Annotated in this window: 52 protein-coding genes (2 of these 52 cut by a window edge); 16 read left to right on the top strand and 36 right to left on the bottom strand. The window is 74.0% G+C overall.

The genetic code is table 11. The annotated features are described in order from the left end of the window. A protein-coding gene (tyrS, locus tag RMN57_RS28015; protein ID WP_313767993.1) for a tyrosine--tRNA ligase crosses the window boundary here: on the bottom strand, positions 1-776 show its 5' portion. It extends 493 nt beyond the left edge of the window; 776 of the gene's 1269 nt are visible here — the first part of the coding sequence; it begins with the start codon at positions 774-776; its stop codon lies beyond the left edge, outside the window. A 426-nt stretch (positions 777-1202) separates the two neighbouring features. Between tyrS and RMN57_RS28010 the strand changes: the two genes are divergently transcribed. Next, complete coding sequence (locus tag RMN57_RS28010; protein ID WP_313766063.1) at positions 1203-1736, top strand: HNH endonuclease; 534 nt, start codon at positions 1203-1205, stop codon at positions 1734-1736. 104 nt (positions 1737-1840) lie between these two features. Here RMN57_RS28010 and RMN57_RS28005 read toward each other — a convergent pair whose 3' ends face one another. The 7 genes from RMN57_RS28005 to RMN57_RS27975 form a co-directional block, all read right to left on the bottom strand. After that, positions 1841-3925, bottom strand: a complete 2085-nt coding sequence (locus tag RMN57_RS28005; protein WP_313766062.1) for a PQQ-binding-like beta-propeller repeat protein — start codon at positions 3923-3925, stop codon at positions 1841-1843. A gap of 150 nt (positions 3926-4075) precedes the next feature. Then, positions 4076-4378: a 4a-hydroxytetrahydrobiopterin dehydratase gene (locus tag RMN57_RS28000; protein ID WP_313766061.1), complete on the bottom strand. Its 303-nt coding sequence runs from the start codon at positions 4376-4378 to the stop codon at positions 4076-4078. A 52-nt stretch (positions 4379-4430) separates the two neighbouring features. Further along, a complete protein-coding gene (locus tag RMN57_RS27995) occupies positions 4431-4667 on the bottom strand; it encodes a DUF1272 domain-containing protein (RefSeq protein ID WP_380235072.1) in 237 nt (78 codons plus the stop codon). A gap of 45 nt (positions 4668-4712) precedes the next feature. Further along, entirely contained in the window at positions 4713-5471 is a 759-nt protein-coding gene (locus tag RMN57_RS27990; RefSeq protein WP_313766060.1) for a sulfite exporter TauE/SafE family protein, read from the bottom strand. 294 nt (positions 5472-5765) lie between these two features. Then, positions 5766-6812 carry an SPFH domain-containing protein gene (locus RMN57_RS27985; RefSeq protein WP_238863237.1) on the bottom strand — a complete coding sequence of 349 codons (1047 nt, stop codon included), beginning with the start codon at positions 6810-6812 and terminating at the stop codon, positions 5766-5768. 10 nt (positions 6813-6822) lie between these two features. Beyond that, positions 6823-7245: an NfeD family protein gene (locus RMN57_RS27980; protein ID WP_313766059.1), complete on the bottom strand. Its 423-nt coding sequence runs from the start codon at positions 7243-7245 to the stop codon at positions 6823-6825. Positions 7246-7462: 217 nt separating this feature from the next. After that, a complete protein-coding gene (locus tag RMN57_RS27975; RefSeq protein ID WP_313766058.1) occupies positions 7463-8254 on the bottom strand; it encodes an ABC transporter ATP-binding protein in 792 nt (263 codons plus the stop codon). A 148-nt stretch (positions 8255-8402) separates the two neighbouring features. Here RMN57_RS27975 and RMN57_RS27970 point away from each other — a divergent pair, with 148 nt between their 5' ends. After that, entirely contained in the window at positions 8403-9206 is an 804-nt protein-coding gene (locus RMN57_RS27970) for a hypothetical protein (RefSeq protein ID WP_313766057.1), read from the top strand. Positions 9207-9243: 37 nt separating this feature from the next. Here RMN57_RS27970 and RMN57_RS27965 read toward each other — a convergent pair whose 3' ends face one another. The 3 genes from RMN57_RS27965 to RMN57_RS27955 all read right to left on the bottom strand — a co-directional run bounded on the left by RMN57_RS27965 (position 9244) and on the right by RMN57_RS27955 (position 13859). Beyond that, positions 9244-9900, bottom strand: coding sequence for a response regulator transcription factor (locus tag RMN57_RS27965; RefSeq protein ID WP_313766056.1), 657 nt, complete (start codon positions 9898-9900; stop codon positions 9244-9246). Next, the gene (locus tag RMN57_RS27960; protein WP_313767991.1) at positions 9893-11050 is read right to left on the bottom strand and encodes a GAF domain-containing sensor histidine kinase; all 1158 of its coding nucleotides are present in this window, start codon (positions 11048-11050) and stop codon (positions 9893-9895) included. Before RMN57_RS27960 ends, RMN57_RS27965 begins: the two co-directional genes overlap by 8 nt. Before the next feature lie 211 nt (positions 11051-11261). Beyond that, a complete protein-coding gene (locus RMN57_RS27955) occupies positions 11262-13859 on the bottom strand; it encodes an FHA domain-containing protein (RefSeq protein WP_313766055.1) in 2598 nt (865 codons plus the stop codon). Positions 13860-14157: 298 nt separating this feature from the next. Here RMN57_RS27955 and serB point away from each other — a divergent pair, with 298 nt between their 5' ends. Continuing rightward, a complete protein-coding gene (serB, locus tag RMN57_RS27950) occupies positions 14158-15420 on the top strand; it encodes a phosphoserine phosphatase SerB (protein ID WP_313766054.1) in 1263 nt (420 codons plus the stop codon). 120 nt (positions 15421-15540) lie between these two features. Here the strand turns inward: serB and RMN57_RS27945 are convergent, their stop codons facing one another. From RMN57_RS27945 to RMN57_RS27935, 3 genes are all read right to left on the bottom strand, one after another. After that, the gene (locus RMN57_RS27945) at positions 15541-16068 is read right to left on the bottom strand and encodes a histidine phosphatase family protein (protein WP_313766053.1); all 528 of its coding nucleotides are present in this window, start codon (positions 16066-16068) and stop codon (positions 15541-15543) included. 161 nt (positions 16069-16229) lie between these two features. Next, positions 16230-16352 (bottom strand): SGM_5486 family transporter-associated protein, encoded by a 123-nt coding sequence (locus tag RMN57_RS27940; RefSeq protein ID WP_255752595.1) that lies wholly within the window; start codon positions 16350-16352, stop codon positions 16230-16232. Positions 16353-16447: 95 nt separating this feature from the next. Beyond that, on the bottom strand, positions 16448-17734 hold the full coding sequence (locus RMN57_RS27935) for an MFS transporter (RefSeq protein ID WP_313766052.1): 1287 nt from the start codon (positions 17732-17734) through the stop codon (positions 16448-16450). Between the two features lie 161 nt (positions 17735-17895). Between RMN57_RS27935 and RMN57_RS27930 the strand changes: the two genes are divergently transcribed. The 3 genes from RMN57_RS27930 (at position 17896) to RMN57_RS27920 (ending at position 21283) form a co-directional block, all read left to right on the top strand. Beyond that, positions 17896-18573 (top strand): FadR/GntR family transcriptional regulator, encoded by a 678-nt coding sequence (locus RMN57_RS27930; RefSeq protein WP_313766051.1) that lies wholly within the window; start codon positions 17896-17898, stop codon positions 18571-18573. A 218-nt stretch (positions 18574-18791) separates the two neighbouring features. Further along, positions 18792-19118 carry a hypothetical protein gene (locus RMN57_RS27925; protein WP_313766050.1) on the top strand — a complete coding sequence of 109 codons (327 nt, stop codon included), beginning with the start codon at positions 18792-18794 and terminating at the stop codon, positions 19116-19118. Between the two features lie 2 nt (positions 19119-19120). After that, a complete protein-coding gene (locus RMN57_RS27920) occupies positions 19121-21283 on the top strand; it encodes a hypothetical protein (RefSeq protein WP_313766049.1) in 2163 nt (720 codons plus the stop codon). Between the two features lie 115 nt (positions 21284-21398). Here RMN57_RS27920 and fabI read toward each other — a convergent pair whose 3' ends face one another. Together fabI and fabG are read right to left on the bottom strand one after the other, a co-directional pair. Continuing rightward, a complete protein-coding gene (gene fabI / locus RMN57_RS27915) occupies positions 21399-22166 on the bottom strand; it encodes an enoyl-ACP reductase FabI (protein WP_313766048.1) in 768 nt (255 codons plus the stop codon). A 2-nt stretch (positions 22167-22168) separates the two neighbouring features. After that, positions 22169-22888 (bottom strand): 3-oxoacyl-[acyl-carrier-protein] reductase, encoded by a 720-nt coding sequence (gene fabG / locus RMN57_RS27910; protein ID WP_313766047.1) that lies wholly within the window; start codon positions 22886-22888, stop codon positions 22169-22171. Between the two features lie 394 nt (positions 22889-23282). Between fabG and RMN57_RS27905 the strand changes: the two genes are divergently transcribed. The 6 genes from RMN57_RS27905 to RMN57_RS27880 all read left to right on the top strand — a co-directional run bounded on the left by RMN57_RS27905 (position 23283) and on the right by RMN57_RS27880 (position 29158). Further along, positions 23283-24428, top strand: a complete 1146-nt coding sequence (locus RMN57_RS27905) for an MBL fold metallo-hydrolase (RefSeq protein WP_313766046.1) — start codon at positions 23283-23285, stop codon at positions 24426-24428. Between the two features lie 162 nt (positions 24429-24590). Next, on the top strand, positions 24591-26183 hold the full coding sequence (locus RMN57_RS27900) for a TldD/PmbA family protein (protein ID WP_313767990.1): 1593 nt from the start codon (positions 24591-24593) through the stop codon (positions 26181-26183). Next, positions 26183-27580, top strand: a complete 1398-nt coding sequence (locus RMN57_RS27895; protein ID WP_313766045.1) for a metallopeptidase TldD-related protein — start codon at positions 26183-26185, stop codon at positions 27578-27580. The genes RMN57_RS27900 and RMN57_RS27895 overlap by 1 nt, the downstream gene beginning before the upstream one ends. A 38-nt stretch (positions 27581-27618) precedes the next feature. Beyond that, positions 27619-28167 carry an RNA 2'-phosphotransferase gene (locus tag RMN57_RS27890; RefSeq protein WP_313766044.1) on the top strand — a complete coding sequence of 183 codons (549 nt, stop codon included), beginning with the start codon at positions 27619-27621 and terminating at the stop codon, positions 28165-28167. Positions 28168-28266: 99 nt separating this feature from the next. Next, positions 28267-28650, top strand: a complete 384-nt coding sequence (locus RMN57_RS27885; RefSeq protein ID WP_313766043.1) for a DUF3099 domain-containing protein — start codon at positions 28267-28269, stop codon at positions 28648-28650. Between the two features lie 277 nt (positions 28651-28927). Further along, entirely contained in the window at positions 28928-29158 is a 231-nt protein-coding gene (locus RMN57_RS27880; protein ID WP_313766042.1) for a hypothetical protein, read from the top strand. A 34-nt stretch (positions 29159-29192) separates the two neighbouring features. On the opposite strand, the gene moaA is transcribed toward RMN57_RS27880, so the two are convergent. From moaA to RMN57_RS27860, 4 genes are all read right to left on the bottom strand, one after another. After that, positions 29193-30182 carry a GTP 3',8-cyclase MoaA gene (moaA, locus tag RMN57_RS27875; protein WP_313766041.1) on the bottom strand — a complete coding sequence of 330 codons (990 nt, stop codon included), beginning with the start codon at positions 30180-30182 and terminating at the stop codon, positions 29193-29195. Positions 30183-30272: 90 nt separating this feature from the next. Beyond that, complete coding sequence (locus tag RMN57_RS27870; RefSeq protein WP_313766040.1) at positions 30273-31910, bottom strand: cation acetate symporter; 1638 nt, start codon at positions 31908-31910, stop codon at positions 30273-30275. Then, positions 31907-32263 carry a DUF485 domain-containing protein gene (locus RMN57_RS27865; protein WP_313766039.1) on the bottom strand — a complete coding sequence of 119 codons (357 nt, stop codon included), beginning with the start codon at positions 32261-32263 and terminating at the stop codon, positions 31907-31909. Before RMN57_RS27865 ends, RMN57_RS27870 begins: the two co-directional genes overlap by 4 nt. A gap of 237 nt (positions 32264-32500) precedes the next feature. Continuing rightward, positions 32501-33544 (bottom strand): zinc-dependent alcohol dehydrogenase family protein, encoded by a 1044-nt coding sequence (locus tag RMN57_RS27860; protein ID WP_313766038.1) that lies wholly within the window; start codon positions 33542-33544, stop codon positions 32501-32503. Positions 33545-33702: 158 nt separating this feature from the next. Between RMN57_RS27860 and RMN57_RS27855 the strand changes: the two genes are divergently transcribed. Then, entirely contained in the window at positions 33703-34698 is a 996-nt protein-coding gene (locus RMN57_RS27855; RefSeq protein WP_313766037.1) for a DEDDh family exonuclease, read from the top strand. 31 nt (positions 34699-34729) lie between these two features. After that, positions 34730-35530, top strand: a complete 801-nt coding sequence (locus tag RMN57_RS27850) for an SURF1 family protein (protein WP_313766036.1) — start codon at positions 34730-34732, stop codon at positions 35528-35530. Positions 35531-35593: 63 nt separating this feature from the next. On the opposite strand, the gene trxA is transcribed toward RMN57_RS27850, so the two are convergent. From trxA to RMN57_RS27835, 3 genes are all read right to left on the bottom strand, one after another. After that, positions 35594-35923, bottom strand: coding sequence for a thioredoxin (gene trxA / locus RMN57_RS27845; RefSeq protein WP_313766035.1), 330 nt, complete (start codon positions 35921-35923; stop codon positions 35594-35596). Positions 35924-35926: 3 nt separating this feature from the next. Then, positions 35927-36352, bottom strand: coding sequence for a MerR family transcriptional regulator (locus RMN57_RS27840; RefSeq protein ID WP_313766034.1), 426 nt, complete (start codon positions 36350-36352; stop codon positions 35927-35929). Between the two features lie 184 nt (positions 36353-36536). Continuing rightward, positions 36537-37112: a hypothetical protein gene (locus RMN57_RS27835; RefSeq protein ID WP_313766033.1), complete on the bottom strand. Its 576-nt coding sequence runs from the start codon at positions 37110-37112 to the stop codon at positions 36537-36539. A 201-nt stretch (positions 37113-37313) separates the two neighbouring features. On the opposite strand from RMN57_RS27835, the gene RMN57_RS27830 reads away from it, so the two are divergent. Next, positions 37314-38084, top strand: a complete 771-nt coding sequence (locus tag RMN57_RS27830) for an SDR family oxidoreductase (RefSeq protein WP_313766032.1) — start codon at positions 37314-37316, stop codon at positions 38082-38084. A gap of 22 nt (positions 38085-38106) precedes the next feature. Here the strand turns inward: RMN57_RS27830 and RMN57_RS27825 are convergent, their stop codons facing one another. From RMN57_RS27825 to RMN57_RS27785, 9 genes are all read right to left on the bottom strand, one after another. After that, complete coding sequence (locus RMN57_RS27825) at positions 38107-38748, bottom strand: alkaline shock response membrane anchor protein AmaP (protein WP_313766031.1); 642 nt, start codon at positions 38746-38748, stop codon at positions 38107-38109. Next, entirely contained in the window at positions 38745-39713 is a 969-nt protein-coding gene (locus RMN57_RS27820; RefSeq protein ID WP_313766030.1) for a DUF6286 domain-containing protein, read from the bottom strand. Before RMN57_RS27820 ends, RMN57_RS27825 begins: the two co-directional genes overlap by 4 nt. Next, the gene (locus RMN57_RS27815; RefSeq protein ID WP_313766029.1) at positions 39710-40069 is read right to left on the bottom strand and encodes a hypothetical protein; all 360 of its coding nucleotides are present in this window, start codon (positions 40067-40069) and stop codon (positions 39710-39712) included. Before RMN57_RS27815 ends, RMN57_RS27820 begins: the two co-directional genes overlap by 4 nt. Then, complete coding sequence (locus RMN57_RS27810) at positions 40069-40260, bottom strand: hypothetical protein (RefSeq protein WP_313766028.1); 192 nt, start codon at positions 40258-40260, stop codon at positions 40069-40071. The genes RMN57_RS27815 and RMN57_RS27810 overlap by 1 nt, the downstream gene beginning before the upstream one ends. Positions 40261-40303: 43 nt before the next feature. After that, positions 40304-40813 (bottom strand): Asp23/Gls24 family envelope stress response protein, encoded by a 510-nt coding sequence (locus RMN57_RS27805; RefSeq protein ID WP_380235087.1) that lies wholly within the window; start codon positions 40811-40813, stop codon positions 40304-40306. A 168-nt stretch (positions 40814-40981) separates the two neighbouring features. Beyond that, a complete protein-coding gene (locus RMN57_RS27800; RefSeq protein ID WP_313766027.1) occupies positions 40982-41788 on the bottom strand; it encodes an enoyl-CoA hydratase/isomerase family protein in 807 nt (268 codons plus the stop codon). Between the two features lie 232 nt (positions 41789-42020). Next, the gene (locus tag RMN57_RS27795; RefSeq protein WP_049658450.1) at positions 42021-42254 is read right to left on the bottom strand and encodes a helix-turn-helix domain-containing protein; all 234 of its coding nucleotides are present in this window, start codon (positions 42252-42254) and stop codon (positions 42021-42023) included. Positions 42255-42600: 346 nt separating this feature from the next. Beyond that, complete coding sequence (gene abc-f / locus RMN57_RS27790) at positions 42601-44199, bottom strand: ribosomal protection-like ABC-F family protein (protein WP_313766026.1); 1599 nt, start codon at positions 44197-44199, stop codon at positions 42601-42603. Between the two features lie 234 nt (positions 44200-44433). Further along, on the bottom strand, positions 44434-45366 hold the full coding sequence (locus RMN57_RS27785; protein ID WP_313766025.1) for a hypothetical protein: 933 nt from the start codon (positions 45364-45366) through the stop codon (positions 44434-44436). A 358-nt stretch (positions 45367-45724) separates the two neighbouring features. Here RMN57_RS27785 and RMN57_RS27780 point away from each other — a divergent pair, with 358 nt between their 5' ends. Next, entirely contained in the window at positions 45725-47029 is a 1305-nt protein-coding gene (locus tag RMN57_RS27780) for a glycosyl hydrolase (protein ID WP_313766024.1), read from the top strand. Between the two features lie 16 nt (positions 47030-47045). On the opposite strand, the gene RMN57_RS27775 is transcribed toward RMN57_RS27780, so the two are convergent. The 4 genes from RMN57_RS27775 to RMN57_RS27760 all read right to left on the bottom strand — a co-directional run. Further along, complete coding sequence (locus RMN57_RS27775; protein ID WP_313766023.1) at positions 47046-48209, bottom strand: GNAT family N-acetyltransferase; 1164 nt, start codon at positions 48207-48209, stop codon at positions 47046-47048. Continuing rightward, positions 48206-48943: a Wzz/FepE/Etk N-terminal domain-containing protein gene (locus tag RMN57_RS27770; protein ID WP_313766022.1), complete on the bottom strand. Its 738-nt coding sequence runs from the start codon at positions 48941-48943 to the stop codon at positions 48206-48208. The genes RMN57_RS27775 and RMN57_RS27770 overlap by 4 nt, the downstream gene beginning before the upstream one ends. Positions 48944-49006: 63 nt before the next feature. Beyond that, on the bottom strand, positions 49007-50122 hold the full coding sequence (locus tag RMN57_RS27765; protein WP_313766021.1) for a glycosyltransferase: 1116 nt from the start codon (positions 50120-50122) through the stop codon (positions 49007-49009). Next, a protein-coding gene (locus RMN57_RS27760; protein WP_313766020.1) for a polysaccharide deacetylase family protein crosses the window boundary here: on the bottom strand, positions 50119-51044 show its 3' portion. The gene runs 31 nt beyond the window's last position; 926 of the gene's 957 nt are visible here — the last part of the coding sequence; the start codon falls outside the window, past its right edge; its stop codon occupies positions 50119-50121. The genes RMN57_RS27765 and RMN57_RS27760 overlap by 4 nt, the downstream gene beginning before the upstream one ends.

Raw genomic sequence — 51044 nt, 5'->3', positions numbered from 1 at the left:
TCCGCGTTCAGCCAGAACTGGTAGAAGGCGTACGGGGTGGTCAGCTCGGGGTCGAGCCAGACCGTTCCGGACTCCGTCTTGCCGAACTTGGTGCCGTCCGCCTTGACGATGAGCGGCGTGGCCAGCGCGTGCACGGACTTGCCGTCGGCCTTGCGGATCAGGTCCGTGCCGGCGGTGAGGTTGCCCCACTGGTCGCTGCCGCCGGTCTGCAGGGTGCAGCCGTAGCGGCGGTTCAGCTCCAGGTAGTCCATGCCCTGGAGGATCTGGTAGCTGAACTCGGTGTAGCTGATGCCGGCGTCGGAGTTGAGCCGTCGGGCGACGGCCTCCTTGGCGATCATGTTGTTGACGCGGAAGTACTTGCCCACGTCGCGCAGCAGGCTGATCGCGGACATCCCGGAGGTCCAGTCCAGGTTGTTGACCATGCGCGCCGCGTACGGGCCCTCGAAGTCGAGGAAGCGCGAGATCTGGCCGCGCAGGCGGTCGACCCAGGCGGCCACCGTCTCGGGGTCGTTGAGTACGCGCTCGGCGGTGGGCTTCGGGTCGCCGATCAGGCCGGTGGCGCCGCCGACCAGGCCGAGCGGGAGGTTGCCGGCCTGCTGGATGCGGCGCATGGTGAGGATCTGCACGAGGTTGCCGAGGTGCAGGCTGGGCGCCGTCGGGTCGAAGCCGCAATAGAACGTGACCGGGCCGTCCGCGAACGCCTTGCGCAGTGCGTCCTCGTCGGTGGACAGGGCGATCAGCCCACGCCACCGCAGCTCGTCGACGATGTCCGTCACGGTCACGCTTCTCCTTCGATCGGGCGTCCGCCCGCTGCGGGCCCGGTTCGGTCGGGCCCCGGTGCGGAACGACTCCAGCGTGTAGAGCCTACGCGGTCCCGGCCAGCGAGTTTCCGCGGAGTCGGCCGGTCGGAGTCCGCCGGCCCCGCTCGACCGGCTCGCGCACCCGCCGCCGACCCGCGCGCACCGCGGGTGTCCCCCGCGTCGGCGGCCCGCCCACCGGCCCACCGGCGCACCGTTCCCGCATCGCCACAGGTCCGCCGCTACTCGGCCACCGCTCGGCCACCGTCCTCGTTCCGACACCGGAAATTCCGTTGTTCGTCGGCCCGGAGCCCCTTCAGAGTGGTCCCACCGCCGCGCGGCGGCAGTGACGTGTGTGGAGACGGTCGTGCCGCCGTGGCACGCCCGTGGAAAGGGTGGGCCGAGGTGCGCAGCACGCTGGTTCTGAATGCAAGCTACGAGCCCCTGACGACGGTGTCGCTCCAGCGTGCCGTCGTCCTGGTACTCCAGGACAAGGCAGTGGTGGAGCAGGCGCATCCGTTGCGCACGGTCCGCGGTACCGGGGTGACCGTACCGGTGCCCCGGGTGATCAGACTGCAACGGTACGTACGGGTGCCGTTCCGACAACAGGCGCCGTGGTCGCGTCGTGGTGTTCTGGTCCGTGACCAGCACCTCTGCGCCTACTGCGGGCGCCGGGCCACCACGGTGGACCACCTGCAGCCGAAGTCGCGCGGTGGGGCGGACAGCTGGATGAACACCGTCGCCGCGTGCGCCGAGGACAACCAGCGCAAGGCCGACCGGACACCGGAGCAGGCGGGGATGCGGCTGCTGCGCAAGCCGTTCGTACCGACGCCGCAGGCCACCCTGATGATGGCGCTGGGCCTGCGCGGCTCGGAGGTCCGGGAGCTGGCCGACTGGCTCCCGGCGGCCCCGATGGCGCCGGCGCCCACCGCCGCCTAGCGGACGCCCGGGCGCCGGGTCGTCCGGACGCCGGAACACCCCGGCGCCCGGACGCCGGGACCCCGGGACCCCGTGACCCGGCTGTTGCGGCCGGGTGCCGGGCCTCAGCCCTTGGCCTGGTACCCGGCCGCGGTGCCGAAGTTGGCCGCGTGCTCGGGCACCGCGACCACCTGGCCGCCGCCGACCAGCACCCGGCCGGAGACCAGCAGCGAGCCGGTGCCCTGCGGGAAGTTGCCGCCGACGCTCTCCTGGCCGCCGGCCAGGGCGAAGCGGCTGAGGTGGGCGGGCTGGTCGCGTCGTTCGTCGACGGCGAGCAGCAGCGCGCTGCCGTCGACGCCGACCGCCCGGACCTCGCCCTTCTCGCTGGCGGCGGTCTTCCAGCGCTGCTGCCCGGTGTCCAGGTCGTAGCCGACCACCGAGACCGGGCCGCCGGCGTTCGCCGGGACCAGCATGGTGACCATCGTGCGGTCCTGGAAGAACACCCCGGGCGTGGCCGAGAACGTACCGTGACCGACGTCCAGCCGGCCCTCCCCCGCGGCGACCGGGATCTCCACGGCCGGATCGCCGGACGCGCCCCAGGCGAACACCTTGTCGTCGGTGGGCTTCTCGCCGGTGGTGAGGACGACGGCCGGCTCGGCGGAGAGCACCGTCACGGTCTTCGGCTGGTTGTTCAGGCCGCGCCACCAACTCACCGTGCCGTCGGCGGTGTTGAGCGAGACGGCCTGGTCGACGGGGGTGGAGTCGGCGCAGCTGCTGGCGATCATCACGGTCTTGCCGGCGACGCCGCCGGAGAGGCTGCAGAACTTGCCCTGGCCGGTGTACTGCCAGACGTCCTTGCCGTCGGCGGACTCCCAGGACACCACGCGGTCGTCGCCGACGGCGATCACCTTGTCCTCGGTGACGCCGACGTGGGCGGTGTAGGTGCCCTTGGCGTCGGTGACGGACTTGGTCCAGGCGGTCTTGCCGGTCTTGGTGTCGACGGCGACCACCGAGGTGCACGGGCTCTTCGGGTCGGCCTGGGTCCGGAACAGTGCCGCGCCGATGCCGGCCGCGTTGACGCTCGGCGAAAGCCCGCAGGGGACGGCGCCGGCGGCCGGGGGCTCGACCGACCAGGTGGGCTTGCCGTCCGCCCGGTCGTAGGCGTGGACGCCGGCGGCGTCGGCGCGCACCACCGCGTCGGACAGCAGCCAGCTGCCGACCAGGGTGTCGTCGGTGCCGGGCTGGAGTGCCGCGGCCGGCTGGGCGGACCAGGCCTTGGTGTGGGCGACGGCGAAGCCCGGCTCGCTGCCGGTGCCGTCGGCGGAGTCGGTACCGCCGTCCTCGGCGGCCACCAGAAGGGCGGCGGCGAGCAGTACGCCGAGCGCGGCGACGCCCGCTCCGGCGCGGATCGCCAGGGACCGCCGGCTCGGCGCGTGCTCGGCCGAGACCACCACGTCGGCAGCGGCCCGGGCCCTGGCCGCGAGGCCGGTACGGCCGCCGTCGGTACGGACCTCATCGGTAAGGGCGCCGCCGGTCCGGGCCGGCCCGGCGGCGGGCGTGGTCGGGTCACCGGAGCCGCGCTCACGCCCGGAGTCGGGGCCCCGGTCCAGGTCTTCGTCGGCGTCCCAGTCGGCCTCCCGGTCGGCGTTCCGGGGGGCTGCCGAGGGCTCGGACTCCTGGTCGGGGTCGGGATGCAGGTAGCCGTCGGCGGAGTACTCGGCGCCGGCCGGGGCGTACAGATCGGCACCGGCCGGTTGCTGCGGGACGGCGTAGCCCGCGTACTGCTGCTGCTCGTAGTCGGTGTACTGGTAGTACGGCTGGTGGCCGCCGGCGTGGACGCCCTGTCCGTAGACCGTCTGCCCGTACCCGGTCTGCCCGTCCGGCGCCGCGTAGTCGGCCGTGCCGTAGCCCTGTTCGCCGTAGCCGCCCTGCCCGTACGTCCCCTGCCCGTAGGACCCGTTTCCGTACGCGGGACCGTTGCCGTACGCGGACCCGTGCCCCCCGTAGGCGTCCGGCCCGTACCCGGCCCCGACGCCGTACTCGGCACCGCCTCCGTACCCGGTGCTCTCCCCGTACCCGGTGCCGGCCTCGTACGACCCGCTCCCCTGCCAGGGCTGCTGCTCCGGATCGGCCGCGGGCCGGTCCTGCCGGTCGCTCTGCCGTGGCTGCCAGGGCTGCTGCTGGGCGCCGCCGAGGGGATCCTGAGCCATCCGTTCCGTCCCTCCCGCCGCCCGCCGTGGAGGAGCCAGCATCTCACGCCACCCGGAGCGTCCCGTTCCGCCCTTGGGGAAGGGGGCCGGGACACCGCACGGGACGGGACGGGACGGAACCGGAACCGGAGCCGGGCCGGACCGCCGCGGTCAGGCGGACTCGGCGCGCAGGGCCGTGTCGATGCGCGCGGCGAGGGTGAAGTCGAGGTCGGTCAGGCCTCCGGCACTGTGCGTGGAGAGGGCGAACCGCAGGGTGCGCCAGCGGATGTCGATGTCGGGATGGTGGTCCATCGACTCGGCCTCGTCGGCGACGGCGACGACCACCCGGATCGCCGCCGGGAAGTCCCGGGCGTCGGCGGTGCGGGTGATGGTGTCGCCGTCCCGGGTCCACTCCGGCAGGCCGGCCAGTGCGGCGGTGATCTCGTCCTCGGTCAGGCGTGCTCTGCTGCTCATCGGACCGCTCCCGTGGGTCGGAGTGTTGGGTGACGCCGCCCGCGGCGGGGCGTCAGTCCTTCCGGCGCGGACGCGGCACCAGTTCACCGCCGCAGTTGGGGCAACGGCCGGCCATGGCGTCGGTGCAGTCCGGACAGAAGGTGCACTCGTAGGAGCATATGGAGGCGGGGCCGTCCGCGGTCAGCGACACCTCGCAGCGCTCGCAGATCTCACGCATCTCCAGTGCCATGACGTCCTCCGGGTCGGTCGGTTCAACGGTCGGTGTGACAGTCGGTGCAACGATCGGCATGACAGTCGGTGCAACGGTCGGTCCGACCGTTCGCGTGACGGTCGATCAGCTGATCAGCAGCTTGGTGACGGCGACCAGGCCGACCACCACGATGACGCCCCGCAGCACCGGCGCCGGCAGCTTGCGGCCCACCTTGGCCCCGACCAGGCCGCCGACCAGCGAGCCCGCCGCGATCAGGCCGGCGGCGGTCCAGTCGACCGTCGAGGTGAAGAGGAAGAAGAGGGCGGCGACGGCGTTGACGATCATCGCCAGGGCGTTCTTCACGGCGTTGATCCGCTGCAGCTCCTCCTGGAGCAGCATGCCCATCAGGGCCAGCAGCAGGACGCCCTGGGCGGCGCCGAAGTAGCCGCCGTAGATGCCGGTGAGGAAGACGCCGGCGAGCAGTGCGGCACCGCCGTCCGGGTCCCCGCCGGGGCGGCGGCGGGCGGCGACCGCCTTGGCCACCCGTGGCTGGATCACGACCAGGACGAGGGCCAGCAGGATCAGCACCGGGACGATCGCGTCGAAGGCGGCGCTCGGCAGTTCGATCAGCAGCACCGCACCGACCAGCCCGCCGAGCAGCGAGGCGGTGCCGAGGCGCAGCAGCCGGCGGCCCTGGTCGGCCAGTTCGCGCCGGTAGCCGATCACGCCGCTGAGCGAACCGGGCACCAGGCCGAAGGAGTTGGAGACGTTGGCGGTGACCGGCGGGATGCCGACGGCGAGCAGGACGGGGAACGTGATCAGGGTTCCGGAGCCGACGATCACGTTGATCATCCCGGCTCCGACGCCCGCCGCCAGGACGGCGACCGCCTCCCAGAGCGTCATGGGCCACCTCTCGTCTCGGTCCTGTCCGAGGCGATCATGCCGGACGGCGGGCGGGGCCTACCAGACCCGCCCATCATTCGGGACGCACGCCACATGCCCGCCGCCGATCCGGCCCGGACGCCCGGGCGTCCGCGGGAACGGCGACGGGCCCGCCCCCGGGTGGGAGCGGGCCCGCGCCGCACGGGCGGCCGGCGTGCCGGGAGCCCGGCGCGGCAACATCGCCGCAGCGCCGCAGCGCCGCCGGTCGGGCGGAGGACCGGGCCGGTCAGGCAGTCGACCGGCCGGTCGGACCGGTCACTCCGGGTCGATCTTGCGGTACTCGCGGGCCGGGTCGACCCGGGGACGGGCGGCGCCCTTGGTGTCGGTGTCCAGCGGGCGCGGACCGGCCGCCGGGTCCAGCGGCACCTGGGTGGCGGCCGGGGCGGCGGCACTGGGGGCCGCGACCGCGCCGCCGTTCACGCCGCCGTTGCCGGTCAGGCCGGTGAAGGCGCCGCCGAGGCCCTTGAGCGCGTCGCCGACCTCGCTCGGGATGATCCAGAGCTTGTTCGAGTCGCCCTTGGCCAGCTCGGGCAGGGTCTGCAGGTACTGGTAGGCGAGCAGCTTCTGGTCGGCGTCGCCGTCGTGGATGGCCTCGAAGACGGTCCGGATGGCGGCGGCCTCACCGTCGGCGCGGAGCACCGCGGCCTGGGCCTCACCCTCGGCCTTGAGCACCTCGGCCTGCTTCTCACCCTCGGCCTTGAGGATCTGCGCCTGGCGCTGGCCCTCGGCGGTGAGGATCGCGGCGCGCTTGTCGCGGTCGGCGCGCATCTGCTTCTCCATCGAGTCCTGGATGGAGGTCGGCGGCTCGATCGCCTTCAGCTCGACGCGGTTGACGCGGATGCCCCACTTGCCGGTGGCCTCGTCCAGCACGCCGCGCAGGCCGGCGTTGATGACCTCGCGGGAGGTCAGGGTGGACTCCAGGTCCATCGAGCCGATGATGTTGCGCAGCGTGGTGACGGTCAGCTGCTCGATCGCCTGGATGTAGCTGGCGACCTCGTAGGTGGCGGCGCGCGGGTCGGTGACCTGGTAGTAGATCACCGTGTCGATGTTGACGACCAGGTTGTCCTGGGTGATCACCGGCTGCGGCGGGAACGGCACGACCTGCTCGCGCAGGTCGATCCGGTTGCGCACGCGGTCGATGAACGGGACGACGATGTTCAGCCCCGCGTTGAGCGTCCGGGTGTAGCGGCCGAAGCGCTCCACGATCGCGGCGCTGGCCTGAGGGATGACCTGAATCGTCTTGATCAGCGCGATGAATGCCACCACGACCAGGACGACCAGGACGATAAGGACGGGTTCCACGGACTCTCCCCTAGACGACCAGGGCGGTCGCGCCCTGGATTTCGACGACGTCGACCTGCTGCCCCGGCTCGTACACACTGCCGGGGTGGAGCGCGCGGGCCGACCAGATCTCGCCGTTGAGCTTGATCCGTCCGCCCTCCCCGTCGACGGTTTCCGCGACGACCGCGGTGGCGCCCTGGAGCGCCTCGATGCCCATCTTGACCTGCGGGCCCTTCTGCAACTGCCGGTAGGCGATCGGCCTGACCACCACCAACAGCCCGGCCGAGACCGCGACGAAGGCCAGCACCTGCCACACCACGTCGGCCCCGAGCCCGGCCAGGCCGGCGGCGGCGAGCGCGCCGACCGCGAACATGGCGAACTCCGGCATCGCGGTGAGCACCAGCGGTATGCCGAGGCCGACGGCGGCCAGGAGCCACCAGATCCAGCTGTCCACGTGTCCATCCTAGGGAGGGAGGGCCTTCGAGGCGGACAGTTCCCGCAGGTGGAGGGGCGGAAACCGGTCGCACGTGCGACCGGTTCCGGATCGGCGGCGTTCGGCGCCCCGACGCGGGCCGGGGAGGGGGCCCGCGGGGGCGCCGCGAGGTCCGGCGGGAGGGCGGACGGGGCGCGCCGACGGCCGGTCAGCGGCCCCGGCGGGGCCCGGCGGTGGCTCAGCCGAGCGGCAGGCCCTGCGCCGACCAGCGGTCGCCGTGGCGCTCCAGGGTCAGCGGCAGACCGAAGCACTTCGACAGGTTGCGCGCGGTCAGCTCGGTGTCGATCGGGCCGGCGGTGAGCACCTTGCCCTGACGGATCATCAGGACGTGGGTGAAGCCGGGGGCGATCTCCTCGACGTGGTGGGTGACCATCGCCATGGCCGGCGCGAACTCGTCCTGGGCCAGGGCGCCGAGGCGGCGCACCAGGTCCTCGCGGCCGCCGAGGTCGAGGCCGGCGGCGGGCTCGTCCAGCAGCAGCAGCTCGGGGTCGGTCATCAGGGCGCGGGCGATCAGGGTGCGCTTGCGCTCGCCCTCGGAGAGGGTGCCGAACTTGCGGGCGGTCATGCCGGACATGCCGAGCCGGTCCAGCAGGGCCAGCGCGCGGGACTCGTCGGACTGCTCGTACTTCTCCTGCCAGCTGACCGTCATGCCGTACGCGGCGGTGAGCACCGTCTGCAGGACGGTCTGCTCGGCCGGCAGCTTGTCGAACATGGCGGCGCCGGCCAGGCCGATCCGGGAGCGCAGCTCGAAGACGTCGATCTCGCCGAGCTTCTCGCCGAGGATGGTCACCTTGCCGGCGGTCGGGAACAGGTACGAGGAGGCGATCTGCAGCAGGGTGGTCTTGCCGGCGCCGTTGGGGCCGAGGATCACCCAGCGCTCGCCCTCGGAGATGGACCACGAGACCTGGTCGACCAGCGCGCGCTCCTCCCGGACCACGGATACGTCCACCAGCTCCAGCACGTCGCTCATGCCTACGCCTTCCCCAAAACAGAAATCACGGCCGTCGGTGCGGGCGGGCAGCCTACCCCGGCGGCCGGGTGGCACGGAGTGGGTGCGCCGCACACGCATGGGCAAACCTACGCCACGTGGATGACCGCCGATTCCGTAGGCTGGCCGGATGCTCGCGACTCCTGCCGACAATCCGTACGAAGAGCCCCGTTCGGGGCGGCTCACCGCCTGGGGCAACGCCCTGCTGGCCGGGCTGGCGGCGCCCGACAACGCCGCCGCGGCCGTCCTCGGGGCGGACGAGAGCCACCGGGTGACCGGACTGCCCGGGGACGCGCCGGGCGAGCAGCACGGGCTGACCTGGGCGCTGGGGCGGCTGCGGGTGCTGGGCGTGAAGGGCCTGCGGCTGGCCCTGCCGACCGCCGGGCACCCGCTGGGGCTGACCGGCCCGGCGCCGTTCAACGAGCGCGCGATGGGCGCCGGCGAGGCGGTGCTGGCGGTCGGGGTGCCGCTCGGGCTGGTGCCGGAGATCGAGGTCTTCGGCCCGGCCGGGGACCGTTCGGCGACGGTGCTGTGGCGGTGCGCCGAGGTGACCGACGCGCCGCCGGCCGACGTGCCGTCGCTGCACGAGGCCGAGCGCGAGCTGGCGGACGGGCTGCGCGAGGCGACCGTCCTGCTCACCCGGCTCGACGTGGCCGGTGCCGGGCCGGAGGCGCTGCGCGCCCTGGACGCGTACCGGCGGCGCGGCCACGCCGAGCTGCTGGCCCCCGGCTACCCGCCGCGGGCCGTGCGCGTGCTGGAGTCGGCCCGGCAGGTGGCGGCGCTGCTGTCGATCGCCTCGGGCGGCCACGGCGCCGCCGTCAGCGCCTCCGAGATGGCGGCGCGGCAGTCCGTCCTGGCGCCGCTGTGGCGCACCGCCCGGCGGGCCCAGGTGGCCGCCTACAACGCCCTCGTCGACGAGCGCGACGACCGCTGACCGCAGCGGCGCCGTGCGGGTGCCGCCAGGACGGGCCCTACGCCTCCCGCACGGCGCCGTTGCGCACGGCCCACAGCGCCGCCTGCGTCCGGTCCGCGAGGTCCAGCTTCATCAGGATGTTGGACACGTGCGTCTTCACCGTCTTCTCCGACAGGTGCAGGCTCCGGGCGATCTCCCGGTTGGAGCGGCCGTCGGCCAGGTGGCCGAGGACCTCGCGCTCGCGCTCGGTCAGGCTGCCGCCGCGCCCCTGCGGCGGGCGGGGCCCGTCGTCGGCGAGCAGGGCCTCGGCCAGCTCGGGCTGGAGCAGCACGTGGCCGGCGTGGACCGAGCGGATGGCGCCGGCCAACGCCTCCGGGTCGACGTCCTTGTACACGTAGCCGGCGGCGCCGGCCCGCAGGGCGGGGACCATCGTGCGGTGCTCGGTGAAGCTGGTGACGATCAGGATCCGGGCGCGGCTGCCCTCGCCCTTGAGCGTGCGCAGCGCCTCGATGCCGTCGACGCCGGGCATCTTGAGGTCCATCAGGACGACGTCCGGGTCGAGCTCGCGGGCCCGCTCGACGCCCTCGGCGCCGTCGGCGGCCTCGCCGACCACCTCGATGTCGTCCTGCACCTCCAGGAAGGTGCGCAGGCCGCGGCGGACCACCTGGTGGTCGTCGACCAGCAGGACGCGGATCGACGGCGTGGTGTCAGGCACCGGGGACCTCCATCTCGACGAGCGTCCCCCTGCCGGGGGCCGAGTCCAGGGTGAGCGTGCCGCCGACGGCGGCGGCACGGTCGCGCATCGAGGCCAGGCCGAGGTGGCGGCCGGCCCGGCGGACCGACTCGGGGTCGAAGCCGCGGCCGTCGTCGCGCACCCGCAGGACGGCGCCGCGCGCGGTGGTGCCGGCCAGGGTGACGGTGACGCGCCGGGCGTCGGCGTGGCGCAGCGCGTTGTGCAGGGCCTCCTGGGCGACCCGCAGCAGGGCCGCCTCCTGGGCCGGGGGCAGGGCGCGGACGCCGTCGGCGGTGAAGGCGACGTCGGCGGTGTGGGCCCGGTCGAGGACCTGCACCTGGGAGGCGAGGGTGGCGCTGAGGCCGTCCTCCTCCAGCGCGGCGGGGCGCAGTTCGACGACGACGGCGCGCAGTTCGTCGGCGGCCTCGGCCGCGAGCCGGGCGACCTCGGCGAGTTCGGCGCGGGCGCGGGCCGGGTCGCGGTCGACCAGCTTGGCGGCGGCCTGGGCGGTGAGGCGCAGCGAGAAGAGCTTCTGCGAGACGGCGTCGTGCAGGTCGTGGGCGATCCGGGCGCGTTCGCCGGCCAGGGTGAGTTCGCGGCTGCGCTCGTAGAGGCGGGCGTTGGAGAGGGCGAGGGCGGCGTGGGCGGCGAGTATCCGCAGCAGTTCCTCGTCGTGGTCGGTGAAGAGCCCGCCGCCGCGCTTGTTGGCGAGGAAGATGACGCCCATGACCTGCGGTTCGTCCTCGGCGGCGTCGGTGTCCAGGATCGGCATGCCGAGGAAGGCGTCCATCTCCGGGTGGGCGGCGGGCCAGCCGCCGAAGGACGGGGCGCGGCGGACGTCGGTGAGCCGGGTGGGGCCGGTCTCGTGCAGCATCGTGGCGAGGACGCCGTGCTGACGGGGCAGCGGGCCGATGGCCTTCCACTGCTCGTCGGTGATGCCGTCGACGACGAACTGGGCGAAGCCGCCGTGGTCGTCGGGCACGCCGAGGGCCGCGTACTCGGCGCCGAGCAGGCCGCGGGCCGAGGCGGTGATCCGGCGCAGCACCTCGCGCACCTCCAGGTGGCGGCTCATCGCGAGCAGGGCCCGGCTGACCGCCTCGATGCCGGCCAGGCAGGGGTCGCAGGCGGGCATCGGACCGCCGGAGGGGCCGACCTGGAGGTGGGCGATGGACGGGGTGGGCATACCGCCAAACTACCGCCGCCCGCCCGCCGCCCGCTTCGGTCGCGGGGTGTGCGGGGCGCAGGACCGCAGACCTAGGCCATGGGCCCTGCGGGGAATAGCCGAGGGGCGGCCCTCCCCGTCGCCGGGAAGGGCCGCCCCTGATGTGCGAGCGGTGAAGGGCTCAGCCCTTCTGCATGACCTCGGGCTCGTGGCGGCGCTGCAGACGCGTGATGATGATGCCGAGGACGACCGAGATCACCACCAGCGCGCCGGCGTCGAGCAGCAGCTGGGCGACGCTGTGGTCCCACAGCGGGTCGTAGTCGGGGTGGTTGAAGTCCTTGTTCCACGGACCGAGCAGGTGCGAGAGGTCCAGCGTGGTGGCGACCATGCCGGTGCCCCAGCGGGCCGGCATCAGCCAGGCGACCTGCTCCAGACCGGGCTTGCTGAAGATCTGGAAGAGGCAGCCGGTGAAGACGACCTGGACGATGGCGAACATGACCAGCAGCGGCATGGTCTTCTCGGCGGTCTTGACCAGTGCGGAGATCATCAGGCCGAACATCATCGCGGCGAAGCTCAGCAGGATCATGCCGATGGTCATCTCGATGATCGGCAGGTCCTTGACGATCAGGCCGTGCGCGGGGAGCTTGCGCGGCAGGAAGCCGACGGCGGAGATGATCGCGCCCTGGATCACGCTGAAGACACCCAGCACGATGATCTTGGACATCATGTACGCCGAGCGGGAGAGCCCGGTGGCTCGTTCTCGCTCGTAGATCGCGCGTTCCTTGATCAACTCGCGGACCGAGTTGGCCGCGCCGGAGAAGCAGGCGCCGATCGCCAGGATCAGCATGATCGTCGCAGCGCCGCTGTTGATCCCGAGCTGGTTCTTGGGGTTCGGCGCCAGGCCCGCCGCGTTGGGGATCAGCACGCTGACCGCGCCGATGACCGCGGGCAGCAGCACCGACAGCGCGAGGAAGCCGCGGTCCGAGGCGAGCACGGACATGTAGCGCCGCATCAGCGTCCACAGCTGGGAGCCCCAGCTCTGCGGCTTCGGCGGCCGGACGGCCTCCTGGGCCACCTGCACGTGCTGCACCTCGCCCGCCTCCACGGTGGGGGCGGAGTACTGCTGGTAGTGCACCGAACCGCGGTAGCGACCGGCCCAGTCGTGGTCCGGGTAGTTCTCGAAGGCCTGGAAGACGTCGGCCCAGGTCTCGTACCCGAAGAAGTGCAGCGCCTCGTCCGGCGGGCCGAAGTAGGCCACCGAGCCGCCCGGCGCCATCACCAGCAGCCGGTCGCAGAGCGCGAGTTCGGCCACCGAGTGGGTGACGACCAGGATGGTGCGGCCGTCGTCGGCGAGGCCGCGCAGCATCTGCATGACCTCGCGGTCCATGCCCGGGTCGAGGCCCGAGGTGGGCTCGTCCAGGAAGATCAGCGACGGCTTGGTGAGCAGCTCCAGGGCGACCGAGACGCGCTTCTGCTGGCCACCGGAGAGCGCGGTGATCTTGTTGTCGGCGCGCTTGTCCAGGCGCAGCTCGTACAGCACCTCGTCGATCCGGGCCTCGCGCTCGCGGGCCTCGGTGTCGCCGGGGAAGCGCAGCCGGGCCGCGTACTTGAGGCCAGTGCGGACGGTCAGCTCCTTGTGCAGGATCTCCGACTGCGGCACCAGGCCGATACGCGAGCGCAGCTCGGCGAACTGCTTGTAGAGGTTGCGGCCGTCGTAGAGGACGTCACCGCGGTCGGCCGGGCGGTAGCCGGTGAGCGCGCGCAGCAGGGTCGACTTGCCGGAGCCGGACGGTCCGATGACCGCGACCAGGGACTTCTCCGGGACGCCGAAGCTGACGTCGTTGAGCAGCACCTTCTTGCCGCTCTTGAAGTCGACCTCGACGGTCAGGTGACGGGCCGAGAAGGAGACGGCACCGGTGTCGACGAACTCCTGCAGCTGGTCGCCGACCAGGACGAAGCTGGAGTGACCGACGGTCAGGCGGTCCTGCGGACCCATCAGCTGGCGCTGGACGCGCTGGCCGTTGAGGAAGATGCCGTTGTGGCTGCCGAGGTCGACGATCTCGTACCGGCCGTCGGGCAGCTGGCGCAGCTCGGCGTGGTGGCGGGAGACCTGGAGGTCGGAGACCACGATGTCGTTGTCGAGCGCGCGACCGATCCGGACGGTGTTCATCCCGGCGGTCAGGCTGCGGATCATCGTGGGCTGCGGGCCGCCGTCGTGCCGCGGGGCCTGCTGCTGCGGGCTCTGCTGCGGGAAGCCGCCGTGCTGCGGGGCCTGTTGGGGGAAGCCCTGCTGCTGCGGGAAGGGCTGCGGCTGCTGGCCGCCCCACTGCTGCTGGGCCTGCGGCGGGAACGGCTGCTGCTGCGCCGGCGGCTGCTGCTGCTGCTGGGCCCACGGCTGCTGCGCGGGCGCCTGCTGCTGCGGCCCCGGCACGTGGCTGCGGCTGGTCGCAGCCTCGTGCCAGGCGGGGGCCGGGGCGGCGGCCTGGGCGGGCGCGGAGAAGCCCAGGCGCGGGCCGTTCTCGGCGTTGCCGAGGTTGACCACCGCGCCGGGGAAGAGCTGGGCCTGCTGCGTGCGGGCACCGCCGGTGTAGGTGCCGTTGGTGCTCCCGTGGTCGTCCAGCTGCCAACCGGCCCCGTTGAAGGAGATGGTGGCGTGGTGCCAGGAAACCCGGGCGTCGTCGAACGGGAAGTCCGACTGCGGGTTGCGCCCGATGGTGTAGGACCGCCCCGGCTCCAGAGTCCGCTGCTGCCCGTTGATCTCAATGACGAGTTGCGGCACTGCGCGCCTGCCCCGCTCTCTCGGTCCCCCGATTTCGGCCCCCGACCGGGGCGGTGTCCTGCAATCTGACGGGGGAATCATTCCAGCCCGCCGCCCGTTGGTGAAAGTCACCCCCGGTGACTGTGACCAGGCGGCAACGATTCGCGGACGCCCCCGCCACCGCTCCCCGATGTCACCTCTGCGCAACCACGCGGTCACCACGATCGTGCGCACACTTTCCACCACCTCCGACCCGACCGGTCCACGACGCGGACGGGTGCCGTGGCCTCGCCGGACGCCCGGTAGCGTGGGAGGCATCATGAACGCATCGCCCTTGGCCGCCGAGCCGTTCCCCGCCCCGCAGCCCCGGACCGAGGACGAGCGCACCCTGCTCGTCAAGGTGTTCGGCAAGGACCGCCCCGGCATCACCGCCGGCCTCTTCGCCACGCTGGCCGGGTTCGACGTCGACGTGATCGACATCGAGCAGGTCGTCACCCGTGGCCGGATAACGCTGTGCGCCCTGGTCACCCCGCCGGCCGCCGGCGCCCCCGGTGCCGAGGGCGAGCTGCGCTCGACCGTGCACCGCTGGGCCGAGGAGCAGAAGCTCCAGGCCGAGATCATCTCCGGCACCGGCGACAACCGGCCGCGCCGCGAGGGCCGCTCGCACGTCACCGTGCTGGGCCACCCGCTGACCGCCTCGGCGGTCTCGGCGCTGACCTCGCGGATCACCGAGGCCGGCGGCAACATCGACCGCGTCTTCCGGCTGGCCAAGTACCCGGTGACGGCGGTCGAGCTGGCCGTCTCCGGTGTCGCCACCGAGCAGCTGCGCGCCGAGCTGGCCCAGGAGGCGGCCACCCAGCGGGTGGACATCGCCGTGGTGGCGGCCGGGCTGGAGCGCCGGGCCAAGCGGCTGGTGGTGATGGACGTCGACTCGACGCTCATCCAGGACGAGGTGATCGAGCTCTTCGCCGCCCACGCGGGCTGCGAGCAGGAGGTCGCCGAGGTGACGGCCGCGGCGATGCGCGGCGAGCTGGACTTCGCCGAGTCGCTGCGCGCCCGGGTGGCGCTGCTGGCCGGGCTGGACGCCTCGGTGACCGAGAAGGTGCGCACCGAGGTCCGGTTCACCCCGGGCGCGCGCACCCTGATCCGCACCCTGCAGCGGCTGGGCTTCCAGGTCGCGGTGGTCTCCGGCGGGTTCACCCAGGTCACCGACCACCTGGTGGAGCAGCTGGGCCTGGACTTCGCGGCGGCCAACACCCTGGAGGTGGTGGACGGCAGGTTCACCGGCCGGGTGGTCGGCGAGATCGTGGACCGGGCGGGCAAGGCGCGCTGGCTGGCCCGGTTCGCCGAGCAGGCCAAGGTGCCGCTGGAGCAGACGGTGGCGATCGGCGACGGCGCCAACGACCTGGACATGCTGAACGCGGCCGGGCTGGGCGTGGCGTTCAACGCCAAGCCGGTCGTCCGCGAGGCCGCCGACACCGCGGTGAACGTGCCGTTCCTGGACACCGTTCTCTACCTGCTGGGCATCACCCGCGAGGAGGTCGAGGCGGCCGACGCGCTCGACGGCACGCCGACCGAGTAGCCGCAGCCGAACGGGCGGGAGGGGCGCGCGGATGATCCGCGCGCCCCTCCCCGTTCCGGTCGACCCGCCGCGGGGCCCGCCCTGCCGCGCTCGGTCCTGCGGCGCTCAGTCCTGCCGCGCTCAGTCCTGCGGCGTGTAGTACGAGACCAGCGCGGCCACGCCCGGCTCGACGCCCTTCCACGAGCCGCTGAAGCTGAGCACCGCGATGGCCGCGGTGGGGAAGCCGCCCAGCCGCAGCCGCTCCAGTGCGTCCCGGTCGCCCTCGTCGCCGGCCAGCACCTGGGTCAGCCCGAGCACCCCGGGATTGTGGCCGACCAGCACCAGGTCGGCGTAGTCGTCCGAGGTCTCCTGGAGGACGGTGATGATCTCGCCGGGGCTGGCCTCGTAGATCCGCTGCTCGTACACGGTCTTGCGGGAGCGCTTGGGCAGCTCGTGCGCGGCGAGCTTCCAGGTCTCGCGCGTGCGCAGGGCGTCCGAGCAGAGCACGTAGTCGGGGTTGATGCCGGAATCGGCCAGCCAGCGGCCGGCTTCCGGGGCCTGGTGGCGGCCCCGGTCGGCCAGCGGCCGCTCGTGGTCGTCGACGCCGTTGGGCCAGTCGGCCTTGGCATGGCGGAGAACGATGATCCTGCGGGGCGTGTCGGCGCTCATACCCAGCAAGCTTGGCAGAAAAGCCGCTCCGCGGCGCGATGCTGCCGGTTGCCGCCACCCGCAGGGGTGGAGGGTGCCATCATGCGCCGTTCGCCGGGACTTGGCCCGGTGGACGGCCGACGGTCACCGCGGGTGCCGCCGGGGCCTCGGCCGTGCTCCGGTCAGCCCAGGTTCTTGGCCACGATGGCGACGATGACGAGCGCCAGCACGATGCCGCCGATCGTCGCGGCGAGCCGGCCCAGCTTCTTGTGGCCGTCGGTGGGGTTCGGTTCGAGTACGGGCATGACCGGATTCTCCCATCCCGAACGGGACCGCCCGCCACCGCCCCCGGCCCGGCCGGACCCCGCAGGGGCGGGATCCGGCCGTCGCTCCCCGCCGGTCAGGGCCGGACGCCGGCGGCGACCGGGCGCGCCGCCTCGTCCTCGATGTGCCGGGCCATCGCCGCCCGCAGGCCGAACAGCATCTGCGGCACCAGCAGCAGGGCCAGGAAGCCCAGCGGCAGGTACCAGGTGCCGGTGGCCTGGTAGAGCCGGCCGATCAGGATCGGGCCGGGGATCGAGATCAGGTAGCCGACGCCCTGTGCGAAGGCGGAGAGCTGGGCCACCCCGCCGGCGGTGCGGGCGCGCAGGCCGATCATGGTGAGCACCAGCGGGAAGGCGCAGTTGGACAGGCCCACCAGGGTCGCCCAGGCCCAGGGCGCGGCGGACGGCGCCAGCGCCAGCCCGGCGTACCCGGCGATGCCGCAGGAGGCGAGCACCACGACGAAGAGCCGCTGGTCGCCGCGGCGGGCGGCGAGGTTGGGCAGGACGAAGGAGACCGGGACGCCGATCACCATGGTCAGCGCCAGCAGCACCCCGGAGGCGCCCTCGGAGACGCCGGCGTCCTGGAAGATCTTCGGCAGCCAGCCCATCACCACGTAGGCGCCGGTCGCCTGGAGGCCGAAGAAGCAGGCCATCGCCCAGGCGGTGCGGCTGCGGGTGATCGGCAGCCGGTCCGCCGCCGCGCCGCCGGCGCGGTCGCCGCGCTCGCGCCGGGCCGCCATGACGGGCACCCAGAGCAGCAGGGCGAGTGCGCCCAGCCCGGCCCAGACGCCCAGGCCCACCCGCCAGTCGCCGCCGAGCGCGCCGGTCAGCGGCACGGTGACGGCCGCGGCGAGCGAGGTGCCGGCCGACAGCGACATCGAGTACAGGCCGATCATCGGACCGACCTTCTCCGGGAAGTACCGCTTGATCACCACCGGGATCAGCACGTTGGAGACCGCCACCCCGGCCAGCGCCAGCGCCGTGAGCAGCAGGAAGACCGCCGTGCCGCCGGCGAAGGAGCGGGCCAGCACGCCCGCGGTGATCGCCGCCATGCCGGCGGTGATCACGGCGATCGGGCCGATCCGCCGGGCCATGCCGGGGGCCGCGAAGCCGAACAGCGCGAAGCAGAGCGAGGGGACGGCGGTGAGCAGCCCGGCCAGCGTCGGGTTCATCCCGAGGTCGGTGCGGACCTGGTCGAGCAGCGGCCCGAGGCTGGTGACGACGGGCCGGAGGTTGAAGGCGGCGACGGCGATCGCGACGGCGAACAGCCAGCCGAGGTGGCTGCTGCGGGCGGAGGCGGGCCGCTCGGTCTGCGGTCCGGCCCCCGTTCGGGGAGGGGTGGTGGTGTCTGCTGCGGGTGGCATGCGAGCCATCATAGAATGATGGGATGAATTAGCGCACCCTGGACTTGGCATGATGTGCCGACCCGCCCGTGGCCGACCACCCCGGCCAGTCCACCCGCCCGGCGGCCCACCCGTGTGGGCCCGCGGGCACTGCCGACCCCCGAAGCCGCAAGGAGTCCCCCGTGGCGCTGTCCTCTCCGAGGCGCACCCCGCTGTCCGACCAGGTGATCGCGCAGCTGCGCGCCCAGATCACCTCGGGCGAGTGGCCCGTCGGCTCGCGCATCCCGACCGAGGCCGCCCTGGTCGAGCAGCTCGGCGTCGCCCGCAACACCGTCCGCGAGGCCGTCCGCGCCCTCGCCCACAACGGCCTGCTGGACATCCGGCAGGGTTCCGGCACCTACGTCCTCGCCACCAGCGAGCTGGCCGGGGTCATGCACCGCCGGTTCGCCGACGCCGACCAGGCACAGGTCGCCGAGCTGCGGGTCGCGCTGGAGACCTCGGCCGCCGGCCTGGCCGCCACCCGGCGCACCGACCGCGACCTCGTCCTCCTGGAGGCCGCCCTGGCCCGCCGCGAGGACGCCTGGCGCTCCGGCGACGCCGAGGACTTCGTCCAGGCCGACGCCGCCTTCCACCAGGCCGTGGTCTCCGCCGCCCACAACGACGTCCTCGCCGCCGTCTACGCCGACCTGGGCGAGGTCACCCGGGCCCACCTGCGCCACGACGTCGGCCCCGAGCTGATCGCCGAGCGCTACCTCGGCCACGACACGATCCTGGACGCCATCCGGGCCGGCGACGCCGCCCGGGCCTCGCTGGAAGCGGGGCGCGCGATCGGCGCCTGCGCCACCGACACCGAGGTCTGACGCCCGCCCGCACCGGGGCCGCCCCTCCCCGGCGGCCCGTTCGGCGTGCTCCGGGGCTCGCGGGGGGGCGGATGCGGTCCGGAATTCCGCCGCGAATTCCCCCGTGGACCACGAACGAGCGAACTGCGACCGACACGCGGGCCGACGGCGGCTGACGTCCCGTAGGATCCGGACTCGGTCAAGCATCTGCCAAGCGTGCGCAAAGCGGGGAGATTCCGATGGCTGCTCCGGGCACCCCGCCGGGCGGGGTACCGACCAGGGTCTCCACCACCGCGCTCGACCGGGCCGCCACCTCGCTCGGCGCCATCGCCGACGACAGCACGGCCGCCGGGCGGACCGCCGACGAGTCCACCGGGAACGCGGCGTCGAAGCTGGGCGGGTGGGACATCGCGGAGGCCCTGCGCGGCACGCTCCGGGAGTGGCACGAGCAGGTCGCCCAGCTCAACGGCCGGCTCAACCAGGAGGCCGGGATGATGCGGCAGACCCACAGCAACTACCTGAGCGTCGAGCACGGCATCGCCGCGTCCTTCCCCGGGGGTGCGTGAGCGTGCCGGGCTTCGAGGACGTCCTGAAGGCCGACCTCTCGGGCCTGGCCCGGGCCGCCGCCGACTGGACCGCGATGGCCGGGGCGTACGAGGCCGTCCAGCACCGGATGGAGCGGGAGGTGCTCCCGGTCACCGGCGGCAGCCTCTGGGTCGGCCCCACCGCGGCCGCCGCCGACCTGCACCTGCGGCCCACCCGGCAGCAGACCGTCGACGCACAGACCGAGGCCCGGGCCGTCGCCTCGATCATCGCGGACGCGCACGACGACTTCGCCTCCGCGCAGGAGCGGCTGCGGCGCACCGTCCGGGCCGCGGAGGCCGACGGCATGCGGGTGACCGGCACCGGCGCCGTCGTGTTCGACCTCGGCGGCCTCGACCCGGCGCTCCGGGCCGACTACCGCCACGACGCCGACCAGCAGCGCGAGCGCGCCGCGGCCGCCGGCCGGTGGGCCCGGCAGATCGAGGGATGCCTGGAGGAGGCCACCGCCGCCGACCGGCGCGCCGCGCTCCGGCTCCGCCGGGCCGCGAAGGTCGGCGACCCGGTGAACACCTTCAACGGCCGTGCGCTCGGCGGCGGCGACGCGGCCGACGCCGCGCGGGCCGCCGAGCTCGCCCGGCGGCTCGCCGACGGCGGCCGGCTCGGCCCGGAGGAGCTGGCCGAGCTCGGCGACCTGATGAAGGCGGACTCCGGCCGCCCGGAGTTCGGCCGGACCCTGCTCACCGCGCTCGGTCCCACCGGCCTGCTGCGGCTCGCCGACGAGCTGGACCTGCGGATCAACGCCCGCGGCGGACCGCTCAGGGCCGAGTACGACGCGCTGCGCACGAGCCTCGCCGACACCGTCGCCGGCGCCACCCGCGACCCGGCGAGCGGGTTCTACCGGGACTTCCGCGCGGGCCTGCGGGAGGCCGGCCTCCGGAGCGTGAACGAGCACCGGCCCGGCGGCGGCGCGGAGCCCGTCTCCGGCTACCAGGCCCTCGCCACCCTGCTCCGGCACGGCGGCGCGGGCTACGGCAAGGAGTTCCTGAACGACCTCGGCACCGACCTCCTCGACGCCGAGCGCAGCGGCCGCAGCCGCCCGGCGCACCAGTTCAACGGCCCGCGCCCGGACCTGGTGCACGACCCCGTCGACGGCGTGCTCGGCCTGATGGGCCGCAATCCGGAGGCCGCCGCCCTGTTCCTGGACCCGCAGTCCCCCGGCGCCGGGGACCGCCTGGCGTACCTGCTGCGCGGCCGCACCTGGCCGTCGATGTCCGCCACCACCCTGTACGGGCCGCCGGTCGCCGATCCGCACACCCACCGGAGCGGCCTCGCCGCCGCGCTGGAGGCAGCCGCCACCGGCGACGTCGCGGGCGGGACCGGCCGCCACGGCGGACCGCACACCCCGGCGCAGGCCCGCGTCCTGCAGGGCGTCGTCGACGCGCTGGACGCGGACGGCCGGGGCGCCGAGATCCACCAGGACCTCCGGGGGCCGCTGGCCGGCGCGCTCGCCGACTACGCGCAGGACACCCACCGGATCCTGAGCGAGCACGTCGGCACCGCCGCGCACGCCGGGGCCTGGGAGGACGGCGGCGCCGGCCGGCTCGGCGGCAGCAGCGACCACCTGGTCCGGGTCCTGCGCGGCGTCGCCGAGGAGCCCGAGGCCTACGCGGCGCTCTACCGCGCCGAGCGCGCCGAGGCGGCGCGGACCGTCGCCGCGCTGCCGCCCGACCCGGGGGCGGAGGACGCCGACCGCGCCCTGGCCGGCCAGCGCGTCGGCACCGCGCTCGGCGCCTACGACGCCGTGCGCGCCTCGGTCCTGCTCGACGGGAAGGACGACCGGATGGCGTGGGCGGACCGGACCGGCGCCCTGGTCTCCACCCTGGGCGGCACCGCGGCCGGGTTCGTCCCCGAGGGCGGCGAGCTCGCGGCCGCCCTGGCCGAACACGGCGCCGGGGCCTGGGCCGAGCACGTCAAGGAGGAGGCGCAGCACCGGGGCAACCTGGACGCCTCCGACCATCACACGGCCGGCCTGACCGAGAGCCGGCGGATGGTGCTGGAGTGGGGCCGGCTGCACGGGTACGGCCCGGACGCCCCGCTGGTGGACCGGGTCTCCGCCGCCATGGACACCGGTCACGACACCGGCTACCACAACGCGGCCGTCGCCCTGGGCCGCAACGGCCAGAAGTGAGCCCGCGCCGCTGCGCACGGCGGCGGCCCTACGCCCGGCGGCGGCGCCTCGGGAAACGCGCGGTGCCCGGCACCCCGCGAGGGGTACCGGGCACCGCGGGAGCGGAACCGGGCCGTCAGGCGCCGATGGCGTGCAGGCCGCCGTCCACGTGGACGATCTCACCGGTGGTCTTCGGGAACCAGTCCGACAGCAGGGCGACGACGCCGCGGCCGGCCGGCTCCGGGTCGCTCAGGTCCCACTTCAGCGGGGAGCGCGCGTCCCAGGTGGCGGCCAGGTCGGGGAAGCCCGGGATGGACTTGGCGGCCATCGAGCCGATCGGGCCGGCCGAGATCAGGTTGCAGCGGATGTTGCGCTCGCCCAGGTAGCGCGCCAGGTAGCGGTTGGTGGACTCCAGCGCGGCCTTGGCCGGGCCCATCCAGTCGTACTGCGGCCAGGCGTACTGCGCGTCGAAGGTCAGGCCGACGACCGAGCCGCCGTCCTGCATCAGCGGCAGCAGCGCCATGGTGAGCGACTTCAGCGAGAACGCCGAGACGTTCATCGCGGTGGCCACGGACTCCCACGGGGTGTCCAGGAAGTTGCCGCCGAGGGCGTCCTGCGGGGCGAAGCCGATCGAGTGGACGATGCCGTCCAGGCTCGGCAGGTGCTCGCGGACCTGGTCGGCGATGCCGGCCAGCTGCTCCTCGCTGGAGACGTCCAGCTCCAGCACCTTGACCGGCTTCGGCAGCTTCCTGGCGATCCGCTCGGTCAGCGTCGGACGCGGGAAGGCGGTGAGGATGACCTCGGCGCCCTGCTCCTGGGCGAGCTTCGCGGTGTGGAAGGCGATGGAGGACTCCATCAGCACCCCGGTGATCAGGATCCGCTTGCCCTCAAGGATTCCACTCATGTTCAGTGACCCATGCCCAATCCGCCGTCGACGGGAATGACGGCTCCGGTGATGTACGCGGCCTCGTCCGAACCGAGGAACCGCACGGTGTTGGCGACCTCGGCGGGCGCCGCGTAGCGGCCCAGCGGCACGCCCGAGACGATCTCCGCACGGCGCTCGTCGCTGAGCACTGCGGTCATGTCGGTGTCGACGAAGCCGGGGGCGACCACGTTGACGGTGATGTTGCGCGGGCCGAGCTCGCGCGCCAGCGAGCGCGCGAAGCCGACCAGGCCGGCCTTGGAGGCGGCGTAGTTGGCCTGGCCCGGGGAGCCGGAGAGGCCGACCACCGAGGAGATCAGCACGACCCGGCCCTTGCGGGCGCGCATCATCAGCTTGGACGCGCGCTTGACCACCCGGAACGCGCCGGTGAGGTTGGTGTCCACGACGGAGGTGAAGTCCTCCTCCGACATGCGCAGCAGCAGCGTGTCGTTGGTGATGCCGGCGTTGGCGACCAGCACCTCGACGCCGCCGTGCTTGGCCTCGATCTCGGTGAACGCCGCGTCGACCTGGGCGCCGTCGGTGATGTCGCAGCGCACCGCGAGGACGTCGTACTTGGCCAGCTCCTCGGGCACCTCGCCCGAGCGGCTGGTGATGGCGACCTTGTCGCCCGCCTCGGCGAAGGCCAGGGCGATCGCGAGGCCGATGCCCCGGTTTCCTCCGGTGACGAGAACCGAGCGGCTCAACGATCCACCTCTCTCCGTGAGTGTGCGTACGTCGGAATGCGCACGCAGTGTGACGCTATCGGTCGGTACCGGACGGAGACGCATCGGGCTCCCACAGCGCCTCACCGGCGGAACTGTCGCAATCCGACAATCCGCGACCGCGCCGGTCCGGCACCGTCCGCGCCCTCCGCGACGGGCCCTGCCCGGGGCGGGCGGGCCGTCCGGGGCCTCGCGACGGAGCCCGCCGGGCCCGGTCACCCGCGTGCCGCGGGAACACCCGGACGGACGCACCCGTTGCCCCCGGTGGTGCGGCACCACCGGGGTCGACCGTACCGCTTCCCCTGGACCGGCCCCGGCGCACGCGCGGCCCAGTGGCCCGCGGCGAGCACGGCAGACGAGCGAAGGCAGACCGCGGATGAACGACGCACGGCCCGGAACCACCCACCGGCGCGGACGACTGCTGGCCCTGGCCGCCCTGGCGGCCGGCGCGGGGGCGGCCGCCTGGTCGCTGCGCGACCTGCCGGCGGCGTTCGGACGCCGGCCGGACGGCGAGCACGACGAGCGGGTGCGCAACTCGCCGCAGTACCGGGACGGCGTCTTCCACAACGCGCCCTCCACCGTCGCCGGGACCTCGGCCGCCCCCGGCGTCGACCGGGACGGCATGCGCCGGATGCTGTTCCAGCGCGAGGGCCGGGTGCCCACCCGCCCGGTGCCGACCGTCCGCCCGGCCGGGGGGCCGCGGCCGGCCGCCGAGGGCGTCGAGGTCACCTGGTACGGCCACGCGTCCGCGCTGGTCGAGGTCGAGGGCGCCCGGGTGCTGCTCGACCCGGTCTGGAGCGACCGCTGCTCCCCCTCCGCGCACGTCGGCCCGAAGCGGCTGCACCCGGTGCCGGTGGAGCTGGAGGAACTGCCGCAGGTCGACGCGGTGCTCATCTCGCACGACCACTACGACCACCTGGACATGGCGACGGTCAAGCGGCTGGTCCGCAGCCAGTCCGCGCCGTTCGCCGTCCCGCTCGGCATCGGCTCCCACCTGCGCCGCTGGGGCGTCCCGGAGCACCGGATCATCGAGCTGGACTGGGACGAGACCTGCACCCTCGGCGAGCTGGCGGTCACCCTGACCGCCGCCCACCACTTCTCCGGCCGCGGCCTGACCCGGAACACCACCCTCTGGGGCTCCTGGGTGATCGCCGGACCGACCCGCCGGGTCTTCTACACCGGGGACTCCGGCTACTTCGAGGGCTACGCCAGGATCGGCGCCGAGCACGGCCCGTTCGACGCCGCGCTGGTCCAGATCGGCGCCTACGACACGGCCTGGGCCGACATCCACATGACGCCGGAGGACGCCGTCCGCGCCCACCGCGAGCTCGGCGCCGGCCTGCTGGTCCCGGTCCACTGGTGCACCTTCAACCTGGCCCCGCACCCCTGGTCCGAGCCGATCGAGCGGCTGCTCGCGGAGGCCAAGCAGCAGGCCGTCCCGCTCGCCGTGCCGCGCCCCGGCGAGCGGGTCGACGTCGACAACCCGCCGGAGCTGGACGGCTGGTGGGAGGGCGTCGTCTGACGCCGCGAGGGCCGGCGCCGCACCGCCGCGGGAATGCCCGGCGGGGCACGGCGAAATGCGCTGGCCCTAACCCCCTGGACGGGACATGATGCGGTGCGGGCACCCCTGTGCAGGGGCCGTCCGCACCGCCATCCCCCCGACCAGGGAGCCCGATTGCCCGCGATGCCCCCGACCAGCAGCGCCGGCGCCCCGCACGGACGCGCCGTCGACCCGCTGTTCCTCGCCTACCCGCTGCACGCCCTGGCCGACGCCGCCCTCACCCGGGCCCGCGAACTCGGCGCCGCGCACGCCGACTTCCGGCTGGAGCGGGTTCGCAGCGCCTCCTGGCGGCTGCGCGACGCCCGCCCGGCCGGGACCTCCGACAGCGTCCAGCTCGGCTTCGCCGTCCGGGTGCTGCTGGACGGCGCCTGGGGCTTCGCGGCCGGGGTCGACCTCACCGCGGCCGCGGCGGTCCGGGTGGCGGAGCAGGCCGTCGCCGTGGCCCGCCTCTCCGGCGGGATCAGCCGCGCGGCCGGTTCGGCGGAGCGGGTCGAGCTGGCGGACGAGCCGGTCCACCGGGACGTCACCTGGGTCTCCGCCTACGAGGTGAACCCCTTCGAGGTGCCGGACGCGGAGAAGACGGCGCTGCTCGCCGACTGGAGCTCCCGGCTGCTGGCCGCCGAGGGCGTCTCGCACGTCCAGGCCACGCTGCTGACGGTGCAGGAGAACAAGTTCTACGCCGACACCGCCGGGACCGTCACCACCCAGCAGCGGATCCGGCTGCACCCGGAGCTGGAGGCCACCTCGGTGGACGAGCGCACCGGCGCCTTCGACTCGATGCGCACCCTGGCCCCGCCGGTCGGGCGCGGCTGGGAGTACCTCGCCGGGGCCCGGGGGGCGTCCACCGGCGGACCGGACCGGAAGGGCACCGGCTGGGACTGGGACGCCGAACTCGCCGAACTGCCCGTCCTGCTGGCCGAGAAGATGAAGGCGCCGAGCGTCGAGGCCGGCCGCTACGACCTCGTGATCGACCCGTCCAACCTCTGGCTGACCATCCACGAGTCGATCGGCCACGCGACCGAGCTGGACCGCGCGCTCGGCTACGAGGCCGCCTACGCCGGCACCTCCTTCGCCACCTTCGACAAGCTCGGCTCGCTGCGGTACGGCTCCGAGCTGATGCACGTCACCGGCGACCGCACCGCCGAGCACGGGCTCGCCACCGTCGGCTACGACGACGAGGGCGTCGCCACCCAGTCCTGGGACCTCGTCAAGGACGGCGTGCTGGTGGGCTACCAGCTGGACCGGGCGATGGCCCGGCTCAAGGGCTTCGACCGCTCCAACGGCTGCGCCTTCGCCGACTCCCCCGCCCACGTCCCGGTCCAGCGGATGGCCAACGTCTCGCTCCGGCCGGCCGCCGACGGCCCGTCCACCGAGGGCCTGTTCGCGGGCGTGGAGAACGGCCTCTACATCGTCGGCGACCGCTCCTGGTCGATCGACATGCAGCGGTACAACTTCCAGTTCACCGGCCAGCGCGCGTACGCCATCAAGAACGGCGAACTCGCCGGCCAGGTCAAGGACTTCGCCTACCAGGCCACCACCACCGACTTCTGGGGCTCGATGGCGGCCGTCGGCGGCCCGCAGACCTACGTCCTCGGCGGGGCCTTCAACTGCGGCAAGGCGCAGCCCGGCCAGGTCGCGGCGGTCAGCCACGGCTGCCCGTCGGCGCTGTTCCGCAACGTCAACGTGCTCAACACCCAGCAGGAGGCGGGTCACTGATGGCCGCGACGCAGCCCCACGAACTCGTCGAGCTGGCGCTCGGCCTCTCCCGCGCCGACGGCTGCGTGGTGATCGCCGACGAGGAGTCCACCGCCAACCTCCGCTGGGCCGGCAACGCGCTGACCACCAACGGCGTCACCCGGGGCCGCCGGCTCACCGTGATCGCCACGGTGGCCGGCGCCGAGGGCACCGCCTCCGGGGTGGTCTCCCGCGAGGCCGTCGTCCCCGAGGACGTGGAGGGCCTGGTCCGGGCCGCCGAGGAGGCCGCCCGGGCCGCCGGACCGGCCGAGGACGCCCAGCCGCTGATCGGCGACCGGCCGTCCTCGCCGGACTTCACCGCCCCGCCCGCCGAGACCTCGATCGAGGTGTTCGCGGCCTTCGCCCCGGCCCTCGGCGAGGCCTTCGCCCGCGCCGCCGCGCAGGGCGAACTGCTCTACGGCTTCGCCCGGCACGAGCTGGTCTCCAGCTACCTGGGCACCTCCACCGGCCTGCGGCTGCGCCACGACCAGCCCACCGGCATGGTCGAGGTGAACGCCAAGACCGCCGACCTCTCCGGCTCGGCCTGGACCGGCGCCGCCACCCGCGACTTCACCGACGTGGACGTCACCGACCTGCACGCCCAGCTCACCCGGCGGCTCGCCTGGGGCGCCTGCAAGGTCGAGCTGCCGGCCGGACGGTACGAGACGCTGCTGCCGCCCTCGGCGGTGGCCGATCTGATGGTCTACCTGAGCTGGTCCGCGGGCGGCCGCGACGCCTTCGAGGGCCGCACGGTGTTCTCCAAGCCCGGCGGCGGCACCCGGATCGGTGACAAGCTCAGCAGGCTGCCGCTGACCCTGCGCTCCGACCCGGCCGAGCCGGGCCTGGAGACCTCGCCGTTCGTGCTGGTGCACTCCACCGGCGGGGACGCCTCGGTGTTCGACAACGGCGCCGGGCTGAGCGCGACCGACTGGATCCGCGACGGGGAGCTGACCGGCCTGGTCACCAACCGGTTCACCGCCGGGCTGACCGGCCTGCCGGTGCGCCCGGCCGTCGACAACCTCGTCCTGGAGGCGGCCGACCAGGCGGCCGCGCCGACCCTGGACGAGATGATCGCCCGCACCGAGCGCGGCCTGCTGCTCACCTGCCTCTGGTACATCCGCGAGGTGGACCCGGCGACGCTGCTGCTCACCGGCCTCACCCGGGACGGCGTGTACCTGGTGGAGAACGGCGAGGTGGTCGGCGCGGTCAACAACTTCCGGTTCAACGAGTCGCCGGTCGAGCTGCTCGGCCGGATCACCGAGGTGGGCCGCACCGAGCACTGCCTGCCGCGGGAGTGGAGCGACTGGTTCACCCGGGCGGCGATGCCGCCGGTGCGGGTGCCCGACTTCAACATGAGTTCGGTCAGCCAGGCCTCGTAGCAGGCCGTCGGCGGCCCCGGAGGGAAGGATCGGGAAGAGTGGACGAGAAGCGCACGGTCAAGACCAGCAAGATGCTGTCCCGCATCCTGCGGCACGATCCCGGCCGCGCCGGGATCACCCTGGACGCGGCCGGCTGGGTCCGGGTGGACGTGCTGCTGGCCGGACTGGCGGCCCGCGGCACCAGGCTGACCCGGGCCGAGCTGGACCACGTGGTCGCGACCAACAACAAGCGCCGCTTCGCCTACTCCGAGGACGGCCTCTCGATCCGGGCCAGCCAGGGCCACACGGTGGCGGTCGACCTCGGCCTGGCCGCCACCGAGCCGCCGGCGGTGCTGTTCCACGGCACCGCCACCGGGAACCTGGGCGCGATCTTCCGGGACGGCCTGCTGCCGATGGCCAGGCAGGACGTCCACCTCTCCGCCGACACCGAGACGGCCGTGCGGGTCGGTTCCCGGCACGGCCGCCCGGTGGTGCTGACGGTGGACGCGGCCGCGATGGCGGCGGCCGGCCACGAGTTCCGGATCAGCGCGAACGGCGTCTGGCTGACCGGCGCCGTCCCGCCGGAGTACCTCTCCCGGCCGCAGTAGCGCGTGTCCGTCCGACCCGGTCTCGTCGCCGGCCACCTCGCGGCGTACCGTGAGGAGGCCGTGCGACGAGCGCGGGTGCTTGGACGAGGGCGGTTGGACATGGACAGAAGCTCCGACAGCGGACCGGTCTACCGGATCACGGGTGCGCGCAGCAGCCTCACCGAGGACGTCCGCGGACGGCAGCGCCGCTACGTGGCCTCGATGCTCCTGCGCACCCTCTGCGTGCTGGCCGCCGTGGTGCTGTGGGACATCCAGCGGTGGCTGGCCTTCGCCGCGCTCGCGGGCGGGGTGCTGATGCCGTACTTCGCCGTGCTGATAGCCAATGCCGGTCGGGAGAAGGCCCCGGGGCTGCCGAGCACCTTCGACATGCCCCCGGACGTCCCGCTGATGCTCGGCCCCGGAGGGACGGGTGGGGCGGGCGCGACGCGCGGGACGGGTGCAACGGAGGGTGCTGCCACCGATTCTTCACAGAGCTCAAGCTGACCGCCCGTTTTGCGGTGGCTTGCGGCGACTCGTCGAGCGGAAACCTCAAAAGAACCTCAGATTAATCATGCAAGACCTCCCCATACCGGGGCCCGGTCGTGACATACTGCGTACGCGCTCCGCATCCCCCGTCGGAGCGACGGACCGACGCCGGGCGGCTCCCCCCGTGGCTGCCCGGCGTCGCCATGCCCTCGTCCGGGCAGGGCGCGGGGCGCACCCGCGCGCGTGAAAGACTGGCGGTGCAGACCCACCCGCCACACGTTCGAGGACGGCCCCGATGGACACCCCGCAGACCGCGATCTGCTCCGCCAAGGGCTGCCGGGCGGACGCCCGCTGGGTGCTCGTCTGGAACAACCCCAAGCTGCACACCCCGGACCGCCGCAAGACCTGGGCGGCCTGCGACGAGCACCGCGAGCACCTCTCCCAGTTCCTGGGCGTGCGCGGCTTCCTCAAGGAGGTCGTCGCCGTCGCGGACTGGACCCCCGAGGACGCGCGCGACGCGTCCTGACCGGGCAGCCCCCGACGCCCCGGCTTCCGAGCCGCTAGCCGCCGATCGCCGACATCGGCCGCTCGGGCTGGTGGAACTCCGGGGCGTCGATCCCGGCGCCGGCCTTCTTGCCCCACATCGCCGCGCGCCAGAGCTCGCCGATCTCGGCGTCGCCGGCGCCCGAGCGCAGGGCCGTCCGCAGGTCCGTCTCCCCGGTCGCGAAGAGGCAGTTGCGCACCTGACCGTCGGCGGTCAGCCGGGTCCGGTCGCAGGCACGGCAGAACGGGCGGGTCACCGAGGCGATCACCCCGACCCGGCCGGGGCCGCCGTCCACCAGCCAGCGCTCGGCCGGAGCCGCCCCGCGCCGGGCGGACGGCTCGGGGGTGAGCGCGAACCTCACCGAGAGCCGCTCCAGGATCTCCTCCGCTGTGATCATCGACGAGCGGTCCCAGCCGTGCTGGGCGTCCAGCGGCATCTGCTCGATGAACCGCAGCTCGTAGCCGCGCTCCAGGCACCAGGCGAGCAGGTCGGGCGCCTCGTGGTCGTTGACCCCGCGCATCAGCACGGCGTTCAGCTTGACCGGCAGCAGCCCGGCGGCCTCCGCGGCGGCCAGCCCGTCCAGCACGTCCTGGTGCCGGCGTCGCCGGGTGAGGGTCCAGAAGGTCTCCGGGTCGAGGGTGTCGAGCGAGACGTTCACCCGGTCCAGCCCGGCGGCCCGCAGCGCCTCGGCCGTCCGGGCCAGGCCGACGGCATTGGTGGTCAGGGAGAGTTCGGGGCGCGGTTCGAGTTCCGCGCAGGCGGCGACGATGCCCACCAGCCCCGGCCGCAGCAGCGGCTCGCCGCCGGTGAACCGGACCTCCCGGACGCCGAGGTCGCGCACGGCGATCTCCACCAGTCGGACGATCTCCTCGTCGGTGAGCAGCTCCGGCTTGGCCAGCCACTGCAGGCCCTCCTCGGGCATGCAGTAGGTGCAGCGCAGATTGCACCGGTCCGTGAGGGAGACCCGCAGGTCGACGGCCTGCCGGCCGAATGTGTCGAGGAGCACGGCAGTCCTTTCCCGAGTGTGGTGGCCGATGACGCGGCCGGCCCGGCCGCCGCAACGGCGGGCCGGGCCAGCTTAGTCATCGTGTGCCCGTCAGTGGGCGCCCAGTCCGGTCAGTGAGCGGACCTCCAGTTCAGCGTACTTCTCCCCGTCGGCCGGCTCCCTGGAGAGCAGGGTTCCGATCCAGCCGGCCAGGAAGCCGACCGGGATGGAGACCAGGCCGGGGTTCTCCAGCGGGAACCAATGGAAGTCGGAGTGCGGGAAGAGCGCGTTCTTCCCGCCGGAGACCACCGGGGAGAAGAACACCAGCGTCACCGAGGTGATCAGGCCCGCGTAGACCGAGCTGACCGCGCCCGCGGTGGTGAAGCGCTTCCAGAACAGCGAGTAGAGCAGAGTGGGCAGGTTGGCCGAGGCCGCCACCGCGAAGGCCAGCGCGACCAGCGCCGCGGTGTTGAGCTTGCCCGCGAAGAGGCTGAGCACGATCGCGACCGCGCCGATCGCCACGGCCGCCCACTTCGCCGACAGCACCTCCTCCTTCTCCGTGGCCCGCCCGCGCCGGATGACGTTGGCGTAGAGGTCGTGGGCGAAGGAGGCGGAGGAGGCCAGGGTGAGGCCGGCCACCACGGCCAGGATGGTGGCGAAGGCGACCGCGGAGATCACCGCGAGCAGGATCGCGCCGCCGGTCGACCCCGCGCCGCCGCCCAGCACCTCGGCCAGCTGCGGCGCCGCCGTGTTGCCGGACGGGCTGACGTCCTTGATCGCCTTGGGGCCGACCAGCGCCGCCGCGCCGAAGCCGAGCGCCAGGGTCATCAGGTAGAAGCCGCCGATGATGCCGATCGCCCAGAGCACCGACTTCCGGGCCGCCTTGGCGGTGGGCACGGTGTAGAAGCGGACCAGGATGTGCGGCAGCCCGGCCGTGCCGAGCACCAGCGCGATCCCCAGGCTGAGGAAGTCGAGTTTGCTCGTCCCGCTGGCCCCGTACTTCAGCCCCGGCTCCAGGAACGCGGCCCCCTTGCCGCTGGCGTCGGCCGCGGCGCCGAGCAGCTCCGAGGGGTTGAAGTGGTACTTGGCCAGCACCAGGACGGTCATCAGCCCGGTGCCGGCGATCAGCAGCACCGCCTTGACGATCTGCACCCAGGTGGTGCCCTTCATCCCGCCGATCACCACGTAGATCACCATCAGCGCACCGACGGCCACGATGGTGCCCTGCTTGGCCCGGTCCCCGCTGACGCCGAGCAGCAGCGCCACCAGCGACCCGGCGCCGACCATCTGGGCGAGCAGGTAGAAGATCGAGACCACGATGGTGGAGATGCCGGCCGCGGTCCGCACCGGGCGCTGGCGCATCCGGAACGCGAGCACGTCGGCCATGGTGTACCGGCCGGAGTTGCGCAGCGGCTCGGCGACCAGCAGCAGCGCCACCAACCAGGCCACCAGGAAGCCGATCGAGTAGAGGAAGCCGTCGTACCCGGAGAGCGCGATGGCCCCGGCGATGCCGAGGAACGAGGCGGCGGACATGTAGTCGCCGGAGATCGCCAGGCCGTTCTGGAAGCCGGTGAAGCCGCGGCCGCCGGCGTAGAAGTCGGAGGCGCTCCTGGTCTGCCGGCCGGCCCAGATGGTGATGGCCAGGGTGGCTCCGACGAAGAGCCCGAAGAGGGTGAGCGTGAGGACCCGGTGCTCCGAGGCGGAGGCGGCGAGGCCGGCGGCGAGGGGGAAGTCGGCGGACTGCGTCATTCGGCGGCCTCCCGGGGGGCGTGGACCACCGCGCCGCGCGCCTCGCGGATCGCGACGGCGCGCGGGTCGATCCGCCGGTTCGCGTAGCGGGCGTACCAGGCGGCGATGGCGAAGGTGGTGACGAACTGCAGCAGGCCCAGCACCAGCGCGACGTTGATGTGCCCGACCACCTTGGTGCCCATCAGACCGGGCGCGTAGCTGGAGAGCAGGACGTAGAGCAGGTACCAGAGGACGAATCCGATGGTGACCGGGAAGGCGAAGCTCCGGAACGAGCTCCGCAGGGCGCGGAACTCCTCGCTCTCCTCGATGAGTTGGACTTCCGTAGGGGCAGTGGTGATCGGCGGCGATTCCACTCTGTCTCCTCACTCCTTCGGCATAGTGGTCGCACAGTGGAACGATCCGACGTGAGTGGCGTCACAGTCCGGATACGCGCCGCGCAATGCTAGGAGCGTCCCGCCCGACCCGAAAGGGGTTGACCGCGATCAGCCAGCCGTTCACCCCCTCGCACTATTCAATTGGCCGAAAATCACCGCACGAACCATGCCGCAGGGGCGGCACCGGGCAACGGTGCCGCCCCTGGTGACGATGCGTCAGAAAGCGATCCGGACCTTCAGTGCAGAGCGGTCGTCCATCGCGCGGTAGCCGTCCGGGACCTCCTCCAGACCGACCGTGCGGTCGAAGACCAGGCCGGGCTCGATGACGCCGTTGAGCACGTCCGGCAGCAGCTCGGGGATGTAGGCCCGGGCCGGCGCGACGCCGCCGTTCAGCGACACGTTTCGGCCGAACATCTGACCGATGTCGACGCCGGCACTGCCGCCGTGCGGCACGCCCACGTAGCCCACCGCGCCGCCGTCACGGGTGATCGAGATCGCCGTGCGCATCGACTCCTCGGTGCCCACCGCCTCCAGCACGGCGTGCGCGCCCTGGCCGCCGGTCAGCTCCTTGACCGCCTCGATCGCGGCCTCGCCGCGCTCGGCGACCACGTCGGTCGCCCCGAACCGGCGGGCCAGATCGGTGCGGGCGGCGTGCCGGCCGAGCGCGATGATCCGGCCCGCGCCGAGCCGGTGGGCCGCCAGTACGCCGCACAGGCCCACCGCGCCGTCACCGACCACCGCGACCGTGGCGCCGGGGCGCACCCGCGCGGAGACGGCGGCGTGGTGGCCGGTGGCCATCACGTCGGAGAGCGCGAGCAGGCTGGGCAGCAGCTTCTCCTCGCCCGCGGCCTCCTTCGGCAGCGCGACCAGCGTGCCGTCGGCGAACGGGACGCGGACCGCCTCGCCCTGGCCGCCGTCCGAACCGACCTGGCCCCAGAACCCGCCGTGCGGGCAGGAGGTGTGCAGACCCTCCCGACAGAAGTCACAGGTGCCGTCCGACCAGACGAACGGGGCCACCACCAGGTCGCCCGGCGTGAAGCCGGTCACCTCGGAGCCGACCGCCTCCACCACGCCGAGGAACTCGTGCCCGATCCGCTGGCCGGCCACCCGGGCCGCCACGCCGCGGTAGGCCCACAGGTCGCTGCCGCAGATGCAGGCGTTGACCACCCGGACCACGGCGTCCGTCGGGTGCTGGACGACCGGGTCCGGCACGTCCTCGATCCGGATGTCGTTGGGGCCGTGGATCACGGTGGCGCGCATGGTGGTTCGTCCTTCGGGGAGACGGCCGCACGGGGGTGCTGCGCGACCGGCGGAATTCGACTGGATGTACGACGAATACCCTGCCCACTCTATTCCGGCCCGGCCTGCGCAACCTTCCGAGCCGGTCCGCCCCCGTCCGGCGCTTATTCTGTTGGACCATGCATGCGATCCAGCCCGAGACGTCCGGCGCGCCGCGGGCCGTCCCCCTCCCCGCCCAGCGCGCCGCCGCCCCCGTCGAGGGCTTCGCGGTGGTGGACGTCGAGACCACCGGGCTCGGCCGCTCGGACCGTGTCATCTCGGCCGGCGTCTACCAGCTGGACGCCGACGGCGACGTCACCGACCACTGGTACACCCTGGTCAACCCCGAGCGGGACCCGGGACCGGTCTGGATCCACGGCCTGACCCGCGAGGCGCTGGCCGGCGCGCCGACCTTCCCGGAGATCGCCGGCGAGTTCGCGGAGCGGCTGCGAGACCGCGTGCTGGTCGCCCACAACGCGCTCTTCGACTGGAACATGATCTCCCGCGAGTTCTCCCGGGCCGGCCTGCGCGCCCCCGTGGACCAGCGGATCTGCACCATGGTGCTCTCCCGCGACCTGCGGCTGCCGCTGCCCAACGGGAAGCTGGCCTCGCTCGCCGCCCACTTCGGCGTCCAGCAGCGCCAGGCGCACAACGCGCTCGACGACGCCCGGGTGCTCGCCGAGGCCTTCCGCCCGAGCCTGCACCTGGCCCGCTCCGGCGGCGTGCCGCTGCCGCTGCAGAACTGCGTCGCGGTCACCGACCTCGGCGAGGACGAGCCCGTCTCCGCCGCCCGCAGCTCGTGGACCGGCTCCGCCTACCGGCAGGCCAAGAAGCGCCCGCCGTGCCCGTACCCCAACCCGGGGCGCTGGGAGGACGGCAAGCCGCTGGTGCAGGGCATGCGGGTGGCGTTCACCGGCGACACCGCCACCGACCGCGAGCTGCTGGAGGACCGCACGGTGGAGGCCGGCCTGCACATCGCCACCTCGGTGAGCCGGCTCACCAGCCTGCTGGTCACCAACGAGCCCGGCAGCTGGAGCGGGAAGGCCCGCAAGGCCCGGGAGGTCGGCACACCGGTGGTCGGCGAGGACGCCTTCCTCCAGTTGCTGCGCGAGGTCGCCCCGCACCCCGGTGCGTGAGGGAGTTGTGAGGTGGGCGTACGGTGCCCATGTGTACCGTTTTCTGCTCTCCCGGCGCTGGCTGATCACCCTGCTGATCGCCCTGCTGCTGATCCCCACGACGATCAAGCTGGGGTTCTGGCAGTACCACCGCCACGAGGCACGGGTGGCCCGCAACGACCTGATCGCCCAGTCCCTCACCGCCCGGCCGGTGGCGTTCGACTCGCTGTCGACCGCGCCCGGCTTCACGGTGCCCAAGGGTCTGACGTGGCGGGCCGTGACGGCCACCGGGCAGTACGACCCGGAGCACGAGTTCGTGGTCCGCAAGCGGACCGACTCCGGCGGGGACAAGATCGGCTACTTCGTCGTCACCCCGCTGCGGCTCTCGGACGGCAAGGGCACCGTCCTGGTGAACCGCGGCTGGGTGCCGTCCGGCGACTCCGCCGCCGCCTACCCGCCGGTGCCGGCCGCCCCGGCCGGCGAGGTCACCCTCACCGGCCGGCTGCGCGCCGACGAGACCTCGGCCGGCAGCGGCATCCGCGACCGGGCCGGCCTCCCCGACCGGCAGTTCAACCTGATCAGCACCCCGCAGCAGGCCAAGGAGACCGGCGCCGCCCTGCTCGGCGGCTACCTGGAGCTCACCGCCACCACCCCGGCCCCGGCCGACCAGCCGGAGCTGCTCCCCGAGCCCAACCACTCCGACATCGGCCCGCACATGGCGTACGCGATCCAGTGGTGGCTGTTCACCGCGATGATCCCGGTCGGGGTCCTGGTGCTGGTCCGCCGCGAGGCGAAGGACCGCGCCAAGGCGGCCGCCGAGGCCGAGCTCCCGCCGGTGGCCGTGCCCGCGTAGCGGCCCCGGAGCCCCGGCTGCCGCACGCGTCCGGCCGCCGCACGCCGTCCGGCCGCTCCCCGGCTACAGGACGTCGTCCAGCTCGCGCAGCAGCCGGGCCTTGGCCCGGGCGCCGACCACGGACCGCACCGGCTCGCCGCCCCGGAACACCATCAGCGTCGGCATCGACAGCACCCCGTACCTGGCCTGGGTCTCCGGATTGCGGTCGACGTCCAGGCTGACCACGGTCAGCCGGTCCGCCTCCTCCCGCGCGATGTCCGCCAGCACCGGCACCATCTGCCGGCACGGCGGGCACCAGTCCGCGGTGAAGTCCACCAGCACCGGCCCGTCCGCGGCCAGCACCTCGCTCGCGAACGTCGCGTCCGTGACCTCCGCCACCCCTGTGATCCGCATCGTCTACCGTCCCTCCCACTCGATCGCCAACTCGCACCGCGGCACTTCGGCGGCGGCCCCGGCGGCCAGCTCGTCACGGGCCTGCTCGGCCCGCTCGAACTGCTCGGCCACCTGGGCGCGGACCTCCTGCAGCCGGGCGATGCACCCGTCCAGCTCGGCCAGCTTGCGCCGGTAGACCTCCAGCGAGGCCGGGCAGGAGTCGCCCGCCGGGTGGCCCGCCTGCAGGCACTCCACGAACGGGCGGGTCTCCTCCAGCCCGAAGCCGAAGTCCTGCAGGGTGCGGATCTGCTCAAGCAGCCGCAGGTCGTCCTCGCCGTAGGCGCGGTAGCCGTTGCCGGACCGCCGCGCGGGCAGCAGCCCGAGCTGCTCGTAGTACCGCAGCGCGCGGGTGGTCGTCCCCGCCCGCTGCGCCAACTCACCGATCCGCATGACCGCACCCTGCCTTCCGGCCGCCGCCGTCCGAACGCCTTCGGGAACGACGGTAGACCTTCACGCGGACGTCAAGGCCAGCACGATCGACGCCCGGTCCCGCCGGGTGCCGCGGGCGGCAGGGGCCGGATGTCGGGACCGGGCGTCGGGGCCTGGCGTCGGTGTCGGGCGTCGGGGCCGGCCGTCAGTGCTGGGTGTTGTAGAAGCCGATCAGGACGGCGCCCCACCACCCGGCCTGCGAGACCGCCGCCGAGACGGCGCCCCGGGCCAGCAGCCGGGCCGGCGGGCGGATCCCCTCGTACCCCTCCAGCCGGCGGTGCAGGGTGCTCGCGTACACCCCGTTGAGCGCGATCATCAGGACCAGCCCCAGCTTCACCTGGGTCAGCCCGGAGGAGAGCTGCGGCTCCAGCAGCACGCCGCTGAGCACCAGTCCGGTCAGCCCGCCCCAGACCGGGACGTGCAGCGGGGCGGTGAAGTCCACCACCTGACGCAGCGTGCGGCGGCCGAGGATGCAGAGCAGGCCGTAGTAGTCGATCGCCAGCACCGCGCCGAAGCCCACCACCAGTGCGGCGAGGTGCAGGAACAGGGCCACGGTGTGCAGCGCCGGGTCGGTGTGCAGGTGCGCGGCCGTCCAGGCGCTGGCCCCCCAGACCAGCAGGACGGCCGCGACGGCGCCGGTGATCCTGAGTCTGCGCTGCGCGTCCTCCGAAAGGTCCTCGGCTCCCCCCTGAGCCGGGACGGTGGCGTGGTACTTGGGCATGACGGTGCTCCGCGATCGGGGGGTAAGGGTGAGCTAAGCAAGGGTAGGGTTCCCTAACTTCGTTCTGCCGTCAACTTTCGGCCACCCAGCGAACCACTTCGGCCAGTGACGACCGGTGCCGCCTCTCCCGGCGGCCGACACGCCCGGCGTGCCCAGCGACCGCCCCTACCCCGTCCGCCGGCCTACCGGCAGGATGGGCCCATGGATCTCGGACTGAAGGACAAGGTGTACGTGGTCACCGGCGCCAGCCGCGGCCTCGGTTTCGCCGCCGCCCGCGAACTGGCCGCCGACGGCGCCAAGGTGCTGGTCAGCGGCCGGAACAAGGAGTCCGTCGACGCCGCCGTCGCCGAGCTCGACGCCGTCGGCGGCCCCGGCACCGCGCACGGAACGGTGGCCGACAACGCCGACCCCGAGGCCGCCGGCCGCCTCCTGGCCGCGGCCGCCGAACGGTTCGGCCGTCTGGACGGCGTGCTCATCAGCGTCGGCGGCCCGCAGGCCGGCCCGGTGGTGGCGACCGCCGAGGAGGCCTGGCGCGACGCCTTCGAGTCGGTCTTCCTCGGCGCCCTGCGGATCGCCCGTGCCGCGGCCGAGGCACTCGGCGAGGGCGGGGTGATCGGCTTCGTGCTCTCCGGCTCGGTCCGCCAGCCCATCGCCGGCCTCGGCATCTCCAACGGCCTGCGCCCCGGCCTGGCGATGGCCGCCAAGTCGCTCGCCGACGAGCTGGGCCCGCGTGGGATCCGCGTGGTCGGCCTGCTGCCGGCCCGGATCGACACCGACCGGGTGCGCGAGCTCGACGCCCTCGGCGGCGACGCCGACGCCGCCCGCGAGCGGAACAGCGCGCTGATCCCGCTCGGTCGCTACGGCACCGCGGAGGAGTTCGGCAAGGTCGCCGCCTTCCTGCTCTCCCCCGCCGCCTCCTACCTGACCGGCGTGATGGTCCCGGTCGACGGCGGCGCCCTGCGCGGCCTCTGACGCCCGCTCGCTCGCGAGCTAGCTAGGTCACCCGCGGGTGCCTCCGCCGGCCGCCGCGTCTCCGGGCGGCCGGCGGCTTCGCCCGCGCGACCGTGACCCGCAGCTCGGCGTGGAGCTCGGGGAGGCCGAGGCTGGTCCGCGCATCGGCGCGGGGACCGGTCTCGAAGTGCTCGACCAGCGCCGCCGGTTCACCGCCCGGGGTCAGCCGGACCGCCACCCGCAGCCACGGCCGGCCCGGTCCGCGGATCAGCCGCACCTTCGCGCGACCGACCTCCGGGAGCACGACCGTGCCGGTCTCCAGCACGTCCTCCAGCGCCCGGGTACGCAGCCGCAGCCGCAGGCCCCGCGCGCCCGGGGTCGGCACGACGATGGTCGCCGGGCCACTGCGGTGCAGCTGGGCGAGGAGCCACCAGGCCGATCCGGCCACCGCCAGGGCGAGGCCGCCGATCACCGCCGGCCACCACCACTCCTCGTCGACCCAGCGGGTCCGCGACCGGGCGCTCACCACCGGCTGGTCCGGCGAGGCCAGCGGCCACCAGCTCGGCGGGGCGGCCCCCAGGTGCCCGTACAGGTCGAGGCCGCCGGCCAGCACCAGCAGCCCGACCGCGAGCAGGACGACTCCGGCCACGCCCAGCAGCACGCGGTTGACGGTGGCCTTCTTCACTCCGCCCCTCCCGGCCCGGGCCTCCTGGACGTCCCGAACGTCCCGGACGCGGATGCTCCCGACCCCGACGCGGCAGGACCGGGCGCGGCAGGACCGGGCGCGCCTGCCCCGCCGCCCGCTCCCGGCTCCCCGCCAGCTGCCCCGCCGCCGCCCGCGGCACCGCCCGCACCACCGTCGGGGGGTCCGCCACCGGGCCCCCCGCCGGGCTCGACGTCCTGCGCTCCGCCGTGGCCCCGGTGCCCCCCGGTCCGTACGTCGAGTCGCAGCGGGTTGGCCAGGGTGACCCTCGCCAGCTCCTCGCGCAGCTGCCGCTGCACGCTCGCCGGATCCGCGGGGCCCACGAGGGTGGCCTTCGCCCGGCGCCGGCCCACCCGGACGGTCAGGTGGTCCACTCCCGGCAGCCCGGCGCCCCGGTCCAGCAGCAGGATGCGCACCCCGGCCTTGTCGATGGCGGCGGTGGTGTCGCCCTGCGGGCGAAGCGGGAGCCAGCGGCGCAGTCCGGGGGCGAAGGCGAGCCAGAGCAGCCAGCCGCCGAGCAGCACGGCGACCCCGGCGCCGACCAGCACCCAGGTGTCGTCCAGGTGCCGGGTGGCCAGTTCGTCGGCCGTTTCGGCGCGCCAGCGGCGCGCGGGGTGCCCGGTCCGGACGGCGATCGCGTCGTAGAGCAGCGCGACGCCGAGCACCAGGACGGCGGTTGCGACCAGCCCGGCCGCGGCCGTACGCGACGCCCGCAGGCGAGGCACCTTGACCGGCTCGGGCTCGGGTACGGGCTCGGGTCCCAGCTCGGGTCCCGGCCCGGGTCCCGGCGCCAGCTCGGGTTCCGGCTCCGGCTCCGCCCCGACGGGCGCGCCGCCCGCGGCGGGTCCGGCGCGCTCGGCCGACCCGACGGGCTCACCCGGCGCACCGGACTCACCGGACTCGGCACGCTCCGTCGGCTCGCCGGAGCCGGGCGGCTGCTCGCTCATGCCCCTCCCCCGGCCACCAACCGCTCGACGACCACCACCACCTCGGTGACGCGGGTCCCGGTCAGCGCGCCGACCTGCGCGGTGATCCGCTCCCGCACGGTGCGGGCCAGCGCCGCGAGGTCGGCGGGGAAGGGCAGGTCCACGGAGACCCGGACGCTGACGGTGGAGCCCGGCGCCGAGACCGAGACCTTCGGCGGCCCGCCGCGCTCCGCCCGCCCGCGCCAGACGTCCGCGAGCGCGTCACGGGCGGCCCGGGCGGCGATCCGGGCGTAGACCCGGTCCGCGATCCGCAGCCGGCCGCGGCCGCCGGGTTCACGGCGGGCGGGGCCGGCGGAGGGGGTGGCGAGCGCCGCCATCAGCGGCGCCGGTCGCGGCCGCGCAACAGGTCACCGAGGTCGCCGAGGTCGATGTCACCCTCCAGCAGCCGCCCGGCCACGAAGCCGACCGCGCCCAGCGCGGCTACCAGCAGGAACGCCGCGAACCCGCCGAAATAGCCGGCGAAGCCGAGAGCCATTCCCACCGCGAGGCCGAGAACGGCCAGGTTCATCCACTCCACCTCGTCTTCCGCTGTCCCCCGCCCAACCGGCGGGCTACTTCAACTTGGGCCGCTGTCCGGACGGGATGCTCGCCTCTTCCTCCTCCTCGACCTCCGGCTCGTCGGGGAGGTGGACGTCGTTGACCGCGATGTTGACCTCGACGACTTCGAGACCGGTCAACCGCTCGACCGCGTCGATGATGTTCTCCCGCACCTGGCGGGCCACTTCGGGGATGACCGCGCCGTACTCGACGACCAGCGCGATGTCGATGGCGGTCTGCTTCTCGCCCACCTCGGCCTTGATGCCGCGCCCGATGCTGGACCTGCCGCCGGGCACCTTGTCGCGCATCGCGCCGAAGGTCCGGGCGAGGCCCGAGCCGAGGGCGTGGATGCCGGCGATCTCGCGGGCGGCCATGCCGGCGATCTTCTCGACCACGCCGACGGCCATCGCGGTGCGGCCGCGCTCGGTGTGCGGCCGGCTGCTCCCGCTGCTGGAGGGCATCGCGGCGGGGGTGGCTGTCGGGGCGGTCTTGTGAAGGGTGGCAGGCGTCGGAGTGTCAGGCATGGGCGCTTCTCCCGTCGTACGGCTCCAGCTATATCGCAAATCGCTCCAACTCTGGCATTTCGCCACGATTCGCGCCCCCGGAGGACCGCCGGACGCGGGCCCGGACGGCGGAAGGCCCGGCTCCGGGGGGCGGTTCCCCGGAGCCGGGCCTTCGGCGGGCGGTGGCGGTCAGTCGCCGATGCCGGCCAGGTCGCGCAGTCGACGGGCCTGTGCCACCCGTTCGGCGGAACGCTGCTCGTCGTAGGAGCGGCCGCCGGCGCCCTGGAGGAGCACCTTGGTCTCGATGACGGCGCTGCGCGGGGCGGCCAGCAGCGCGGCGGCGAGGTCGCGGGCGGCGGCCTCCAGCTCCGCGGCGGGGACGGCCAGGTTGGCCAGGCCGGTCGCCGCGGCCTCCTCGGCGCCGACCCAGCGGCCGGTGGCGCAGATCTCCAGCGCCCGCGCGTAGCCGACGAGTTCGGTGAGCGGCTTGGTGCCGGCCAGGTCGGGGACGAGGCCGAGCGAGGTCTCCTTCATGGAGAACTGGACGTCGTCGGCGACCACCCGCAGGTCGCAGCCGAGGGCGAGCTGGAAGCCCGCGCCGACGGCGTGGCCCTGCACGGCCGCGATCGAGACCAGGTCGGGGCGGCGCCACCAGGTGAAGGCCTCCTGGTAGGAGGCGATGGTCTCGTCGAGGTCCTTGTCCTCGGCGGCGGCCAGCTGGAGGAAGTTGCGCTCGCCGGGGATGCCCTCGGCGGTGAACATCGCCCGGTCCAGGCCGGCCGAGAAGGAGACGCCCTCACCGCGCAGCAGCACCACCCGGACGCTGCCGGGCAGTTCGCGGCCGACGGAGCTCAGGGCGCGCCACATCGCGGGCGACTGGGCGTTGCGCCGCTTGGGCTGACAGAGGGTGACGACGGCGAGCTCGCCGTCGATCTCCAGGCGGACGCCGTCCTGCTCCCAGGGAGAGGCCTGCGGGTCGGTGACGGGGGCGGTCATGCGGGGACCTCCGGTGGCGAGGGACTTGGCTACCGGAGAGTAACAAAACCGGGCGCGCGACGGCAGGGCGGTGGCGCACACCGGTCGAGGAAGGGCGGAGGACATCCGCCCGGAGTGTCGGCGGGCATGACGATCGGCGGCCGGTTCGCACGGGCCGAGGACGGACGACCAACCGCCGCATCCCCGGTCGGCGCCCTGCCGCCGAGTCATCCGTCAATGGACTGACGGACCGTCAGGAGCTCGCTCCAGCAGTAGCTTTGTTCTTGCCCCGCGTGGCACCACCGCGGCCCCGGAGGATCACTCCGGACTCGCTCAGCATCCGGTGCACGAAGCCGTACGAGCGACCGGTCTCCTCCGCGAGAGCGCGAATGCTCGCCCCGGAGTCGTACTTCTTCTTGAGATCGGCCGCGAGCTTCTCACGCGCGGCACCGGTCACCCGGCTGCCCTTTTTCAGAGTCTCGGCCACCCGTGCCTCCTCGTAGCGTTGCTCGGTCAGATTCCCATGATCACCCATCCACAGCGTCCTGGCCACCCATTCGGCAAGGTCGATGTCGGGAATGCGTGGTCATTCGGTGGTGATCCGAGCGCACAAGGGCGCTCACGCAGAGTGCACGCCCCCGGGCGGCTTCCGCCGTTCGATGCGAAAGAGCTGATCAGCAGCGTCGGCCCGACCACGATCGAGTGGCGGGCCGACGGAAGCTCCTTAAACGGAATCCGGGACCTCTTCATTCCCGGACACGCCGTAAGGACTAGATTTTCTGGTCCAAAGAGGGGACCGCGCGTCCAGGTCCGGACCGGACCCGACTGTTCGGTCAGGCGAGCGAGACCAGGTCGGCGTACGCCGGGCTCCAGAGGTCCTCCACGCCGTCCGGCAGCAGGATGATCCGCTCCGGCTGGAGCGCGTCGACCGCGCCCTCGTCGTGGGTGACCAGCACGACGGCGCCGGTGAACTCGCGCAGCGCGCCGAGGATCTCCTCGCGGCTGGCCGGGTCGAGGTTGTTGGTGGGCTCGTCGAGCAGCAGCACGTTGGCGCTGGAGACCACCAGCGAGGCCAGCGCGAGCCGGGTCTTCTCACCGCCGGAGAGCACTCCGGCCGGCTTGTCGACGTCGTCGCCGGAGAACAGGAAGGAACCGAGGATCTTCCGGATCTGCACCAGGTCGGTGTCGGGAGCCGAGGAACGCATGTTCTCCAGCACCGTGCGGTCCGGGTCCAGGGTCTCGTGCTCCTGGGCGTAGTAGCCGATCTTCAGGCCGTGGCCCGGGATCACCTCACCGGTGTCCGGCTGCTCCACCCCGGCCAGCATCCGCAGCAGGGTGGTCTTGCCGGCGCCGTTGAGGCCCAGCACGACGACCCGCGAGCCGCGGTCGATCGCGAGGTCCACGCCGGCGAAGATCTCCAGCGAACCGTAGGACTTGGAGAGGTCGCTGGCGGTCAGCGGGGTCTTGCCGCAGGGGGCCGGGTCCGGGAAGCGCAGCTTGGCGACCTTGTCGCTCTGCCGGACCTGCTCCAGGCCGGAGAGCAGCTTCTCGGCGCGGCGGGCCATGTTCTGCGCGGCCACCGTCTTGGTCGCCTTGGCGCGCATCTTGTCGGCCTGCGCGTTCAGGGTCGCGGCCTTCTTCTCGGCGTTGGCCCGCTCGCGCTTGCGGCGCTTCTCGTCGTCCTCGCGCTGCTGCTGGTACTGCTTCCAGCCCATGTTGTAGACGTCGATGGCGGAGCGGTTGGCGTCCAGGTAGAAGACCTTGTTGACGACCGTCTCGACCAGGTCGACGTCGTGCGAGATGACGATGAAGCCGCCCTTGTAGGTCTTCAGGAAGTCCCGCAGCCAGGCGATCGAGTCGGCGTCGAGGTGGTTGGTGGGCTCGTCGAGCAGCAGCACGTCGGAGTCCGAGAAGAGGATCCGGGCCAGTTCGACGCGGCGGCGCTGGCCACCCGACAGGGTGTGCAGCTCCTGGCCCAGGATGCGGTCCGGCAGGCCCAGCGCGGCGGCGATGGTGGCGGCCTCGGCCTCGGCGGCGTACCCGCCCTTGGTGAGGAACTCGGTCTCCAGCCGGGCGTACTTCTTCATCGCGTTGTCCCGGGTGGCGCCCTTGCCGTTGGCCATCCGGTCCTCGTTCTCGCGCATCTTCTTCAGCACGGTGTCGAGGCCGCGCGCGGAGAGGATGCGGTCCTTGGCGAGGACGTCGAGGTCGCCGGTGCGCGGGTCCTGCGGGAGGTAGCCGACCTCGCCCGAGCGGGTCACCGTGCCGGCCGCCGGCAGGCCCTCGCCGGCCAGCACCTTGGTGAGCGTGGTCTTGCCGGCGCCGTTGCGCCCGACCAGGCCGATCCGGTCACCGGGGGCGACCTTGAAGCTCGCGGACTCGATCAGGATCCGGGCACCGGCGCGCAGCTCTAGGGCGTTGGCGGAAATCATGGCTGGGTTACTTCTCCTGGGACGTGGGCGGGCCCTGGACGGGTCACAGGGCCGGGGCAGCGGATGGGGGCGTCGTCGCGGCGGTCGGCTCACCGCACGAGGCGGCGGCGCTCGCCCGCTAGTGCCCGGAGAGAACAGCCATGGCGGCAAGTCTACCGGGCCCGCGGAAGGGCCCGGAGAACCACCGCCCGGGGGTGCACGTACCCGGGCCCGGCGCACCGGGCCCGGCGCCGGTCACTGCTGGTCGCCGGCGGCCTCCGGCGCCGCGCAGGAGCCCTGCGGGCGGACGGCCGCGAACGGCTCGGCCGCGCTGCCGCAGGCCGACTCCGGGGCGGCGGCCTTGGTGTCGAACACCTTGGGGCCGACGATCGGACCGTCCGAGATCAGCACCCGGCGGCCGTCCAGCGGCTTCAGCGCCACCGCCGGACCGGCGTTGAGCTGCCAGCCGGTGCTGTCCAGCCGGTAGCCGGAGATGCCGCCGGAGACCGGCTGGCCGCTGCTGTTGGTGCAGCTGCGCGGGACCAGCACGGCGTAGTCGGTGCCCACGGTCCGGATCGGGTCGTAGACGCAGTTGCCGGCCGGCTTGGAGTTGTAGCGCAGGTCGCCGTCGGCGTCGCGGAAGCCCATGGTCAGGTTCGGCGTGACCACCGCCACCCAGGGCGAGGACTGCTGGACGGTGTGCAGGGCCGCGGCGGCGCGCTCGGTGGCCAGCTGCCGGCGCTGCTCCTCGGTGCGCTTGTCGGCGCCCGGCTCGCCCTCGCCGCGCAGCCAGTCCGCCAGGCCGGGCACCGCGCGGTGCCAGCGGACCTCCTTGTCGCCCGGCCGGGCCGAGGTGACCAGACCGTCGTCCCAGACCACCACGGCGCTCTCGCCCGCCATCGACAGGTACAGCGCGGTGGCGCCCTCTCGGCGGTAGGACCAGGTGTGCTCACCGGTGACGCGGTCGTACGCCTCCAGTCCGGGGCCGACCTTCAGCTCCAGATCGGCCGCGCTCACCGACTGCGCGTTGACCGGGCTCGCCTCCGCACCGCCCGGCCCGGCGACCCGGTCCCCGAACGGAACCGGCTTGTTGGCGTGCGCGGCCGCGCCCGCCACAAGGACCAGCAGCACCGCCAGGGCAGGGAGGATCGATCGGGGGGTGAGTACACGCAGCGGCTTCCAGGACACGGGCGGAGCGTACCTTTCACCACCCGCGCGAGTCAGCCGGACTCGGCCGTCCGTCCGGACGGCGGGACCGTACGCAGCCGATTCGCGACCTTCGTCCCGACCCGCCCGCCCACCTGCGAGGTCGGGGCCGCCGCGGCGCCGACCGGCCCTCCGGCGGGCGCGCCGGGTAGGGCTCCCGCGGCCTGGCGGACTGTTACAGAGGTGATACACGACGCGCTTGCGACGGACGGCGTTCGAATATCGCCCACTTTGGGGTGACATTCTGCTCGATCCTCCCCCGCCGGGCCTACTGTCGGCGCACGGGGCACCACGGTCCGTCCACCCGGCCCCGCGCCCCGTGAAGCCCGGAGGAGAGACCATGCGAATCGGCCGCCTGGCGCTGGCCGCCGCCGCCCTGTTGCTGCTGACCACGGCGAGCGTCCCCGCCGGGACCCCGCTCAGCCAGACGGAACGGCACGGCCTCTCCTCCGACGCCTTCGAGCCGCGCGGCGCCGCCCCCCGGCCGGTCGTCCAGCGGCCGAGCCACGAGCCGCCGTTCGGCGCCTTCGTCGGCTCCTGGGACAGGTACATCCCGCAGATCGGCCGGTACGCGCAGTGGCTGGGCAACGCCAATCTGCAGGTCGGCCACACCTATCTGGCCGGCAACGGCTGGGCGGACGTCGAGGGCGAGCCCGTGGTGCTCGGCCTCTGGTCGCAGTGGCGGCTGGCCGACCCGTCCCGGATGCTCGTCCTCGGCGTGCCGATGCTGGTCCCCAACGAGGCCGACGTCCCGGACGGCGAGGTGGCCCGGCTGCTCGGCCAGGGGGCGCGGGGGGAGTTCGACCAGCACTTCCTCAGGCTCGCCCGGCGGCTGGTCGCGCTCGGCGGGGCGGACACCGTGCTCACCCTCGGCTGGGAGATGAACGGCGTCACCTACACCCACCGCTGCAAGCCCGACCCCACCGCGTGGAAGGCGTACTGGCGGCGGATCGTCTCGGTGATGCGCTCGGTGCCCGGGCAGCGGTTCCGCTTCGACTTCGCCCCGAACCGGGGGCTGGACGCGATCCCGTGGACCAAGTGCTACCCCGGTGACGACGTGGTCGACATCATCGGCATGGACAACTACGACCAGCCCGCCGGCGCCACCTTCGACGACTACGTGCGCGAGCCGTACGGGCTGCAGGACCAGGTGGAGTTCGCCGCCAAGCGGGGCAAGCCGGTTTCCTACCCGGAGTGGGGGCTGTTCCGGAACGGCGACAACCCGCAGTTCGTCCAGCGGATGGTGGAGTGGATCCGCACCCACGACACCAGCTACCAGACCGTCACCGACTACTGCCCGCACGGGTTCTGGCAGTGCGGGCAGAACCCGCGCTCCAGCGCCCGGTTCAAGCAGCTGATGACCGGTTCGAAGGGGACGCCGGACGGCACGCAGCCGACGCCCCCGGCGCCCACCCCGCAGATCACCCCGCAGATCACCCCGCCACCGACCCCGGCCGCACCGGCCTCCCCGACCGCGCCGCCTTCTCCCACGGCGACGGCCCCGGCCGCGGCCTCACCCTCGGGGGCGGCCACCGCCACGGCCGCGGCCACCGGCTCGCCCTCGGCGTCCGCCCCTGCCCCCGCCTCCGCCTCCGCGTCCGCGTCCGCCGAACCGTCGCCGGGCAGCCGGCCGGCCCGGCGCTGAGGCGGGCGGCGGCCGGTCAGCTCCGGCGGCGGGCCAGCAGCACCTGCTTGAGCCCGGGCATCCGCTCGTCGAGCAGGTGCACCGCGGCCTGACGGGCCCGCACCGCGCCCGCCCGGGCGGTGAGCCCGGGGGCCGGCCCCCGGGAGCCGAACAGCAGCCGCTGGTTCGGCAGTTGGTCCGGGCGCCAGCGCTGCTTGTACGGCTCCTGGCCGCGCAGCAGGCCTATCACCGGGATGCCGGCCGCGACCGTCTCGTCCAGCGCCGCGCCGAAGAGCAGCCCGGCGATGTCGAGCCGCTCGCGCAGCTTCGGGTGCGCGCCGTACAGGTAGAGGCCGCTGAAGGACGGGCAGAGCAGCAGCACGTTGACCGCGACCAGCTCCCCCTCCAGCAGGAACCGGTGCACCACGGCCAGGCCGCCGGCGACCAGGCCCGTGGTGGAGTCGGCCAGGTGCCGGGCGAACCGCTCGGTGCGGTGCTCCGGGGTGACGCCGCGCTCCTGCCACTGCAGGAAGTGCAGCCGCAGCAACTCGGCGAGCGCCTGCGGCACCTCCTCCGGCGGCGTCGTGCGGACCTCGACCCCGGCCTCGGCGATCCTGCGCTGCTTCACCCGGTTGCGCTGCGCGGTCTTGCCCTTCAGCCGCTTCAGCAGCTCCTCCATCGGCACGCCCGGCAGGTACTGGCAGACCGAGTCGTCGAACCGCCGGCGGCGGCCGGACCAGTGCGCGTACACCCGCTGCACGGCGGCCTCCGGGTGCACCTCGCGCAGCTCCAGGGTGTGCCAGGGGCGGGTGAGCGGGAGGGCGGCGGCGAACTCCGCGGCGGCCCGGTCGGCGCAGGAGTCGTCGAGCAGCACGTCGGTGAAGTCGGACAGGCCGCCGCCGAGCCCGGTCAGGCCGCCGAGCGGACCCCCGCGGCGCCCGAACGCGCCCGCGCCGACCAGCCGGCCGTCCCGGCGCACGAGCACCACCAACAGGCCGCCGGGGCGGCCGTACTGGCGCCACCAGGAGCGCTGCCAGACGGCGGCCTGGAAGAAGGTGGCGGTCCGGCAGCGGGCGGCCAGGTCGTCCCACTCCTCGGCGAGGACGTCGAGGGCGTCGTCCTCCCGGCGCAGCTCGGTGGTCCAGCAGGGCGGACCGGCCTGGCCGGGCAGGCCCGGGGTGGCCCGGGCCTCGGTGCTCATCGCCCGCCCCCGGCCGCGGTCTTCTCCGGAGCCGTGGCCTTCGCCGGCGTGGCCTTCGCCGGAGCCTCGGCCTGCTCCGGGGCGGCCGGCGCCACCGCGGCCCGCGGGCCGGGCGCGGCCGGCGCCGGTACGGCGGCCACCGGCTCGGCCACCGCGGCGGCCGGCTCGGGCGCGCCGCCGCCCCGGCGGCGGGTCATCATCGCCAGTGCGCCGACGAGCAGGCCCGCCGCACCGCCCACCGCCACGTCCAGCTGGGGCGAGGGGGTGGTCGGCCGGTCCGGCTCGGCGGCGGGCGCGAGCGGGACCAGCCGCACACCGGTCTCCTTGCTGCTGGCGTTGGCGAAGGAGACCAGCGAGCTCGCCACCGCGTCGGCCGCATCGACCGCCTCGCGCGGGCCGGCGCCGGTCCCGGTGATCTCGATCATCGGCGCGTCCGGCGAGGTGGTGCCGTGCACCAGCGCCTCCAGCTCGGCGCGGGTGCGGCCGGTGTCCGCGGCGGCGGCCGCGAGCACCTGCGGCTGCCCGGCCAGCCGGCCGTACGCCTGGGCGAAGTTGACCGCGGTCACGCTCTCGCCCGGGTTCTGCGGCACCACGATCACGTAGGAGTTGGCGGCGTACGAGGGCTGGGCCACCGCGGCGTACCCGGCGCCGGCGGCGGCGCCGAGCGGCACCGCGAGGGCGACCGGCCACCAGCGGCGAGCCAGGCTTCGGGCGCTTCGGCGCGGTTCGGACATGGGGTGCTCCTTGGGTGTGCGGGCCCGCCCGGCCGACGGCCCGGCGGTTCGGACGCCGGCGGCTCAGGCGGCGGCCAGGCGGTCGTAGAGGGCGCCGAGGTCGGCGGCCACCCGGGCGATGTCGTAGTGGCCGACGGCCGGCGGCCGGGGCAGCGGGTCGGTGTTGTGGTCGTTGAGGTGGCGCAGGTCGCGCAGCGCCGCGGCGTAGGCGGCGGCGTCGGAGGGGATCCGGCGGGCCTGCGGGGCGGCGGTGGGCGGCAGTTCGTCCAGCGCCGGGCAGGCGCTGTGGCGGACCGGGAGGCCGGCCGCCAGGCCCTCCAGCACGCCGAGGCCGAAGGTCTCCGCGGTCGAGGGGGCAGCCAGCACGTCGAGCGCGGCGAGGAGTTCGGGGACGTCGTCGCGCTCGCCGGTGAGCACCAGGCGCTCCCCGAGGCCGAGTTCGGCGGCCCGCCGCTCCAGGGCGGCCCGCTCGGGGCCCTCGCCCACCAGCACCAGCCGGGCCCCGTCGTCCAGCTCCGCCACCGCCTCCACCAGGACGTGGAAGCGCTTGCCGGGGACCAGCCGGCCGACCCCGCCGACCACCCAGCTCTCCGGTGGGAGGCCGAGCTCGGTGCGCAGCCGGGCCCGGTCGGCGGCCCGGTCGGCGTCCGGGCGGTGGTAGCGGGCGGCGTCGATGCCGTTGGGGATCAGCTCGATCCGGGCCTGCGGGACGCCCCAGGCGTGCAGGGTCTGGGCGACCTGCCGGGAGACCGCGACGGTGGTGGTGCCCAGCCGCTCGGCCAGGAGGTAGAGGCCCTTGACCCCGCGGGTGACCGGGCGGCCCTCGATCACCCCGGCGTGCAGCGAGTGCTCGGTGGAGACCACCGCCCGGACCCCGGCCAGCCGGGCGGCCAGCCGCCCGTACAGCTGGGCCCGGTAGAGGTGGGTGTGCACCAGGTCGTAGCGGCCGGCGCGGATCAGCCGGACCAGCCGGGGCAGCGCGCCGAGGTCCCGGTTGCCGCGCATCGCCAGGTGGTGGACGGTGACGCCCTCGGCGCTCAGCGCGGCGGCCACCGCGCCGGGGTTGGTCAGCGCGGCCACCTCGCAGTGCTGGTGGGCGGGTAGGTGCCGGAGCAGCAGCTGGAGCTGCCGCTCGGCACCGCCGGAGGCGAGCCCGGTGACGACGTGCAGCACTCTCATCGGGCGCTCCCGCCGCCGTTGTCGACGGTGGTGGTGCTGGTGCCCGCCCGGCCGAGGCGGTCGGCGAGGCGGCTGCGGCGAAGCTCGGTGACGGTGTCGCGGAGGTGGTGCCGGCCGCGCTTGGCGCGCAGCCGCCAGGCGCCGTCACGGTCGCCGACGTAGCAGCGCGGCAGCGCGTACCGGCCGGTGAGCGGGGAGTGCGCGATGGCGCAGGCGTAGTCGTAGCCGGCGTCGCGGACGGCCAGGGTGGCCGGCAGGTCGACCGCGCCGTACGGGTAGCAGAAGCCGGTGACCGGGCCGCCGACGACCTCCTCCAGTGCCCGGCGGCTCTCCCGGGTCTGGACGGCGAGGGCTTCGGGGGACAGGCCGGGCAGCGACTGGTGGCCGAGGCCGTGCGAGCCGATCTCCCAGCCGGCGGCGGCCAGTTCGGTGACCTCCTGGACGGTGAGCAGCTTCTTGCGCGGGCCCTTCACGTCCCAGTCGTTGGCCCGGCCGAGCAGGTCGGCGACCACGTAGGCGGTGGCGGTGAAGCCGTACGCCTGGAGAATCGGTACGGCATGGCGGGCGAAGTCCGCGTAACCGTCGTCGAAGGTGAGGCCGACCAGGTTGTCGGCCCGCCCGGCGGCCCGGGCCCGCATCAGCTCGCGGACCGAGACGCCGCGCCGGCCGCGCCGGTGCAGCCAGGCGATCTGTTCGGCGAACCGCTCGGGGCTGACGGTCAGTCGGTACGGGTCCTCCTTCTCGACCGCCACCGAGTGGTACATCAGGATCCACGGCGAGGAGGTCCCCGGGGCGAGCGTCTCGTGGGCCGGCCGGCGGCTTCTGGGAAGCTGCGCCTGGGGCCGGCGGGTCCCCGTGCGCGGGGCGTCGGCGAGCGCTCCGACCGTGCGCGGCACGGCGGTGCGGAGCACGCCCGACAGGG

The organism is Kitasatospora sp. CM 4170 (genome assembly GCF_032110285.1).
GTDB lineage: Bacteria > Actinomycetota > Actinomycetes > Streptomycetales > Streptomycetaceae > Kitasatospora > Kitasatospora aburaviensis.
The sequence above is the reverse complement of the archived record's forward strand: the minus strand, read 5'-3'. Positions and strand labels throughout refer to the sequence as shown.

Coding starts and splice junctions, on each gene's coding strand:
- RMN57_RS28005 (WP_313766062.1), bottom strand. CDS start 3,925: ATGGCTCAGGATCCCCTCGGCGGCGCCCAGCAGCAGCCCTGGCAGCCA.
- RMN57_RS28000 (WP_313766061.1), bottom strand. CDS start 4,378: ATGAGCAGCAGAGCACGCCTGACCGAGGACGAGATCACCGCCGCACTG.
- RMN57_RS27995 (WP_380235072.1), bottom strand. CDS start 4,667: ATGCCGATCGTTGCACCGACTGTCACACCGACCGTTGAACCGACCGAC.
- RMN57_RS27990 (WP_313766060.1), bottom strand. CDS start 5,471: ATGACGCTCTGGGAGGCGGTCGCCGTCCTGGCGGCGGGCGTCGGAGCC.
- RMN57_RS27975 (WP_313766058.1), bottom strand. CDS start 8,254: ATGAGCGACGTGCTGGAGCTGGTGGACGTATCCGTGGTCCGGGAGGAG.
- RMN57_RS27970 (WP_313766057.1), top strand. CDS start 8,403: ATGCTCGCGACTCCTGCCGACAATCCGTACGAAGAGCCCCGTTCGGGG.
- RMN57_RS27960 (WP_313767991.1), bottom strand. CDS start 11,050: ATGCCCGCCTGCGACCCCTGCCTGGCCGGCATCGAGGCGGTCAGCCGG.
- serB (WP_313766054.1), top strand. CDS start 14,158: ATGAACGCATCGCCCTTGGCCGCCGAGCCGTTCCCCGCCCCGCAGCCC.
- RMN57_RS27945 (WP_313766053.1), bottom strand. CDS start 16,068: ATGAGCGCCGACACGCCCCGCAGGATCATCGTTCTCCGCCATGCCAAG.
- RMN57_RS27940 (WP_255752595.1), bottom strand. CDS start 16,352: ATGCCCGTACTCGAACCGAACCCCACCGACGGCCACAAGAAGCTGGGC.
- RMN57_RS27935 (WP_313766052.1), bottom strand. CDS start 17,734: ATGCCACCCGCAGCAGACACCACCACCCCTCCCCGAACGGGGGCCGGA.
- RMN57_RS27925 (WP_313766050.1), top strand. CDS start 18,792: ATGGCTGCTCCGGGCACCCCGCCGGGCGGGGTACCGACCAGGGTCTCC.
- fabI (WP_313766048.1), bottom strand. CDS start 22,166: ATGAGTGGAATCCTTGAGGGCAAGCGGATCCTGATCACCGGGGTGCTG.
- RMN57_RS27905 (WP_313766046.1), top strand. CDS start 23,283: ATGAACGACGCACGGCCCGGAACCACCCACCGGCGCGGACGACTGCTG.
- RMN57_RS27900 (WP_313767990.1), top strand. CDS start 24,591: ATGCCCCCGACCAGCAGCGCCGGCGCCCCGCACGGACGCGCCGTCGAC.
- RMN57_RS27895 (WP_313766045.1), top strand. CDS start 26,183: ATGGCCGCGACGCAGCCCCACGAACTCGTCGAGCTGGCGCTCGGCCTC.
- RMN57_RS27885 (WP_313766043.1), top strand. CDS start 28,267: ATGGACAGAAGCTCCGACAGCGGACCGGTCTACCGGATCACGGGTGCG.
- RMN57_RS27880 (WP_313766042.1), top strand. CDS start 28,928: ATGGACACCCCGCAGACCGCGATCTGCTCCGCCAAGGGCTGCCGGGCG.
- RMN57_RS27870 (WP_313766040.1), bottom strand. CDS start 31,910: ATGACGCAGTCCGCCGACTTCCCCCTCGCCGCCGGCCTCGCCGCCTCC.
- RMN57_RS27860 (WP_313766038.1), bottom strand. CDS start 33,544: ATGCGCGCCACCGTGATCCACGGCCCCAACGACATCCGGATCGAGGAC.
- RMN57_RS27855 (WP_313766037.1), top strand. CDS start 33,703: ATGCATGCGATCCAGCCCGAGACGTCCGGCGCGCCGCGGGCCGTCCCC.
- trxA (WP_313766035.1), bottom strand. CDS start 35,923: ATGCGGATCACAGGGGTGGCGGAGGTCACGGACGCGACGTTCGCGAGC.
- RMN57_RS27840 (WP_313766034.1), bottom strand. CDS start 36,352: ATGCGGATCGGTGAGTTGGCGCAGCGGGCGGGGACGACCACCCGCGCG.
- RMN57_RS27835 (WP_313766033.1), bottom strand. CDS start 37,112: ATGCCCAAGTACCACGCCACCGTCCCGGCTCAGGGGGGAGCCGAGGAC.
- RMN57_RS27830 (WP_313766032.1), top strand. CDS start 37,314: ATGGATCTCGGACTGAAGGACAAGGTGTACGTGGTCACCGGCGCCAGC.
- RMN57_RS27820 (WP_313766030.1), bottom strand. CDS start 39,713: ATGAGCGAGCAGCCGCCCGGCTCCGGCGAGCCGACGGAGCGTGCCGAG.
- RMN57_RS27815 (WP_313766029.1), bottom strand. CDS start 40,069: ATGGCGGCGCTCGCCACCCCCTCCGCCGGCCCCGCCCGCCGTGAACCC.
- RMN57_RS27810 (WP_313766028.1), bottom strand. CDS start 40,260: ATGAACCTGGCCGTTCTCGGCCTCGCGGTGGGAATGGCTCTCGGCTTC.
- RMN57_RS27805 (WP_380235087.1), bottom strand. CDS start 40,813: ATGCCTGACACTCCGACGCCTGCCACCCTTCACAAGACCGCCCCGACA.
- RMN57_RS27800 (WP_313766027.1), bottom strand. CDS start 41,788: ATGACCGCCCCCGTCACCGACCCGCAGGCCTCTCCCTGGGAGCAGGAC.
- abc-f (WP_313766026.1), bottom strand. CDS start 44,199: ATGATTTCCGCCAACGCCCTAGAGCTGCGCGCCGGTGCCCGGATCCTG.
- RMN57_RS27780 (WP_313766024.1), top strand. CDS start 45,725: ATGCGAATCGGCCGCCTGGCGCTGGCCGCCGCCGCCCTGTTGCTGCTG.
- RMN57_RS27775 (WP_313766023.1), bottom strand. CDS start 48,209: ATGAGCACCGAGGCCCGGGCCACCCCGGGCCTGCCCGGCCAGGCCGGT.
- RMN57_RS27770 (WP_313766022.1), bottom strand. CDS start 48,943: ATGTCCGAACCGCGCCGAAGCGCCCGAAGCCTGGCTCGCCGCTGGTGG.
- RMN57_RS27765 (WP_313766021.1), bottom strand. CDS start 50,122: ATGAGAGTGCTGCACGTCGTCACCGGGCTCGCCTCCGGCGGTGCCGAG.